This is a genomic window from Corynebacterium sp. HMSC06C06, from assembly GCF_001807295.1.
Taxonomy (GTDB): Bacteria; Actinomycetota; Actinomycetes; order Mycobacteriales; family Mycobacteriaceae; genus Corynebacterium; species Corynebacterium striatum.
In genome coordinates this window covers 1-54,976 of the sequence record NZ_KV788483.1, presented here as the reverse complement: position 1 = coordinate 54,976, position 54,976 = coordinate 1, and the positions used below count along the sequence as shown (strand labels likewise).

The 54,976-nt window shown below is 58.9% G+C and carries 49 protein-coding genes and 1 tRNA gene; 35 read left to right on the top strand and 15 right to left on the bottom strand.

The genetic code is table 11. The features are described from left to right. Nucleotides 1–106: 106 nt before the first annotated feature. The gene (locus HMPREF3153_RS04365; protein ID WP_005528148.1) at nt 107–577 is read right to left on the bottom strand and encodes a metallopeptidase family protein; all 471 of its coding nucleotides are present in this window, start codon (nt 575–577) and stop codon (nt 107–109) included. Between the two features lie 94 nt (nt 578–671). Between HMPREF3153_RS04365 and HMPREF3153_RS04360 the strand changes: the two genes are divergently transcribed. Beyond that, nucleotides 672–1,169, top strand: coding sequence for a DUF3499 domain-containing protein (locus tag HMPREF3153_RS04360; protein WP_080548590.1), 498 nt, complete (start codon nt 672–674; stop codon nt 1,167–1,169). Between the two features lie 77 nt (nt 1,170–1,246). Next, nucleotides 1,247–2,614, top strand: coding sequence for a phosphomannomutase/phosphoglucomutase (locus HMPREF3153_RS04355; protein WP_005528151.1), 1,368 nt, complete (start codon nt 1,247–1,249; stop codon nt 2,612–2,614). Between the two features lie 313 nt (nt 2,615–2,927). Here HMPREF3153_RS04355 and HMPREF3153_RS04350 read toward each other — a convergent pair whose 3' ends face one another. Continuing rightward, nucleotides 2,928–4,277, bottom strand: a complete 1,350-nt coding sequence (locus HMPREF3153_RS04350) for an FAD-dependent oxidoreductase (RefSeq protein ID WP_070420122.1) — start codon at nt 4,275–4,277, stop codon at nt 2,928–2,930. A 307-nt stretch (nt 4,278–4,584) separates the two neighbouring features. Between HMPREF3153_RS04350 and HMPREF3153_RS04345 the strand changes: the two genes are divergently transcribed. From HMPREF3153_RS04345 to HMPREF3153_RS04330, 4 genes are read left to right on the top strand one after another with little or no spacing between them, the layout of a single operon-like run. Then, nucleotides 4,585–6,261 (top strand): nitrite/sulfite reductase, encoded by a 1,677-nt coding sequence (locus tag HMPREF3153_RS04345; RefSeq protein ID WP_070420121.1) that lies wholly within the window; start codon nt 4,585–4,587, stop codon nt 6,259–6,261. Next, nucleotides 6,258–6,512 (top strand): hypothetical protein, encoded by a 255-nt coding sequence (locus HMPREF3153_RS04340; protein ID WP_046645119.1) that lies wholly within the window; start codon nt 6,258–6,260, stop codon nt 6,510–6,512. The genes HMPREF3153_RS04345 and HMPREF3153_RS04340 overlap by 4 nt, the downstream gene beginning before the upstream one ends. A gap of 2 nt (nt 6,513–6,514) precedes the next feature. Continuing rightward, complete coding sequence (locus HMPREF3153_RS04335; protein ID WP_070420120.1) at nt 6,515–7,234, top strand: sirohydrochlorin chelatase; 720 nt, start codon at nt 6,515–6,517, stop codon at nt 7,232–7,234. Between the two features lie 3 nt (nt 7,235–7,237). Continuing rightward, a complete protein-coding gene (locus HMPREF3153_RS04330; protein WP_070420119.1) occupies nt 7,238–8,278 on the top strand; it encodes a sulfite exporter TauE/SafE family protein in 1,041 nt (346 codons plus the stop codon). Nucleotides 8,279–8,297: 19 nt separating this feature from the next. Here HMPREF3153_RS04330 and cobA read toward each other — a convergent pair whose 3' ends face one another. Then, the gene (cobA, locus tag HMPREF3153_RS04325) at nt 8,298–9,056 is read right to left on the bottom strand and encodes a uroporphyrinogen-III C-methyltransferase (RefSeq protein WP_005528157.1); all 759 of its coding nucleotides are present in this window, start codon (nt 9,054–9,056) and stop codon (nt 8,298–8,300) included. A 135-nt stretch (nt 9,057–9,191) separates the two neighbouring features. Here cobA and HMPREF3153_RS04320 point away from each other — a divergent pair, with 135 nt between their 5' ends. Then, nucleotides 9,192–10,229: a MurR/RpiR family transcriptional regulator gene (locus HMPREF3153_RS04320; protein ID WP_070420125.1), complete on the top strand. Its 1,038-nt coding sequence runs from the start codon at nt 9,192–9,194 to the stop codon at nt 10,227–10,229. 15 nt (nt 10,230–10,244) lie between these two features. After that, nucleotides 10,245–11,483, top strand: a complete 1,239-nt coding sequence (gene manA / locus HMPREF3153_RS04315; protein ID WP_070420118.1) for a mannose-6-phosphate isomerase, class I — start codon at nt 10,245–10,247, stop codon at nt 11,481–11,483. 274 nt (nt 11,484–11,757) lie between these two features. Here the strand turns inward: manA and HMPREF3153_RS04310 are convergent, their stop codons facing one another. Then, complete coding sequence (locus tag HMPREF3153_RS04310) at nt 11,758–12,534, bottom strand: hypothetical protein (protein WP_070420117.1); 777 nt, start codon at nt 12,532–12,534, stop codon at nt 11,758–11,760. A gap of 520 nt (nt 12,535–13,054) precedes the next feature. On the opposite strand from HMPREF3153_RS04310, the gene HMPREF3153_RS04305 reads away from it, so the two are divergent. The 11 genes from HMPREF3153_RS04305 (at nt 13,055) to HMPREF3153_RS04250 (ending at nt 24,670) form a co-directional block, all read left to right on the top strand. Then, entirely contained in the window at nt 13,055–13,408 is a 354-nt protein-coding gene (locus tag HMPREF3153_RS04305) for a DUF4259 domain-containing protein (protein WP_005528163.1), read from the top strand. A 42-nt stretch (nt 13,409–13,450) separates the two neighbouring features. Next, a complete protein-coding gene (locus HMPREF3153_RS04300) occupies nt 13,451–14,065 on the top strand; it encodes a dTMP kinase (RefSeq protein WP_046645113.1) in 615 nt (204 codons plus the stop codon). Nucleotides 14,066–14,069: 4 nt separating this feature from the next. Next, nucleotides 14,070–14,765, top strand: coding sequence for an MtrAB system response regulator MtrA (gene mtrA, locus HMPREF3153_RS04295; protein WP_005528165.1), 696 nt, complete (start codon nt 14,070–14,072; stop codon nt 14,763–14,765). Nucleotides 14,766–14,857: 92 nt separating this feature from the next. Further along, nucleotides 14,858–16,531, top strand: coding sequence for an MtrAB system histidine kinase MtrB (mtrB, locus tag HMPREF3153_RS04290; protein ID WP_070420116.1), 1,674 nt, complete (start codon nt 14,858–14,860; stop codon nt 16,529–16,531). After that, nucleotides 16,528–18,273, top strand: coding sequence for an MtrAB system accessory lipoprotein LpqB (gene lpqB / locus HMPREF3153_RS04285; protein WP_070420115.1), 1,746 nt, complete (start codon nt 16,528–16,530; stop codon nt 18,271–18,273). The genes mtrB and lpqB overlap by 4 nt, the downstream gene beginning before the upstream one ends. Nucleotides 18,274–18,419: 146 nt before the next feature. Next, nucleotides 18,420–19,016, top strand: a complete 597-nt coding sequence (locus HMPREF3153_RS04280) for a ComF family protein (RefSeq protein WP_246817161.1) — start codon at nt 18,420–18,422, stop codon at nt 19,014–19,016. A gap of 202 nt (nt 19,017–19,218) precedes the next feature. Then, on the top strand, nt 19,219–19,866 hold the full coding sequence (gene hpf, locus HMPREF3153_RS04275) for a ribosome hibernation-promoting factor, HPF/YfiA family (protein ID WP_005528170.1): 648 nt from the start codon (nt 19,219–19,221) through the stop codon (nt 19,864–19,866). Nucleotides 19,867–20,089: 223 nt separating this feature from the next. After that, complete coding sequence (secA, locus tag HMPREF3153_RS04270) at nt 20,090–22,654, top strand: preprotein translocase subunit SecA (protein WP_070420114.1); 2,565 nt, start codon at nt 20,090–20,092, stop codon at nt 22,652–22,654. Nucleotides 22,655–22,807: 153 nt separating this feature from the next. Further along, nucleotides 22,808–23,158: a hypothetical protein gene (locus HMPREF3153_RS04265; protein WP_141740914.1), complete on the top strand. Its 351-nt coding sequence runs from the start codon at nt 22,808–22,810 to the stop codon at nt 23,156–23,158. A gap of 585 nt (nt 23,159–23,743) precedes the next feature. Next, nucleotides 23,744–24,154 (top strand): HAD-IA family hydrolase, encoded by a 411-nt coding sequence (locus HMPREF3153_RS04255; protein ID WP_005528174.1) that lies wholly within the window; start codon nt 23,744–23,746, stop codon nt 24,152–24,154. Continuing rightward, nucleotides 24,155–24,670, top strand: a complete 516-nt coding sequence (locus HMPREF3153_RS04250; RefSeq protein WP_070420111.1) for a DUF6912 family protein — start codon at nt 24,155–24,157, stop codon at nt 24,668–24,670. A 79-nt stretch (nt 24,671–24,749) separates the two neighbouring features. Here the strand turns inward: HMPREF3153_RS04250 and rsgA are convergent, their stop codons facing one another. Both rsgA and aroA read right to left on the bottom strand, forming a co-directional pair. Next, complete coding sequence (gene rsgA, locus HMPREF3153_RS04245; RefSeq protein ID WP_005528176.1) at nt 24,750–25,769, bottom strand: ribosome small subunit-dependent GTPase A; 1,020 nt, start codon at nt 25,767–25,769, stop codon at nt 24,750–24,752. Continuing rightward, nucleotides 25,762–27,051, bottom strand: a complete 1,290-nt coding sequence (gene aroA / locus HMPREF3153_RS04240) for a 3-phosphoshikimate 1-carboxyvinyltransferase (protein ID WP_070420110.1) — start codon at nt 27,049–27,051, stop codon at nt 25,762–25,764. The genes rsgA and aroA overlap by 8 nt, the downstream gene beginning before the upstream one ends. On the opposite strand from aroA, the gene HMPREF3153_RS04235 reads away from it, so the two are divergent. Then, nucleotides 27,050–27,733, top strand: coding sequence for an SOS response-associated peptidase (locus tag HMPREF3153_RS04235; protein ID WP_070420109.1), 684 nt, complete (start codon nt 27,050–27,052; stop codon nt 27,731–27,733). The genes aroA and HMPREF3153_RS04235 overlap by 2 nt on opposite strands. Here HMPREF3153_RS04235 and ybaK read toward each other — a convergent pair. After that, nucleotides 27,730–28,251: a Cys-tRNA(Pro) deacylase gene (gene ybaK / locus HMPREF3153_RS04230; protein WP_210385548.1), complete on the bottom strand. Its 522-nt coding sequence runs from the start codon at nt 28,249–28,251 to the stop codon at nt 27,730–27,732. The two genes, HMPREF3153_RS04235 and ybaK, sit on opposite strands and share 4 nt — an antisense overlap. A gap of 31 nt (nt 28,252–28,282) precedes the next feature. Between ybaK and HMPREF3153_RS04225 the strand changes: the two genes are divergently transcribed. Both HMPREF3153_RS04225 and rsrA read left to right on the top strand, forming a co-directional pair. Beyond that, entirely contained in the window at nt 28,283–28,894 is a 612-nt protein-coding gene (locus HMPREF3153_RS04225) for a sigma-70 family RNA polymerase sigma factor (protein ID WP_070420108.1), read from the top strand. After that, complete coding sequence (rsrA, locus tag HMPREF3153_RS04220; RefSeq protein WP_005528181.1) at nt 28,894–29,166, top strand: mycothiol system anti-sigma-R factor; 273 nt, start codon at nt 28,894–28,896, stop codon at nt 29,164–29,166. The genes HMPREF3153_RS04225 and rsrA overlap by 1 nt, the downstream gene beginning before the upstream one ends. Before the next feature lie 98 nt (nt 29,167–29,264). Here rsrA and HMPREF3153_RS13215 read toward each other — a convergent pair whose 3' ends face one another. Both HMPREF3153_RS13215 and HMPREF3153_RS04215 read right to left on the bottom strand, forming a co-directional pair. Beyond that, on the bottom strand, nt 29,265–29,339 hold the full coding sequence (locus HMPREF3153_RS13215; RefSeq protein WP_096030696.1) for a 50S ribosomal protein bL37: 75 nt from the start codon (nt 29,337–29,339) through the stop codon (nt 29,265–29,267). Nucleotides 29,340–29,449: 110 nt separating this feature from the next. Continuing rightward, entirely contained in the window at nt 29,450–29,710 is a 261-nt protein-coding gene (locus HMPREF3153_RS04215) for a WhiB family transcriptional regulator (RefSeq protein WP_005528182.1), read from the bottom strand. 572 nt (nt 29,711–30,282) lie between these two features. Between HMPREF3153_RS04215 and HMPREF3153_RS04210 the strand changes: the two genes are divergently transcribed. After that, entirely contained in the window at nt 30,283–30,759 is a 477-nt protein-coding gene (locus HMPREF3153_RS04210; protein WP_005528183.1) for a hypothetical protein, read from the top strand. Nucleotides 30,760–30,773: 14 nt separating this feature from the next. Here HMPREF3153_RS04210 and HMPREF3153_RS04205 read toward each other — a convergent pair whose 3' ends face one another. Together HMPREF3153_RS04205 and HMPREF3153_RS04200 are read right to left on the bottom strand one after the other, a co-directional pair. Then, nucleotides 30,774–32,012 carry an Rv3212 family protein gene (locus HMPREF3153_RS04205; RefSeq protein WP_070420107.1) on the bottom strand — a complete coding sequence of 413 codons (1,239 nt, stop codon included), beginning with the start codon at nt 32,010–32,012 and terminating at the stop codon, nt 30,774–30,776. Further along, nucleotides 32,009–33,337 (bottom strand): DEAD/DEAH box helicase, encoded by a 1,329-nt coding sequence (locus HMPREF3153_RS04200; protein ID WP_070420106.1) that lies wholly within the window; start codon nt 33,335–33,337, stop codon nt 32,009–32,011. Before HMPREF3153_RS04200 ends, HMPREF3153_RS04205 begins: the two co-directional genes overlap by 4 nt. A gap of 86 nt (nt 33,338–33,423) precedes the next feature. Here HMPREF3153_RS04200 and HMPREF3153_RS04195 point away from each other — a divergent pair, with 86 nt between their 5' ends. From HMPREF3153_RS04195 to HMPREF3153_RS04160, 8 genes are all read left to right on the top strand, one after another. Next, complete coding sequence (locus HMPREF3153_RS04195) at nt 33,424–33,648, top strand: DUF3107 domain-containing protein (RefSeq protein WP_049062983.1); 225 nt, start codon at nt 33,424–33,426, stop codon at nt 33,646–33,648. A gap of 135 nt (nt 33,649–33,783) precedes the next feature. Next, nucleotides 33,784–34,761 carry a DUF3152 domain-containing protein gene (locus HMPREF3153_RS04190; RefSeq protein WP_005528189.1) on the top strand — a complete coding sequence of 326 codons (978 nt, stop codon included), beginning with the start codon at nt 33,784–33,786 and terminating at the stop codon, nt 34,759–34,761. 9 nt (nt 34,762–34,770) lie between these two features. After that, nucleotides 34,771–35,550 (top strand): hypothetical protein, encoded by a 780-nt coding sequence (locus HMPREF3153_RS04185; RefSeq protein WP_005528190.1) that lies wholly within the window; start codon nt 34,771–34,773, stop codon nt 35,548–35,550. Next, a complete protein-coding gene (locus HMPREF3153_RS04180; protein ID WP_246817160.1) occupies nt 35,547–38,750 on the top strand; it encodes an ATP-dependent DNA helicase in 3,204 nt (1,067 codons plus the stop codon). The genes HMPREF3153_RS04185 and HMPREF3153_RS04180 overlap by 4 nt, the downstream gene beginning before the upstream one ends. Then, the gene (locus tag HMPREF3153_RS04175) at nt 38,734–41,943 is read left to right on the top strand and encodes an ATP-dependent helicase (protein WP_070420104.1); all 3,210 of its coding nucleotides are present in this window, start codon (nt 38,734–38,736) and stop codon (nt 41,941–41,943) included. Before HMPREF3153_RS04180 ends, HMPREF3153_RS04175 begins: the two co-directional genes overlap by 17 nt. Before the next feature lie 187 nt (nt 41,944–42,130). Next, on the top strand, nt 42,131–43,192 hold the full coding sequence (locus HMPREF3153_RS04170; protein WP_005528197.1) for a potassium channel family protein: 1,062 nt from the start codon (nt 42,131–42,133) through the stop codon (nt 43,190–43,192). Further along, complete coding sequence (locus tag HMPREF3153_RS04165) at nt 43,192–43,911, top strand: NAD(+) diphosphatase (RefSeq protein WP_005528199.1); 720 nt, start codon at nt 43,192–43,194, stop codon at nt 43,909–43,911. The genes HMPREF3153_RS04170 and HMPREF3153_RS04165 overlap by 1 nt, the downstream gene beginning before the upstream one ends. Next, nucleotides 43,904–45,958, top strand: coding sequence for an ATP-dependent DNA helicase UvrD2 (locus HMPREF3153_RS04160; protein ID WP_046645097.1), 2,055 nt, complete (start codon nt 43,904–43,906; stop codon nt 45,956–45,958). The genes HMPREF3153_RS04165 and HMPREF3153_RS04160 overlap by 8 nt, the downstream gene beginning before the upstream one ends. Before the next feature lie 194 nt (nt 45,959–46,152). Here the strand turns inward: HMPREF3153_RS04160 and HMPREF3153_RS04155 are convergent, their stop codons facing one another. Then, nucleotides 46,153–46,989: a hypothetical protein gene (locus HMPREF3153_RS04155; RefSeq protein ID WP_046645170.1), complete on the bottom strand. Its 837-nt coding sequence runs from the start codon at nt 46,987–46,989 to the stop codon at nt 46,153–46,155. Between the two features lie 88 nt (nt 46,990–47,077). Here HMPREF3153_RS04155 and HMPREF3153_RS04150 point away from each other — a divergent pair, with 88 nt between their 5' ends. Beyond that, nucleotides 47,078–47,596 (top strand): M48 metallopeptidase family protein, encoded by a 519-nt coding sequence (locus HMPREF3153_RS04150; RefSeq protein WP_070420103.1) that lies wholly within the window; start codon nt 47,078–47,080, stop codon nt 47,594–47,596. Between the two features lie 32 nt (nt 47,597–47,628). On the opposite strand, the gene HMPREF3153_RS04145 is transcribed toward HMPREF3153_RS04150, so the two are convergent. Next, nucleotides 47,629–49,029 (bottom strand): zinc-dependent metalloprotease, encoded by a 1,401-nt coding sequence (locus HMPREF3153_RS04145; protein WP_070420102.1) that lies wholly within the window; start codon nt 49,027–49,029, stop codon nt 47,629–47,631. Nucleotides 49,030–49,096: 67 nt separating this feature from the next. Between HMPREF3153_RS04145 and HMPREF3153_RS04140 the strand changes: the two genes are divergently transcribed. Further along, nucleotides 49,097–50,200: a YlbL family protein gene (locus tag HMPREF3153_RS04140; protein WP_005528210.1), complete on the top strand. Its 1,104-nt coding sequence runs from the start codon at nt 49,097–49,099 to the stop codon at nt 50,198–50,200. Between the two features lie 18 nt (nt 50,201–50,218). Here HMPREF3153_RS04140 and HMPREF3153_RS04135 read toward each other — a convergent pair whose 3' ends face one another. Continuing rightward, complete coding sequence (locus HMPREF3153_RS04135) at nt 50,219–50,899, bottom strand: beta-N-acetylglucosaminidase (RefSeq protein WP_070420101.1); 681 nt, start codon at nt 50,897–50,899, stop codon at nt 50,219–50,221. 42 nt (nt 50,900–50,941) lie between these two features. Beyond that, the gene (locus HMPREF3153_RS04130) at nt 50,942–51,487 is read right to left on the bottom strand and encodes a PPA1309 family protein (protein WP_005528215.1); all 546 of its coding nucleotides are present in this window, start codon (nt 51,485–51,487) and stop codon (nt 50,942–50,944) included. 121 nt (nt 51,488–51,608) lie between these two features. On the opposite strand from HMPREF3153_RS04130, the gene HMPREF3153_RS04125 reads away from it, so the two are divergent. Both HMPREF3153_RS04125 and HMPREF3153_RS04120 read left to right on the top strand, forming a co-directional pair. Further along, complete coding sequence (locus tag HMPREF3153_RS04125; protein ID WP_046645092.1) at nt 51,609–54,575, top strand: UPF0182 family protein; 2,967 nt, start codon at nt 51,609–51,611, stop codon at nt 54,573–54,575. 154 nt (nt 54,576–54,729) lie between these two features. Continuing rightward, a tRNA-Met gene (locus HMPREF3153_RS04120) sits at nt 54,730–54,806 on the top strand. Nucleotides 54,807–54,976: the final 170 nt, after the last annotated feature.

Here is a 54,976-nt window from a genome sequence, read left to right as displayed (position 1 = left end):
ACTCCGTGTCCAAAAAGCCCATGGACATAACAGACTTAGCTCAAGTCCCCCGTTTAGTTCTGTTCAACTTTTTCGGTTGAGCGTCTGCTAGGTGGGGGATTTTTCTTTACCAACTAAACCTTGGGTCGACGTCTTCGGGGTCAAGATTTAGATAGTTCGCCACTAGTGCGGTGAGGACTGTCCCCAAGAGTTCTGCCCGCTCTCCAGGATTCTGTGCGCGTTCCTCGATGGGCATGCGGAAGATCACCATTCGTGCGCGGGTAGGACGGCCGGCCGAATCCACACCGGCGGGAACTACGCGTCCGAGAGGGACCGGGCCATCGGCAATGATTTCTTCAGGCAGCACGGTCATGTCTGCTGAAAGGCGCATGCGGGGAACTGTGTCCACAGCTAGGTCGAGGCCCGCGAGCTGCTCCGCGAAGGCGTTTTGAATCGGGGCGTAGGCCTCGAGGACTGCCATGTCGAAGCGCTCGCTGTTGCTGCGGAAACGCGGTGTCGTCTGTGGCAGGAGTGGGCCGCGCATGCCGCGTCCACGGCGATTGCGGAACGGGCGTACATGTGGGCGGCGCATGGTCATGAGCGTGATCTTAGGACTCTGCAGGTGCTTTTCGGTGCGGGGCGCGCCGAGTTCCGACTATTCAAATCTCAAGTAAGGGTTTAGACTCATTGCCGTGAATCATTCTCGTCATTGCTCTCGCCCAGGCTGCGGCCGACCTGCCGTGGCAACATTGACCTACGCATATTCACAGCAGACGGCCGTCGTTGGCCCGCTTGCGGAGGAGACTGACCCGCATAGCTGGGACCTGTGCGAGAAGCATAGCTCCCGCATCACCGCCCCCATCGGCTGGGAGATGGTGCGCGTGGATCGCATCGAGCTGGACGAGGAAGATGACCTCATGGCACTCGCTGAGGCCGTGCGTGAAGCTGGCCGTGTGACCACCGGCCTGGTGGACGATGGTGCTGGCTCCGGTTCTGACCCCATCGACTACGCCGCGAACTTCGATGGTGCAGATCCGGATAGCTCGAATCACCCGGTTTTTCGCACTCGACGTGTCAGTGAGGCGAAGCAACACCGTCGCGCCCACCTGACGGTTGTGCGGGACGAGAGTGAGGAAGCCGCGCTTAGCGACGTCGACCGCGGCAATCATCATCGCGTCAGAGAAGATTAAAAATAGAGAAGATTAAAAATCCTGTTCCTAGGCCGCTGTCCGTTCTTGCATATGCAAAAGGGGTAGTATTGCAGGTTATGCGTACTCGTGAACAGCTAGATGCCGTTATTAAGGCCTATGACGTCCGTGGCGTCGTGGGCGAAGATATTGATGAGAACTTCGTTCGTGACACCGGTGCTGCCTATGCCGCTATTTTGCGCGGTGAAGGGGAGACCAAGGTGGCGGTGGGGCACGACATGCGCCCTTCTTCACCGGCGTTGTCTGACGCTTTTGCGCAGGGCGTGGCTTCTCAGGGCTTGGATGTCATCAAGTTGAACCTGACTTCGACTGATGAATTGTATTTTGCGGCTGGTTCTTTGGATTGTGCGGGTGCGATGTTTACTGCCTCGCATAATCCGGCGAAGTACAACGGCATCAAGCTGTGCCGTGCGGGTGCTGTGCCGGTGGGGCAGGAGACTGGCCTGGAGGCTATCAAGGGCATGCTGATTGAGGGCGTGCCGGCCTTTGACGGCGAGCCTGGCTCTGTCAGCGAGCGCGAGGTGCTCCCGGACTATGCGGACTTCCTGCGTTCTTTGGTGCCGCTGGAGTCTTCACGTCCATTGGTTGTGGCGGTAGACGCTGCTAACGGCATGGGTGGCCATACGGTTCCGGCTGTGTTTGAGGGCCTGCCGTTTGATGTCCGTGATTTGTACTTCGAGCTGGATGGCACGTTCCCGAACCACGAGGCTAATCCGCTGGATCCGAAGAACCTCGTAGATCTGCAGAAGTTTGTCACTGAGCAGAAGGCTGATATTGGCCTTGCCTTCGATGGTGATGCGGACCGTTGCTTTGTGGTCGATGAGAATGGTGATGCTGTTTCGCCGTCGGCTATTTGTGCGTTGGTGGCGCAGCGTTACTTGCAGAAGTTCCCAGGTTCGACGATCATCCATAACCTGATCACGTCGAAGACGGTGCCGGAGCTGATTGCCGAAAATGGTGGCAGGGCTGTGCGTACCCGGGTGGGCCACTCGTTCATTAAGGCGCAGATGGCCAAGGAGAAGGCTGCTTTTGGCGGCGAGCACTCCGCACACTACTACTTCCAGGAGTTCTGGAATGCGGACTCCGGCATGTTGGCTGCGATGCACGTGCTGGCTGCTTTGGGGGAGACCGATAAGCCGTTGAGCGAGCTGATGGCTCAGTATTCGCGTTATGAGGCTTCCGGTGAGATCAACTCCACCGTGGCAGACCAGAAGGCTGCAACCCAGGCTGTGCTAGATGGTTTGGCGGACAAGATTGAGTCTGTCGACGAGTTGGACGGCGTGACCGTTGAGTTGAAGGGCACGGATGCGTGGTTTAACGTGCGCGCTTCGAACACTGAGCCACTGCTGCGTCTGAACGTTGAGGCGAAAACTGCTGATGAAGTCCAGGCCATCGTCGATGAGGTGCTTGGAATCATCCGCGCTTAGGCGCTTTCCCCGTGCGGGCGCCTTCGTGGCGACCATTCTTCTGTTCGTACCGTTGCCTGTAAATAGTGCCCTACAATTGTGTGTTTTGGCCCGCTATTTGCAGGAAAAAGGCTCCTGGATGCCGCCACGATTGTCGCACATCTCGGTCCATAGAGCTCGTACCTTTCCTTGTGAATAGTGAACCCGAACGGCTCATCTTTGCTGGCTTAATTGCAAGAATCGGTACATTCGCGGCGGCTGAGCCGCGCCGCCCCGGCTGCGCCGCAAAACACAAAAAGCGTCAGCATTGTGCTGGCGCTTTAATTCGGGAAAATTAGCCGCGGGAGTGGGAAACCATGTCCTCCCACTCGACGTACTTCTTGCGCTCGCGGCCCTCGGCCTCGCCGAGTGCGCGCTCTGCCGCATCGAGGTTCTTCCAGCCATCCCAGGAGAGGAACTCCACGCCCGCAGCCTTCAGGGTCTCCGTGATGTCCTCTTCGGAAGCGTGGGAGAGCTTGCCTGCCTCGGCGTCGTCAAGCAGCATGCCGATGGTCTCGGAGGCATCGGACTTGGTGTTGCCGATGAGGCCCACCGGGCCGCGCTTGATCCAGCCAGTGGCGTAGAGGCCAGGGACGATGGTGCCGTCGAGCTCGGTGACGTGGCCGCCGTCGTTGTTGATGACGTTCTTCTCGGAGTTGAAAGGAACGGTGTCGATAGCGTCGGAGCGGTAGCCCACAGCGAGGTAGACCGCCTGAACCGGCCACTCGGTGAACTTGCCGGTCCCGGAGACGGAGCCGTCGCCGTTGAGGGCGGTGCGCTCGGTCTTGATGCCGGTGACCTTGCCATTCTCGCCGAGGATCTCAACCGGCTGCTCGAACAGGTGAATCTGCAGGGTGTGTGGTGCTTCCTTCGGTTCGCGGATGGCGTAGCCCTCCAGGGTTTGGCAAACCAGATCCTGGGACTTGGAGTTGGCGCGTGCCTCGAGGGAAGCCTCGTCGTAGTCGATGTCCTCCGGGTCCACGACCACGTTGATGGTCGGGGAGTGGTCGAGCTCCTTGAGCTCCAGCGGGGTGAACTTTGCCTGTGCCGGGCCGCGGCGGCCGAAGACGCGCACGGTGTGAGCCTTGTTCTTGGACAGGGACTCGTAGACGTTGTCTGGGATCTCGGTGACCTTGAGCTCATCGCCGGTCTTGGCCAAGATGCGGGCGACGTCAAGGCCCACGTTGCCCACGCCCACGACGGCTACCTCTTCAGCGGAGAGGTCCCAGTCGCGGTTGAAGCGCGGGTTGCCGTCGTAGAAGCCCACGAATTCGCCGGCGCCGTGGACGCCCTCGAGGTCTGCACCCGGCACGTTGAGGGCGCGGTCTCCTACGGCACCGGTGGCGAAGACCACGGCGTCGTAGTGCTCCTTGAGCTGCTCGACGGTGAGGTCGCGGCCGATGTGCACGTTGGAGATGAGGCGGATCTGCTCGGTCTCCAGGACGCGGTGCAGGGAGTTAACGATGCCCTTGATGCGTGGGTGATCTGGGGCTACGCCGTAGCGGATGAGGCCGAAGGGAGCTGGCATCTGCTCGATGAGGTCGATCTGGACGTTGCCACCGGTCTTCTTGACCAGGATGTCAGAGGCGTAGATACCTGCTGGGCCAGCGCCGATGACGGCTACCTTCAGTGGGGCTTGCGACATGTCAGTAGTGGGCCTTTCCTCAAATCAATAAACAGCTAAAGAATTCGGTTACTGGTCGTAATACTAGCTGTTCTAGTTCTTTTAATGAATATTAGACTGATCAGTCTGCTAAAAGCGTGTGAGCGTGGGGTTTATTGAACCGCTTTCTGGAACGCTGGGCAACTTGATTATTTAGATTCTTCCAGCGTGGCGACGTTGCCCCAGCTCACAATGTAAAGAGTGGTGAAATTAATCCGTACCGCTTTGTCTATCGTTCTTAGACCGGTAGGTTTTTGTCATCCACGACGAAAGGCAAGTGTTCATCCCCATGACTACCGCAACGAAACCACAACGCAAGGCTCGTCCGCGCAAGCCCGAGGGGCAATGGAAGATTGACGGCAAGGAGCCGCTCAACACCGACGAGGAGATCAAGCAGGAAGACGGCGGCCTGTCCGCTCGCCAGCGCGTCATTGATATCTACTCCAAGCAGGGATTTAAGTCGATTCCGCCAGAGGATCTTGCCCCACGCTTTAAGTGGCTCGGCCTCTACACCCAGCGCAACCAGAACCTGGGCGGCGAGCTGACTTCTAAGCTGAGCAACACAGAGCTGCAGGACGAGTACTTCATGATGCGCGTGCGTTTCGACGGTGGCCGCGTGGACCCGGCCAAGCTGCGCACCGTGGGCGAAATCTCCCGTGATTACGCTCGCTCCACCGCGGACTTCACGGACCGTCAGAACATCCAGTTGCACTGGATTCAGATCGAGGACGTTCCCGCAATCTGGGAAAGACTGCGCGCCGTAGGGCTCGATACGCTGCTGGGCTGCGGCGACGTCCCACGCGTCATCCTCGGTTCGCCAGTCGCGGGCGTGGCAGAAGACGAGATCATCGATGCCACCCCGGCAATCGACGACATTGTGGAGAACTACCTGCCACGCGATGAATTCCACAACTTCCCGCGCAAGTTTAAGACCGCGATTTCCGGCAACCGCCGCCAGGACGTCACCCATGAGATTCAGGACATTGCCTTCGTCGGCGTCAACCACCCTGAATATGGTCCTGGCTTCGACTGCTTCGTTGGCGGCGGCCTGTCCACCAACCCGATGCTGTCCCAGTCCCTGGGCGCTTGGGTTCCGTTGGAGCGCGTTCCTGAGGTTTGGGCAGGCGTAGCCCGCATCTTCCGTGACTACGGCTACCGTCGCAACCGCAACCGCGCCCGCCTAAAGTTCCTGGTAGCTGAGTGGGGCATTGAGAAGTTCCGCGAGGTCCTAGAGACCGAGTACTTGGACGCACCGCTTCTCGACGGCGAGCCACTCGTTGTAGAGCCCGGTTCCCGCGATCACTTGGGCGTGCACAAGCAACAGGACGGCAACTACTACCTCGGTGTGAAGCCCACCGTGGGCCATGCCACCGGCGAGCAGCTAATCGCCATTGCCGACGTCGCTGAGAAGTTCGGTATCACCCGCATCCGCACCACGCCGATGAAGGAGCTCCTCTTCCTCGATGTCAAGGAAGAGGACATCCCGGCGCTTTCCCGGGCACTCGACGAGACCGGCCTGTATTCCCAGCCTTCCGAGTTCCGCCGGGGCGTCATCTCCTGCACGGGCCTGGAGTTCTGCAAGCTCGCGCACGTGACCACCAAGGCCCGCGCCATCGAACTCGTGGACATCCTCGAGGACACGTTGGGTGACCTGGACGTTCCGATATCCATTGCGCTCAACGGCTGCCCGAACGCCTGCGCCCGTTCGCAGGTCTCTGACATCGGCCTGAAGGGCCAGATTGTCACCGACGCTGACGGCAACCGCGTCGAGGGCTTCCAGGTGCACCTGGGCGGTGCGCTGGGCCTGTCCCCGGATTGGGGCCGCAAACTGCGTGGCCACAAGGTCATTGCGGACGAGGTGCCTGACTACGTCATCCGCTTGGTTAACAAGTACAAGGAGCAGCGCGCGGAAGGCGAGCAATTCCGCCACTGGGTTCTGCGCGCCGCTGAGGAGGATCTGCAGTGAATTTCCGACGCAAGCCCAATCCCAACCGCAACCACCCCATGTACTGCCCGTACTGCGGGGGCACCGGGCTCTTCCCGGATGAGGAAGGGGAGTTTGCCTGGAAATGCACTGAATGCCTGCGGATTTTCTCCGTGATGTTTCATGGTCAGGACGACGCTCCCGTCGCCCCGGCGAAGACTGTTTCTTCCAACGAGGCGTTGCAGCGATCGCTCCAGCGTCGCGGCCACGTCACTGCGATCCCCAAGGAATAACCATGACCTCCCTCATCACGTTGTCGCATGGTTCGCGTCACCCGAAGGCGGTAGCTGGCATCGAGGCGCTTACCCAACGCGCCGCCGCGCTTGCCGACGTCGCGCACTGGCAGTGTGCGCACCTCGAGTTCAACGAGCCTGACCTCGCCACGGCAGCGCAGCAGCTCGCAGCGCGCGGGGAAACCGAGGCCGTGGTGGTGCCGCTGCTTTTTATTGAGGGCTACCACCATCGCGTGGACGTGCCGGAGGCCATCGCTGCGGCAGAGGAAGCCTCCGGGCTGCGCCTGCTGCGCAGTGACTCGCTGGGCACTGGGGCCGACATGGCGCAGGTGCTGGCGCAGCGCGCAGGCTGCCAACCACAGTGCGCGCCGATGACCGATCATTTGGTCATCTACTCGGTGGGCTCATCGAATCTGCAAACCAACCAGGCCATTGCGCGCCTAGCGGTGCGGGTGTCTGACTTGACCGGCGTGAGTACCTCAGTGGCTTTTGCTACACGGGGCGGTAGGGAAGACGTCGCCAAGCAGGCGCGTATTTATGGCTCGGTGCGGGTGCTGCCGCTGTTCGTTACTGAAGGTCTACTTCTTGACCTGCTCGCGGAAGCCCCAGCGCATGTAGACTCCCCGCTAGGCGTTGACCTTGCGGGAATCGTGTCCCACCGCTTTGTTCATGCAGCGGGCCTGCCTTATCAGACTCGACAGCTTGTACAGATCGGACGATAAAAGATGCGATCCCTCATTCTTATCGCGCTAGGCGGTGCGGCGGCGCAGCTTGTCGACGGCGGAATCGGCATGGGTTTCGGTGTAACCTCGACCACCATTTTGCTGCTGGCGGGCCTAGGTCCTGCGCAGGCCTCCGCGGTGGTGCACACCGCTGAGCTGGGAACCACGTTGGTCTCTGGCTTGAGCCACTGGCGTTTTGGAAACGTGCATTGGCCTACGGTGTTCAAACTGGGCGTGCCGGGCGCCATCGCCGCATTCTTGGGAGCAACGGTGCTCTCCAACGTTTCGACGGAATCGGCTGCGCCCATCACGGCACTCATCCTCGTGGCCATCGGCGCGAACCTGGTGTGGCGCTTTTCCCGCCCGCGTCCTAAGCGCTCGGCATATAAGCGTCAGCACTCCACGGGCTTCCTTGCCGGCCTCGGCTTGGTAGGTGGCTTCGTGGATGCGACAGGTGGCGGCGGCTGGGGGCCGGTCTCTACGTCAACGATGATGGCCATTGGGCGGGAGCAGCCGCGACGTATTGTGGGCACGGTAAATACCGCGGAGTTCCTTGTGACCTTTGGCGCTACCGCTGGCTTCATCGTGGGGCTGTGGCACGAAATTGTGGCGCACCTGGCTGCGGTCATCGCGCTGCTCATCGGTGGCGCCATCACCGCCCCGATTGCGGCTTGGCTCATCTCGCGCGTTAACCCTGTGGTTCTGGGCGGGTTCGTGGGCACCGCGATTGTTGTCCTGAACGTGGGCAAGGTCATCGGGGGCGCGGAGACCTACTTCGGCTGGGAGCTCGCTAGCTGGGTGGTTCCGGTGGCGCAGGTTGCCATCGCTGTGGTCGCAATTGCGGCCACAGCTCTGGGCGCGCGCCGCACCAGGGCCGCGCGGGCGGCAGAGCTTGAAGCTGAAAACGCTGAGCGTGATGCGCACGCAGCGTTCCATGCACCGCGTGGACACTCGGCTCGCTCTGGTCGGGGATTCAAAGTCATCGCTGAACAGGAGCCAGAGGCTGATCACTGCGCGAAGCGGGCGTCGGTGCGCGCCCAATAGGGGCCCAATAAGGGGGAAGCTAAGTCGTAAGCCCCGCGACGTCTCCGATGACAAAGACGGCCGGCGGGGCAATGGTCGCGGACTCTACCGTCTCGCCGAGGGACCCGAGGGTACAGCGGAAGGTGCGCTCACCTTCCATGGTTCCCTCTTGGATGATGGCGACTGGGGTCTGCGGTGAGCGTCCACCATCTTGTACTGCCTGGGCAATGGCCCGGGCATTTTTTACGCCCATGATGATGCTGAGGGTGGCGCCAGACTGCGCAAGCGCGCCCCAGTCCAACAAGGACTTGGGGTGGCCAGGCGGGAGGTGCCCAGAGACAACGGTGAAAGCGTGGACGACGCCGCGGTGCGTGACAGGCACGCCGGCAAGGGCGGGCACGGATACGGCAGATGTAACGCCAGGGATCACTTCCACAGGCAGCGAGGCGGCAGCGAGCGCCTGAACTTCCTCGAAGCCACGGCCGAAGACATAGGGGTCACCGCCCTTGAGGCGGGCGACCTTGCGGCCCGCACGGGCGTGCTCGATGAGCAGTTCGTTGATCTTTTCCTGTGAAGTCTGGCGCTGGTAGGGCAGCTTGGAAACGTCGATGACCTCTTTTGCGTCGACATCGCACAGTTTGTGCAGATCCTGGGTGGGGCCGAGATGATCTGCCAAGATGACATCGGCGTTCTGCAAGGCGTACATGCCGCGGACCGTGATGAGGTCCCATGCGCCGGGGCCGCCGCCTACCAGGACCACCGGGTGAATCTGCGGGGTGTTCGCTGTGCTCATGGTCATTAATACTAATCGCTGCAGGTCCGGCGGCTGAGTCCGGGGCTGTTGGCTGGACTTTTTCTCCCAACTTCCTGTCTGAGTGGCGTGAAAGCCTCTTTTGCGCAATCGATGTCGGCGTCGCGGGCTATGCTCGGGGCCATGGATAGTGGCTATTTTGACGGCGCGGCCTATGACCCAGAGACCGTGCGCTTTTTCGACGTCGCGCACGAGGGCGGCCAGGTTCGTGTTTTGGCGGGTGAGGTCCAACAGCTCGCACAGCACCTCGGCGGAACTCAGCCGCGCTCGCTGGTCATCCTTCCCACCGAACAGGTGGCACGCGCTGCGGCCTATACAGCTGCGGGTTTGGCGGAGCCTTCGCGCGTGCCAGTCGTTGTGGCTGAGTCCCTTCCGCAATTTGTAGGTGCGCTGGACGTTGTCGTCGTTATCGGTGAGCGCGGCGAGTGTGATTGGGCCTCGCGTGCTCTGATTGCTGCGGATAAGAGAGGAGCCGCTACGGTCTTGGTCGGCCCCGCGCGTGGTCCCTTGTTGGAGGATGCGCCTGCGGCTACCCTGGTCGCACCGACGCTACCTACGGTAGAGGGGGCGTCGCCTGCACGCAGCATTGCTGCCCTTCATACCATTCAAGCGGTCCTCGAAGAAGAAGGTGAGCTTGTCGCACGGCGCCTCGAAGAGGTGGCTGACGCAATCGACCGTGAACTCGAAACGCTTAGCCCTGAGCACGATTCTGCTACCAATCCGGGGCGCGCACTCCGAGAATTCGTTGAAGGGGCGCGAGTCGTTCATAGCTGCGGCTCTGATCCATATGCTTTCTCCGAAGAACGAGTCCGGGTTGATTTGGGCTCCTTGGTTGCTCGGATGGCGGCAGCTATTTGGGCTGCCCATGGACTAGGGGGCACGTACGTCGATGCGCAAGAGCTGCCGATGGTGATTGAACGAAATCAGCATTCTGGTGCAAATGCGATTCGTGACATCTTCTATGACCCCGAACTCGACGGGGGAGAGGAAACGGGTCCTTTGGTACCCTTGAAAATTGTCTTATGGGGCAAGGAAGAGGCGAACCTTCCCCACTCCATTGCCCAAGCAAGCAATGATCCTGAACCCGCGCTGGGTGATCTCGCCCGTGCGCTTCAGCTCATTACGCGGAGCTATGCCGCGACCGCCTACGAGATTTCTTAAAAGAAGGAAACACATATGCAGCTGCTCAACAGCGCAACTCGAAACTATTCTTGGGGCTCCCGCACCATGATTCCGGAGCTCAAAGGCGAACCAGCGGCAGAAGCGCCTATTGCTGAGTTATGGTTCGGCGCTCACCCGGGTGATCCTTCGACAGTAGATGGCCAGCGTCTTGATGAAGTAATCGCCGCAGCACCCCGCGAGCAGCTAGGTGCGCGTGTCGAACAGACTTATGGGCAACGCCTTCCGTTCTTGTTGAAGATCCTCGCCGCTGAGGAACCATTGTCATTGCAGGCTCACCCTTCTAAGGCTCAAGCAGAAGAAGGCTTTGCCCGCGAGAACGCTGCAGGAATCGCATTGAACGCTGCGAATCGCAACTACAAAGATGACAACCACAAGCCTGAACTCATCGTGGCCTTGACCGAGTTCTACGCTATGGCAGGCTTCCGCCCACTTGAGCGCACGCTGGAGCTGTTCAAAGCGCTGGACTGCAAGCAGCTCGACCATTACTTGAGCATGTTGCTGCCAGATCCGGCCGCCGAATCTGAGAACCTGCGTGCGCTGTTTACTACGTGGATTACTATCCCAACTGCAAAGCGCAAGGAACTCATCGCTGCCATCGTCGAAGCTGGCGAGGCTCTCATCGCCCGCACTGCTGAGGATGCAGCTGAGGCATGGATGGCACGCGATATGCGTACGGTGATCAACCTCAACGAGCAATACTCCGGCGATATCGGTGTGCTCGGCGCACTGCTGCTCAACCACATTGTTCTCGCGCCGGGGGAGGCACTGTACCTGAATGCGGGTTCGCTCCATGCTTACGTTTCGGGATTGGGCGTGGAAATCATGGCGAACTCTGACAACGTTCTGCGTGGTGGTCTCACCCCGAAGTTCGTGGATGTGCCAGAGCTCGTGAAGGTCTTGACCTACGAATCTGTTGCGGACCCACGCGTGCAGCAGGTGGACAAGGCTGGAGCGCCCAACGTTAAGGGAGCCGAAGCCTGGTCCTATCCGGTACCGATCGACGAGTTCGCTCTTGACCGTGTGGAGCTAGGGGCCAATGATGAAGTTGAACTCGAGTTTGACGGTCCTGCCATTGCACTGTGCACCGGTGGAAGCGTTGAGCTTGAAGACGCAGAAGGAAATACCCAAACTCTCACTCCTGGCGGTGCCGAGTGGCTCCCAGCTGTAGAGGGTGTCGTAAAGGCGCGCGCTGCCCAAAGCGGAGCGGGCCAGCTCTTCGTCGCTCGCGTCTAGGCGCGTGCGCTTAGTCCGCTGCGGCGGCTCCGGGGCCGTCAGCAGCTAGTCACGTTGCGACGTGGGCAAGCTGGGCGGGGACCGGTGCCAAAGATGACTACCTTGAGTGGGGCATCGGCCGAAGCCGCATTCCTTCCGGGGTCTTCTAATAGATCGAGAACCGTAGCTACGGAAAAAGCCGGCGTGCGGAAATTTGTAATGGCCTCACCATCTAAGAGGTGGACTGCGCGGGTACTTCTACGTTCGCAGGCTGCTCGACAAGCTCATTGGGTTCCTACTCAGAGCCTTCCGCCGGTGAGTAATCGGTAGGTTCTTTCGGGGCATTGGGGTTAACCGGTTCCACGCTGGGCTGTGGTGCGTCAACGGTTCTGCCGTTTGCGTCAGTAGTAGGTGCTGGCTCAGATTCAGGAGTCTCTGTTCCATTCTGTTTGGTGGGATCATCCGCGGGCTCCGAAGGCTCAATAGGCTTGACGGCGGGCGGCTCAGAGTTGCTACCCCTCTTGCGCTTGTTCTCGTTGGGCACCGTGCGATTCGGTGAGGTTTCGGTAGGGGTTGCTGTATGGGTAGGAGCCGGGCTCGGTACGGCAGATTGCGTTGGCGATTCGGGGGCAGTAGCTGCGGATTCAGATGAACTGCTGGTTCCAAGCTGTGCGTTATTGGAAGGCTCTTGTCCCGTGCCGTAGTAGCTGTTGCCACCATGTTGCTGCGCGGTGGCGCGGCTTTGCGAAGAGAGATTTTCTGGGCGATAAACCGCCGTAGGGCCGAAGTTAGCACCGGTGCCAGTGATGGCGTTGGGAGCTAGATATGGGTCATTCTGAAGAGCAACAGAACTCTTCTTGGGAGCGCGCTTGGATGTGTGGCTGCTCGTTGTGGTCTGCGTAGTCTCCGCTTGGGTTGATTCGGTGTGGCCCACTGGGGTCATTGATTCGCTTTGGCTCTTCGCCGTGGATGATCCAGGCGCGGAGATTTTCCACACGCCAAGGCCGACGAAGACAGCAGAAAGGAGGCCGATGGCGATAAAGACATACACGCGGCGTGCATCGGTCTTCATGATGGCTTCCTTTCTTAAGATAAGAGGGCATTAATTTTTTGGTGTCGCTACGACACAACAACAAAGCAGCTGTTTAGACAACTTGGCGTCTTGGTTGTTTAAAAATAGCACTCATGCAGCGGAAATGCTGTAAGGGTGCAGGGTGTGTAACAACTCGGTAACGACACTATCATGTAATCCTTGATAAGGGAATGCCTAGATGTAGCTGTGGCCAGTCTGAAGGCGGAAGATTGTGCCAGTTTAAGCCGTAGCATCGGGCACCTATGCTAGGCGGATGCAGTGAGAAGCAGATTTGTCGGCACTGACCTGTATGTTATGCGCCAGTGTGGCCTTTGCCCTATAAATTGACAGAGGAAATGCACTGACAAACCGAGAAGTAACGGCTAGATATAGAAGTAAACACCGCCAGAAGTTGCTCCACATTCTTAATTTCTGCGGTGGACACTCCACTTTTGATTACTCGGGATTGCTAGATTTCGGAATCGTTGATTGTCTAGCGGCTCTAAGAAAGGGAAATGCAATGAGCACTTGGGACGAGAACATCTTTTCAGAAGACGTAAACGTAGATTTTCTGGATGAACTTGCGAACTTGGATGACGAAGACATTGTGGAGGCAGTCTCTGATGCCTGTGCACTGGCAACGTCCGGTGATGCGATCTCTGCAGATGAGGAACGGAACGCACAGGCGGCGGCGACAATCGCCGCTATCTGGGCCGGAGCGCCTTTCAGTGCGGGCGAGGTAGTTTCTTCCTACCCATTTATCCGCGGATTGGCCGGCTCTGGGGACGAGGCCCTCAATGAGCATGCCTTGGAGATTCTCGAGGCAGTCGAAGAAGACTATGACCTAGAGGCGTTCATCGAAGCGCTGTCTTAAGTCACCGGACGCATCGCCAAGCAGCGAAGGGCTAAATCAGAAATGTTAATCAGCATCGAGGGAATCGATGGAGCAGGCAAGAACACGCTAGTGCAGCGCATTAAGAAAGAACTTTCCGTTGAGGTTAACGTTCTTGGCTTCCCCCGTTATGAAGAGTCGGTTCATGCGCAGCTTGCGCAGGATGCTCTCTACGGGAAGATGGGCGATCTGACTGACTCTGCTTTTGCGATGGCAACCCTATTCGCCCTCGATCGCTTGGGTGCAAAAGAACGCCTGCTTGCAGCCCAGGAGAGCAAAGACTTGCTCATTCTTGACCGCTATGTGGCGTCGAATGCTGCTTACTCGGCTGCGCGTCTAGGCACCGACGAGGTCATTGATTGGGTCTTTGATCTGGAGTTTGGTCGCTTCGGCTTACCAAAGCCGCAGCTGCAAATTTTCCTTGACACCGACGTCGAGCTTGCCGCCGCACGAGCGACTTCCCGTGCCGAGGAAGATTCGACCCGCGCCCGTGATCGATACGAAAAGGACAGTACTCTGCAGGCGAACACTGCGGCGGCGTATCGTCGATTAGCAGAGCGTAAGTGGGGCGGACAGTGGATCGCCACCGCTGATACCGATATGATTGTGCAATCTGTGAAGAAACTCGTGGAGGAGTAGGAATATGGCGCCGAAGATTCTGGTGGTTGACGATGATCCTGCGATCTCGGAGATGTTGACCATCGTTCTTGAGGCAGAAGGCTTTGAGCCTATTGCGGTAACCGATGGAAATGAAGCGGTTCCGGCTTTTCAAGAAAACGACCCAGACCTCATCCTGCTCGATCTCATGCTTCCTGGCATGAACGGCGTTGACATCTGCCGTGCTATTCGCACCGAGTCCTCGGTCCCGATTGTCATGCTGACGGCTAAGACCGACACTGTGGACGTGGTCCTCGGCCTCGAATCGGGAGCCGATGACTACATCACCAAGCCTTTCAAACCAAAGGAACTCATTGCGCGCATCCGTGCCCGCCTACGCCGCACCGATTCCGCTTCCTCTGGTGAGCTCATCGAGGTCGGCGACCTCGTCATCGACGTTCCCGAGCACACAGTAACCCGTGCAGGCGGCGAAGAGATCTCGCTGACTCCTTTGGAGTTTGACCTTCTTCTCGAGATGGCGCGCAAGCCGGGCCAGGTTCACACCCGCGAAGCCCTCCTCGAATCCGTGTGGGGCTACCGTCACGCCTCCGATACCCGTTTGGTCAACGTGCACGTCCAGCGCCTGCGTGCCAAGATCGAGCACGACCCCGAAGACCCACAAATTGTCCTCACCGTTCGCGGTGTGGGATATAAGACCGGCAAGACCGGCTCCGGGGAATAAAGAGGGCTTTCGCTATTTTTGAATGGTTTAGACGTTTTCGGGATCGTCTTGTAGACAAGTGGCGCACGTCGCTGCAGACTCGAGTCATCGGCATGATTCTCGTAGCCTCTACGGTGGTCATGCTTTTGCTCGGCTACGCGCTGGTATCAGTGCTTACTCAGCGTTTGGTGAGCCAGAAGGAAGACGCAGCCTTTCAAGAACTTGATCGCGCACGCGCAACGGTGGAGCAGCAAATCGACGCCACCGGAACAGCGAACTCGGTCCAGGTGCGCATCAACTCCGCACGGGCGTCATTGGGGCAGTTGTCCTCGGAGCTAAACGATCATCAGGAAACCTATGAAGCTGTTGTCGTCGTAGATAATGACGACGGAACCTTCACCACCTCTCCCGAAGGTTTCCGTATTCCGGAAGAGATGCGGACACTGGTTTCCAATGGGAATATTGCGCAGCAATATACAAGCATCGACCGCATCGAAGGGGAGACATATAACGCCCTGTTGGTTGGCACCCCCATCGATTCTGACATCCCTGATACCCAGGTTTATCTGGTGCTTTCCATGGAATCCGAGGAAGCCACCATGGCGTTGATGCGCGGTCTGCTCTCCGCTGCTGGTGTGGTGGTCGTGGTCCTCCTGGTAGGCATCGCATGGCTGGCAACGCAGCAAGTTATCGTCCCAATTCGTTCCGCTTCACGCATTGCGCAGCGTTTGGCTGCAGGCCATCTGCGCGAGCGAATGGTGGTCAATTCCGATGATGAGATGGGCCGCCTAGCAGCGTCCTTCAACGACATGGCTGACAAGCTATCGAAGCAGATTACCCAGTTGGAGGAGTACGGCGACCTGCAGCGGCAGTTCACTTCCGATGTTTCGCACGAGCTGCGAACTCCGTTGACGACAGTGCGCATGGCCGCAGATCTGATCGCCGCCGACTCGGACTCCATGGAACTGCATACCCGACGCGCCTCGGAGCTGATGATTCGCGAGCTTGACAGGTTCGAGGAATTGCTCGCCGACCTGCTGGAAATCTCGCGGCACGACGCCGGCGTGGCGGACCTGTCTGCCGCATCCCTCGACGTGCGTTCGTGCGTCGATTCTGCGATGGCACAGGTTGTGCATTTGGCTGAAGAACTTGATGTTGACGTGCAGATTAATATGCCTGCTGAGCCGGTGACCATCGAAGCCGACTCCCGCCGCATCGAGCGCATTCTGCGCAATCTCTTGGCCAACGCCATCGACCACTCCGAGGGAAAGCCAGTTGTGGTGGACATGGTTGCCAACGAAGAAGCGGTGGGCATTGCGGTCACCGACTCCGGCGTGGGGCTCAAGGAAGGACAAGAGGAGTTGGTGTTCAACCGCTTCTGGCGCGCCGATGCCTCGCGTAAGCGCCATTCCGGCGGCACGGGCTTGGGCTTGGCGATTGCCCGCGAGGACGCCGTGCTGCATGGCGGTACACTCGACGCCATCGGTTATCTTGGCGTGGGCTCGCGTTTCAGGCTTATTGTCCCGCGCGTTCCGAACACTCCAATCGAATCCGAGCCAATCGTTTTGGAAGTTCCGCATGCCCCGTGCCCTGAACCTGACAACACAGAAGTCTTGGAACAGCAGGACGTTGGCATCATTTGGCCGTCGGAGCGCATGTCCCGGGAATTCGTAGAGGTTGAATCCGCAGTGCTTGACGACGCCCCCGAATCCGAAACCCATGCGGGGAAGACGCCGAACGCGGCGTCGTCAAGCAGCGCTAGTGAAGCAGAAAAGGAGCAGCGATGAGTAGCAGCCGTACCTCCCAGAAGCTGCGCTTTGTGCGTTCCTCGCGCAGCGTGCTGGCAGTAACTAGCACCGCCTGTGTTTTTGCCGTGGCAGGTTGTTCGACACTGCCGCATAATACTTCACCGCAGGTTATTGGAACCTTTCAGAAGCGTATCGATCCACAAGTAGAAATCATGGGGCCGAAGGCAGGCGCAGACGCCGATCTGGTCCTGCGTGAGTTCTATACAGCCTCTGGTAAACCCGCCAGCAACTACGAGTCTTCCCGCAACTTCTTGGCGGACTCCATTGCTGAAACTTGGGACCCAACCGGCTCCATGCTCGTCGTGGATTCGATTGACATTTTGACCGTGGACAATGGCGCTGATCGCAGGACCTTTGACGTGCGCGGAAATGTGATTGGCTCCCTCGTCGATGGCGGCGCATATGTTCCGCGCAGCATTAAGTACGAGGCCACCATCAAGATGGAAAAGATTAACGATCAATGGCGCATCGTCGATCTGCCCGCTGGCCTGGTTATTGAGCGCAATGACCTGCGCAATAACTATCGTCCTTTGTCGCTGTATTTCTTTGGGCAGTCGGAACAGTCTTTGGTTTCTGACCGTCGGTGGCTCTACACCGGCCAGCAGTCGGTGGACACTGAGCTGGTCACGTTATTGTTGGAAGGGCCCAACAATGACTTGCGTCCTGCAATCTCCGATTTGGTCCCCGTCTCTGCAACCTTCCTCGGTAAAGAAGACGGAACTTATCGATTTAGCGGAATGAATTCGATGAGCCAAGAACAACGGTTGCGCTTTGCCGCCTCTTTGGTGTGGACGTTGAACAACGCTAACGTCGGCGGCAAGATCAAGGCCACCGCTGATGGCAGCCCGCTTATCGACGGCTTGGATGAGATGACGATCGATGACTTTGCGGAGTACAACCCGGGCAACCTCGCCAGCTCTGATGCTAAGCTTTATGCCATCAATAACGGTGCTTTGCTCGAGGTAAGCGGCGGCACGGCAGCGCCTTCTAGCACATCTTTGGGCCGTGCGAATAACCTCCAATCGGCAGATATTTCCGCAGAATCAATCGTTGCGGCGGTGCAGAAGAATTCCCAGACTGAGTATCAGCTCAAGTTGGGCAAGATGGGTGAGAATCTAAGCGACCATTTGAAGGCAAAGACGATTGCTCGCCCCACCTTTGAACCTAGTGGCCAAGCCATCTGGACCGTCGTCAACGGTGAGAAGGTAGTGCGGGTCGCGCGTTCCGCCGCGTCCGGTGAGATTTCCCAGTCTGAGGTTGATACCTCTGGCATGGATAACATTAAAGGCGAGATCTCCGTCATTCGCTTGTCCGCCACCGGCGCTCGCGTTGCGATGCTCATCGGCGGCAACGTTTACATCGGTGTCGTCGCTCGTGGTAATAATGGCGACTACCATATCGTCAACGCCCACCAGGTGGGCTTGGAAATGCAGAATACGGCTTTGTCGCTCGACTGGATGAGTGATGGATCGCTGCTAGTGGGTACGAACAATACGAATTCCCCAGTGTGGCGAATTGAGCAAGATGGCTCTTCTGCCACCACGTTGGCTTCGGGAAACATCACAGCTCCGGTAGTTGCCGTGGCAGCTTCACCGACGACGCTCTACATCACCGATTCGCACGCGCTGTTGCAGTTGCCTGCGGAGAGCACTGACAATTCCTTCTGGCGTGAAGTCTCCGGTCTGCAAGGGCTTCGTTCTTCGCCTATCGTGGCCAAATAGTAAGCGCAAGAAAAGCCGCGGGCGGGGGAAGACAGGCCACGGGGCGATAAGGGGAGGGCGTAGGGATGCACAAGCGAAGGCTAGCAGCGCGGGCGTTGGAATTGCTTGACGTGGTTGTCCCGCGTGAGTGCGCGGGGTGTGGCGGTGTGATTGTTGCGCCTGCGCTCATTTGTGAGCGGTGTCAGAAGCATTTGCGACTGCCGCCGCGCCAGATCTCTCGTCCGGTTCCCCTGGGCTTGCCTGTCTGGGCATTGGGTCCGTATTCAGATGTGCGCCGCAATCTCATTGTCTCGATGAAGGAGCGGGGAAATCGTGCGGTGCGTTCCCATGTGGCGGCCGTGTACACAGCTGGTATTGAGTATTTGCGGGCGCGAGGGGAGATACCAGAAGAAACTGTCTTGGTGCCGGCCCCGACGAGGCTGAACTCCGCCCGCGCGCGTGGTGGGGATCCCGTGGAGCAAATCTGTGAAAAAGTAGCGGCGAGCTTGCCCCACATGCGCACGTGTATTGCTTTAAAGGTGAGGGAGTTGGCAGCGGACCAGTCTGATCTTAATGCAGGTCAGCGGTGGGAGAACATGCGTACTGCGGTGCATCTGACGCGGGCAGCGAGCCAGGTGGCGGGGACGCGCATAGTGCTTGTCGATGATGTGGTGACCACCGGTGCGACGCTTAGCGCTAGCGCCGCGCGGCTGCGCGGTGCAGGGGGAGTAGTAGACGGTGCAATCGTACTGGCAGAGGCGTAGTTATGTGAGGTTCAGGGGTAAATTTGCGACCTAAAGGATCCCTTGGTTATGACCACTGGTAGCATGAAGGGTGTCACAGGGAAGCAGTGAAGTGGCCCAGGCAATTGCTGGAGATTCAAGTCCAAGCGAGGAAATGTCTAGAGTCCTTCAAACTGCGGAATGTGCAGTCATTCAGTCCCCACGAGATAAGGGAGGCAACTCAATGTCCCAGCCCACCAACGCTCAGGTCACAATCACCGGCCGTAACGTCGAGGTCCCAGATCACTTCCAGGAGCGCGTAACTGAAAAGCTGGCCAAGATTGAACGCCTTGACCCGACTCTGACCTTCTTCCACGTGGAGCTCCAGCACGAGCCTAACCCACGTCGTGAGGCAGAGTCTGACCGCATCCAGATCACCGCTACCGGTAAGGGCCACATCGCTCGTGCCGAGGCTAAGGAAGATTCCTTCTACGCTGCTCTGGAGACCGCTCTGGCAAAGATGGAGCGTTCTTTGCGTAAGGTCAAGGTTCGCCGCGAGAACGTCAAGTCCGGACACCGTGCGCAGAAGGGCACCGGTGAGCTTGCTGCTGAGATGGTTGCTGCAGCTGAGAACGAGCGCGCCAAGGAAGAGCGCTACATCGATCCTTATGCAGAGACCGTCGAGGACGTACGCCCAGGCCAGATTGTTCGTTCCAAGGAGCACCCAGCTACTCCGATGAGCGTCGATGAGGCCCTCAGTGAAATGGAGCTGGTCGGCCACGACTTCTACCTCTTCATCAACGAAGAGAACAACAAGCCGTCTGTGGTTTATCGCCGTCATGCATTCGACTACGGCATCATCTCCCTTTCTGAGGATGCTGGCGAAGCTTAAACGGCACGCCCCAACTCGGGTTTAAGCTCCTAGAGCTTCCCTCGCCCCCTGCCGCTCATTGCCCAAGCGATGAAGTGGCAGGGGGTGAATTCGTTTTGTGCAAAGGTAGCGCCAGTTTTAGCTGTGCCGCCCAGAATTAGGGTCAGAATAAGGCTTTGTGGAGCGAGTGGGTACAATGACCTGAAGTTAACTATTTTGTCGCGACAAGAAGGACTATCTAGAAGTGTTTGGACTTTCCAAGCTGCTCCGTGCAGGCGAAGGACGTACCGTCAAGCGCCTTGCAAAGATGGCTGATGATGTGATTGCTCTCGAATCCGAGTACGCCGCGCTGACTGATGCAGAACTAAAGGCAAAGACCCAGGAATTTAAAGACCGCCTGGGTAACGGTGAAGAGATGAATGACATCCTTCTCGAAGCTTTCGCCACCGTGCGTGAAGCGGCTTGGCGCGTTCTGGACCAGAAGCACTACAAGGTACAGATCATGGGTGGCGCTGCCCTCCACTTCGGCAACGTTGCCGAGATGCGTACCGGTGAGGGTAAGACGCTGACCTCGTTGCTGCCTGCTTACCTCAACGCACTTGAAGGTAAGGGCGTTCACATCGTTACGGTCAACGATTACCTGGCTAAGCGTGACGCCGAGATGATGGGCCGTGTGCACCGTTGGTTGGGTCTTAGCGTTGGCGTTATCCTCTCCGAGATGCGCCCTGCAGAGCGTAAGGAAGCTTATGCCTGCGACATCACTTACGGCACCAACAACGAGCTGGGCTTCGACTACCTGCGTGACAACATGGTGCGCTCGCTTGACGACGTCGTCCAGCGCGGCCACAACTACTGCATCGTCGACGAGGTGGACTCCATCCTTATCGACGAGGCACGTACCCCGCTCATCATTTCCGGTCCGGTCGACGGCTCCTCCCAGTTCTACAGCGTCTTCGCGCAGCTGGCGCCCAAGATGCGTGAAGGGATCCACTACGAGGTTGACCACAAGAAGCGGACCATCGGCGTGCTCGAGGAGGGCGTTGAGTATGTCGAGGATCAGCTCGGCATCGATAACCTGTACGCACCAGAGCATTCCCAGCTGGTGTCCTACCTGAACAACGCTCTGAAGGCGGAAGAGCTCTTCACCCGCGACAAGGACTACATCGTCCGTAACGGTGAAGTCATGATCGTTGACTCCTTCACCGGCCGCGTTCTGGCAGGCCGTCGCTACAACGAGGGTATGCACCAGGCCATTGAGGCCAAGGAAAACGTGGAGATCAAGAACGAGAACCAGACTCTGGCTACCGTTACTCTGCAGAACTACTTCCGTTTGTATGAAAAGATTTCCGGCATGACCGGTACCGCAGAGACCGAGGCAGCCGAGCTGCACTCCATCTACGGCCTCGACGTGGTGCCGATTCCGACCAACAAGCCGAACCAGCGTGCGGATCACTCCGACCGCATCTACAAGACTCAGGAAGCTAAGTTCGCTGCGGTTGTCGATGACATCGCTGAGCACGTTGCGACGGGCCAGCCAGTTCTGGTTGGTACCACCTCCGTTGAGCGTTCCGAGTACCTCTCCCAGCTGCTGACCAAGCGCGGTGTGAAGCACTCCGTGCTGAACGCTAAGCACCACGAGGAAGAGGGCCAAATTGTTGCTCGTGCCGGCCGTCCAGGAACGGTAACGGTTGCGACCAACATGGCAGGCCGTGGTACCGATATCGTGCTGGGTGGTAACCCAGAGGTCATCCTCGATGAGAAGCTGCGTGAGCGCGGCCTCGACCCATTCGAGGATGAAGAGCGTTACCAGGAGGCATGGGATGCAGAGATTGAAGAGGAGAAGGAGCGTTCCAAGCGCCTCGGTGACGAAGTCCGCGAGGCTGGCGGCCTCTACGTCCTGGGCACCGAGCGTCACGAGTCCCGCCGTATCGATAACCAGCTGCGTGGCCGTACCGGCCGCCAGGGTGACCCAGGTGAGACCCGCTTCTACCTGTCCATGCGTGATGAGTTGATGGTTCGCTTCGTGGGTCAGTCCATGGAGAACATGATGAATCGCCTGAACGTGCCTGACGACGTCCCAATCGAGGCCAAGATGGTCTCTAACTCCATTAAGGGCGCGCAGGCACAGGTGGAGAACCAGAACTTCGAAATGCGTAAGAACGTCCTGAAGTACGACGAAGTCCTCAATGAGCAGCGCAAGGTTGTTTACGCTACCCGCCACGACATCCTCGATGCGGGTGACATCAAGGACAATATCCGCGACATGATCGATGACACCGTCTCGGCATACGTCGCGGGCGCTACGGCCACCGGCTACGTCGAGGACTGGAACCTGGACGAGCTGTGGAACGCACTCGAGTCTCTGTACGGCCCGACCATGAGCCACGAGTCCCTCGTTGAGGGAACCGAGTACGGTTCCGCCGGCGAGCTCACCGCTGAGCAGCTGCGCGAGGCCCTGGTTGCTGACGCTAACTCTGAGTACGACAAGCTTGAGGAAGCTGTCACCGCGATTGGCGGCGAGTCCCAGATGCGCAGCACTGAGCGCATGGTCATCCTTCCGATCATCGATCAGAAGTGGCGCGAGCACCTTTACGAGATGGACTACCTCAAGGAGGGCATCGGCCTGCGCGCGATGGCGCAGCGTGACCCACTGGTGGAGTACCAGAAGGAGGGCGGCGATATGTTTAACGCCATGAACGAAGGCGTCAAGGAAGAGACTGTGCGCCAGCTGTTTATGCTCCGCAAGCAGTTTAAGGCGCAGGAGGAAGCACAGGCAGCTGCTCCGACCTCGGACACTACTGAGGCATAGTGCGAAGATAAGACGCACGTGCGACTTATTTAACTGAGTGCCTGGCCACATTTGTGGTCAGGCACTTTTAAGTTCTAGACAGATTCCTATAATCTGGGACAAAGATATTTAGAAATTCATTTTCGATCGCCTTTTACCCCTGAGGAGACTGTCGTGCGACGTCGTTCATTGCGCCTAGGTTTGTCGGCATTTTTGTCGGCTACTTTGTTAGGCGGTACGGCGCATGCCTACGCGGTTGCGGAACAAGAGCCACGCACGTGCCACCAGTACCTGGCGGCGGCTGGTAGCGATGAGCTCTTCCCCTCTGAGGAGCATGAAAAGCTCACTGTTGAAGATTGTCTGAAACGCATCGAAGAGGGACAGCCAGAAGAAGGGTCAAAAATTCCTTCGGTTGGTCGAATTGGCGTGCTTTTTAGTGGTATCGCTTCGATACTGACGGCGGGCATCGGCGTTTGGACCTCATTGGATTGGACCGACATCCTAATTCAGCTGGGGTCCTTGTAATTACCCTCGGAAATTGTGTCCGAGAGTAAGCATTCTGAAAGCCGTTAGCCGGTTGTGCTGGTATGAGCCAGTGAAACCATGGCGGTTTTCTCCAAAGTCGACGGACCCAAAGAATTCACCATTGGCTCGTGCATGCAGGCTGCGCATACGCACGGGTACAACTTGATCCTGTGGGCGATGGTTGAGCGCCCAAGCACGTAGGTGAACTTTGATGTCACGGTTGTACTTCGTACCCTCGAGCTGGTGCAAAGGGCGAAGGCCGCCTGTAGCTTCTAGGGCGATGGCTACAAGTTCCAGAATCTCTTCACGTTTGGAGAGAGCCTCCGCGCTTGGCTGATGTGCGTAGCGTATCCGGTCAGGCGCAGTGTAGAGCTTCAGGTAGCTGAAGCCGGGAATTGGGGCGTGCATTCAAAAGCCTTCCTGCAAGGGGGACAGGAGGCGAACGCACCATCATTGTGCCATGAGAAGCGACCGAGCGCCTAGCTGTGAGTTTTCTGTGAGGGGTGGGCGCGATATTTTTGTGTTTTAGATATACTTTTGGGCGTTAAAAACTAACTCCTACTCAACAGCAAAAGGACTTTCTAGATGCGCGGTCTAATCGTAGATTTCGTTGGTGTGCTTGATGGCACCGAGGAAGACGTCAAAAGGTGGCGTTCTCTATTTGCGGCAGCGAAGGCCAACGGCGTAGCAACCGCAATTTTGTCTAATGATCCAGGCGGCCCAGGTGCAGAGCATATCCGCGAGTGGGAGTACCGCGGGATCGTCGATGCCGTGGTTCTTTCTGGTGAGGTCGGCGCTGAAAAGCCGGAGCTCGCAGCCTTCCAAGCGGCGGCGGATGCCATTGAGCTGCCGATCAATGACTGCGTCATGGTGGATGATTCCATTTTGAACGTTCGCGCAGCCGTCGATTTTGGCATGGTGGGCATGCTCTACACCGTTTTTGAGCGCACCAGCGTTGAGGTACAAGCCGTGTTCGATATTGAAGGTGAGTTCTAAGTGTCCAAAGTTCGCGTCTACTTGCCCGCAACTTTTGCGATGCTAAGTGAGCTGAAGGAAACCGGTCAGCTCGCTGCGCGATCTGGTTGGGGATTCACCGTTACTCCGGCTTTGCGTGAGTTCTACACTGAGGGCGACGAAGAAGAGATTGCGTACTCCGCTTTTCTGGAAGCCTCCATGGCCTCGTTGCGTCTATTGGCTATCGGTGATGAGGAAAGCTTCCCGCATCGCCGTGTAGTTATTTCTGTCGATGTTGATGATTACGTGGTCACCCCGCATCCAGACATGGGAGACCCAGTTGTGAAGCTCGACCCGGCAGTCATTACTGAATCCCATGTGCAGGCGATCCATGTGGACGTCGAGGAATCGGAAGAGGCCACCGCAAAGGCGATCGAGGTCATCGACAGCGCTGACTTGGGCGACGAAGACGCGGAGCTAGCAGTAGGGGACGCGCTGGACAACTTCATGGCTTTCTATGATCCCTCAGAGCTTCCATTCCTTGTAGAGCTGCTCTAACACAGGACTACATATTTCTTCAGCTCGGTCGAAGGAGCCCAGCGGAAAGCCGGGCCAAAGGCCTTGGCTTAAAAGTTGGCTAGTTCTCCCACTCCACGTTGGTGCGCAGGGCCGCTAGGAGCTTGCGGACCGCGTCACGTCGACGAGCCGACGCTGAATCCTCGTTGATGTTGAGGTCCAAGCCGCACTCGGGGTCGGCTGGTGGGCCAACGTGTGTGCAGCCACGGGGGCAATCTTCAATTGCGGCTGCTAGGTCGTCGAAGACACCGAGGATGGTGTCGGCGTCGACGTGCGCTAAGCCGAAGGAACGAATGCCCGGTGTATCGATGATCCATCCGCCGTGCGGACACGTCTCCTTGGGTAACGGCAGGGCAACAGACTGCGTTGAGGTGTGACGGCCCTTGCCCACAGCTGAGACCTCACCGGTCTCGCGCTGGGCGTCTGGCACAAGACGGTTAACAAGGGTTGACTTGCCCACGCCGGAATGGCCGATCAGCGCGGTGACGTGTCCATCGATGACGTTGTGGACGGCATCCAGGCAGTCATTGACGCCGGCTTCCACCACCGTGACGTCTAGGTCCGCGAATTCAGCCGCAAACGGGGAAGGATCGGTGAGATCCGTTTTGGTCAGGCACAGGACCGGGTGCACGTTGCCGACGAAGGCGGCGATGAGTGCTCGTTCGACAAAGCCCGACCGCGGTGGGGGATCGGCAACTGCGGTAACGATGAGCATGCGGTCCGCATTGGCTACGACGATGCGCTCATAAGGGTCGGTGTCATCCGCGGTGCGGCGCAGCACCGACGTGCGATCTTCTAGCTTTACGATGCGGGCCAGCGTGTCCTTGCGGCCGGTGGTATCGCCGACGACGCCTACACGGTCACCCACCTCGACAGCGGTGCGGCCTAGCTCGCGTGCGCGCATAGCGGTGACTAGCGGGCCGTCGTCAAGCGCTACGCCCCACCGTCCGCGATCCTTGGTCACCACCATGCCAAACCTGGCGTCCTTGTGCTTGGGGCGGTCCTTCGTACGCGGGCGGGAACCTTTGCCAGGACGGATTCGGACATCGGACTCGTCATAGGAGCGAGCGTTCCTAGCCACGGTTTCCCTCCAGCATCTGCTCCCACATGCCGCTAAAGCCTGGCAAGGTCTTGGACGTGGTCTCGATGTCCTCGACCTCCACGTCTGGCACGCGCAGACCGATGATGGCGCCAGCGGTAGCCATGCGGTGGTCGGCGTAGGAATGCCACTTTCCGCCGTGGAGGGGGGCGGGTTCGATAAGCAGGCCGTCGTCAAGCTCAGTGACGTTGCCGCCTAAGCCGTTGATTTCCGCAGCGAGTGCAGCGAGCCTATTGGTCTCATGCCCGCGCAGGTGTGCAATACCAGTAAGCCGGGAAGGAGTGTCCGCCAGAGCGCATAGGGCGGTGACAGTAGGCGTGAGTTCGCCGACGTTGCTCATGTTGAGCTCAACGCCATGGATCTGGCCATCAGATGCGCCAATCACCGTCACTGCGTCCGCGGTTTGCTCGATGTGCGCGCCCATGGCGGTGAGGATGTCGCGGATGGCATCGCCCGGTTGCGTGGTTTCCTCTGGCCATTGGGGGATGGTGATGCGGCCACCAGCGACTGCTGCCGCGGCCATAAATGGGGTGGCGTTAGATAGGTCAGGCTCGATGCGCCAGTCTCGCCCCGTGATTGGCCCTGGGTGGACCGTCCAGGTGTTCTGGCCTTCTTCGACTTGGACGCCGGCCTCGCGCAGCATCGCGCACGTCATCTCGATGTGCGGCAGGGACGGAAGGGGACCGCCCTCGTGCTTTACGGTGATGCCCTTTTCAAAGCGCGCACCGGAAAGTAGGAGTCCGGAGACGAACTGGGAGGAGCCGGAGGCGTCGACAGTAACTGCGCCGCCTTCAGGGACGGCCAAGGACGTGATGGTAAATGGCAAGCTATCGCCCTCTACCTCGACGCCGAGATCGCGCAGCGCATCCAAAATGGTGGACATGGGGCGCTGGCGGGCCTGTGGGTCACCGTCGACATGAACGGGTCCGTTCGCAAGTGCCGCTACAGGCGGCAGGAAACGCATGACTGTGCCGGCTAGGCCGCAATCGATGCTTGCACCATGCAGTGGCCCAGGGGTGACGTGAACATCGTTGCCTACGTGTTCAAAGGCGACGCCCATGTTGGTCAATGCCGCCTCCATGAGGCGGGTATCGCGTGATTGCAGAGGATAGCGCAGGATGGATGGCCCGTCTGCCAACGCCGCCAGAATGTAGGCGCGGTTGGTAATTGACTTAGAACCCGGCACGGGCTGTTCCCAGTCCAGGGGAGCGGATGCGAGCGGGGCGGACCAATACAAAGACATGTAGTCCATAATAAAGGGCATGTGCGGAAGATTTGTTTTGTTTACCGAGTCTCTGCTCGATGAAGTAGGCAAGTGGGAGGGAATCGAGGAAGTTCACGCTCCCGAAGGGCTGCCCCCTGCGCGCTATAACATAGCGCCTACCCAGCCGGTAGCCATCGTGCGCGTCCAAGAGCGCGCTGCGCGTGTGGAGCCTGCACGCTGGGGCCTGCTTCCGCATTGGAAGAAGGACTTGGATGGCTCACCCCTGTTTAACGCGCGCGCTGAGACCGTGGCTACCAAGCCTTCCTTCCGCGAGGCTTTCAAGCGCAATCGCTGCATCATTCCTCTCGACGGTTATTACGAGTGGAAGGCTGAGAAGCCAAGCCCCAGCGGAGGGGTAAAGGCGAAGGGGAAGAAGACTCCGTACTACGTGACTGGGCCGGAAGGCATGTTGTTTGCCGCTGGGCTGTGGGCGACTGGCATGGAGCGGCTTTCGGCCACGATGATCACCACGGAAGCCACCGAAGAGATGGCGTGGCTGCATGGGCGCCTGCCTAAGTTCCTGACTGCGGAGGAGATCGGCGCGTGGCTGGCAGGTGAGCCGCTGCTAGAGCCATCCAACGTGACTGGATTTAAAGTGCGTCACGCAGACCCTGCGGTGGGTAACGTGCGCAACGATTACGCGGAACTCATCGCTGAGCAGCCGGCGACGTCGTTGTTCTAGGAGTCGGCCACGAGGTCGGCAAAGGTGACGTCGAGGACTTGGGGGAGAGCCTCGGCGTTCATTTCAATATCGAGGCCACGGCGCCCGCCGGAGAAGAAGATGGTGTCGAAGAGGACGGCCGTCTCATCCATTGCAGTGGGGAGCACGTTCTTTTGGCCCAACGGGGAGATGCCGCCGGGGATGTAGCCGGAAGACTTGGAAGCGTCCTTGGGATCGGCCATGGTGGCCTTTGAAGCCCCAAACGCCGCTGCGGCCTTCTTGAGACTCAGCTGATGGGAGACGGGCAGGACACAGACTGCGAGTTTCCGCTTTGATCCCTTGCCGGCGGTGAGATCGATGACCAAGGTCTTGAAGATGCGTTCGGGATCAATTCCTAGTGCTTCTGCCGCGTGATCACCGAAGTGATCGGAGCCGCCTTCAAAAGTCGACACCTCGTGCGGGATACCAGCTTCTTCCAGAAGCTTGAGAGCCGGGGTAGCAGAGTGCGGTGTTTTCTTCGACTTGGACATAAACGGCATTTTAGTAGGTGGCTTAAACCAAGCAGTTAGGATGGTAGGCGTGGCTACAGAAACGATAAGTGCCAAGGAGCGCCAGCGCCTCTTTGAGGAGCAGGCGCTACCTTTGCTCGACCAGCTCTACGGTGGCGCCATGCGGCTGACCCGTAATCCGCAGGATGCCGAGGATCTCATCCAAGAGACCTACCTTAAGGCCTATAACAATTTTGGTTCCTTTAAACAGGGCACCAATTTAAAGGCATGGCTTTACCGCATCATGACCAATACCTACATCAACTCCTATCGCAAGGCTAAGCGCCGTCCGGCGGAGTCTTCTGCAGATGAGCTCAGCGATTTTCAGCTTTACACGACCTCAGGACATGGTTCCACGGGCCTCGAGTCAGCAGAGGTTGAGGCGCTCAAACTCATGCCGGACTCTACGATTTCTGAGGCAATGAATGACTTGCCTGAGGACTATCGCATGGTGGTTTACTACGCCGATGTTGTGGGATTGGCGTACAAAGAGATCGCCGAAATCATGGATACTCCCCTCGGAACGGTGATGAGTCGACTCCACCGTGGAAGAAAATTGCTACGAGTTGCGTTGAAGGACGTAGCAAGAGAAGTAGGCATCGGTCTCAATCACCCAGACATGGAGGAGAAGTAATGAGCAACGCGACAGGAAACAACTGCGGTGCGTGTAATTCTCCCGAGGTCCAGGCACTATTCTGCGAGCTCTTGGATGAGCGCACGAGCTATGCGCGAGCCCTCGAGATTCGCGAGCACATTGCTAGGTGCGACGAGTGCCAGTCCCGTCTAGAAAGCGAAGAAGTGGTGCGCGCCCTGGTGCGGAAATGTTGCTCTGGTACTAAAGCGCCGCAATCGCTGCGCCGACGCATCACCGTGGAAATTACTCACACTGAGGTGACCTGGGGCTAGAAGCCTCAACTCCGGGCGCAGTCCAAGCCGCGGAAGACCGGGGCGTAAAGCAAAAGGCTCGCTCCCACGAGGGGAGCGAGCCTTTATGTGCTGCTTATTTATGCGCTAGGACGCTTGCCGTGGTTTGCACTCTTCTTACGGCGATCCTTGCGCTTACGACCACGCTTAGACATGGGCGGCCTCCTTGCTAATAGGTGAGCGGATAATTTACTTACCCACTGACTTTAGTGTTTGGATACACCGGTGGGGAAATCGGGCTAGGTTTATTGAATTTTCTTGAGTCTTAGACGGTGACTCGTGCGCGGCCGCGACCGCGGTTGCGACGACGCTTGAGAGCGCGGCGCTCCTCTTCGGACATACCGCCCCAGACACCAGCGTCCTGGCCGGACTCAAGTGCCCACTTCAGGCAGGAAGTGGCAACTGGGCAGCGATTGCAGACCAGCTTGGCCTTTGCGATTTGGGTAAGTGCAGGGCCGGAGTTGCCGACTGGGAAGAACAGCTCTGGGTCTTCGTCGCGGCAAACGGCTTCGTGGCGCCAATCCATGATTGAAATCTCCTAACAAAATTTAGACAGCATGACATATCCCTGCAGCCCATGGGAATGGGGCACAGCAAATGTCGGGGAAGAAAGTAAATCGGTCTGCGTTCAGTGGGGCTCTGTCTCGAGGTAGAGCCAGCGTCGACGCCGCCATGATTTACTTGGTGTTTACTCGAAGTTTTCTCCAAGTTACGGACCGCTTAAACGGCTCGTTGTTTTGCTACTTGAAAATCATGACATGTTTACCTCGATCCCGCTAGGGTTCGGGGGTAAATTGTGGCAAAGCTCACTATGCTTAGGGCGAGTGAGACACAAAAAGGGGCGATAGTTTTCCTGTAAGAAATCTGTCAGAACTTCGATAAGCAGGATCTTTAGCATGTTTTTGGTGAGTGTGGTGACTTGGATCGCGTCAAATCCGGGTAGGTGGGTTTGCCCCCGAGGCGAAGCGGGGATGAGTTTTAGCCTTAATTAAGTGTTTCCTGAGCGTCGGTGGGCGAAGGTCTGGTGTTGGGTTTCGGTATTCAAATTAGAACGAGCCAAAGCCTTAGGAATCGTTCGGCTTAGGTAAACTGTGGCCCGTGAGTGAAGAGAATAAGAAGAAGTCATCTGCACGCGCGCAAGCCCAAACGGCAGCAAAGAACAATCCGGTAGGCGCTCCGCTTTCCGTCCTTGTGGCCGCCGGAATCGCAATTGTGCAGTCTGTAGCTGTAATGGCTTTTGGCATTTTTCTTATCGTGCGCGAACTCAGCGGCGCCGAGAATGCTTCGATGGTTTCTGAGGCGGGCGCGCTGAAGTTCGTTGGGCTCGGCACAGCTATCTTTATCTTCATCGTTTTCGGCTTCGTTATCATCGGTTCTCTCGCCTTTGTCAAGGGAAAGCGATGGGGAAGGGGAGCCGTAGTCCTCGTTGAATTTATCCTGGCGGCCAGCGCATTTCAGATGTTTAGTGGCGGCTCGTCAGTACTTGGCACAATAACGCTGTTGAGCGCTATTGCTGCCTTGTACTTCCTGATGTTCGTCCCGGCTTCGTCCCAGTGGGCAGAAGCCAACTTTTGATTTAGCAGACGCTACTAGAGTGCGGTGAGCCCAACCGCGGTCTCGCCGCGTTGTTCAACGATGGTGGTTCCTGCGATCGTCAAAAAGACAGGGCCGGTGTAGCTGCCACGATCGATCTTGATGGTCCGCTCGGTCTTACCTGTGGACCAATCAACGACAGCGATGCCCTTCTCAGTAGGCATGAGCAAGCGCTCGCCGAGAGCAACACCGGTGCCGATGGCATCCTCTAGAACATGGTCAACCTTCAATTCCGAAGGAGTAAACAGGTACAAACGCTCTCCATCGAACCAAGACATGTGGTGTGGCAGGTCAGCTGTCGCTGGAGCATAAGGCGTGGAAGCGTTAGTCACATCTGGTGATGCGGCGACTTCAGTAGAGGCGATTGTATTGCCGGACTTGTCATAAGACTCAATACGCGGCTTTTCGCCTGGCTGATAAACCGCGGCGGACTCCTGGCCTACTGCGACCAATCGGGATCCCTCGTTGGCCATTCCAATGTTGGCGGTGACCTCAGGTTTGCGCGAATCCTCTGGGGTGGCGCCTACCAGGCGCAGCCACGTAACTGAGGCGTTATCGGGGCAGGTTTCAGTTAAGGCGAGGTTTTCGGTTCGAGTGAGGGCCGAATTGATGCTGCAGTCCTCATGCTCCTGCATGTCGGGCTCCTGCTTTGCCTGCACGTCACCGTATTCGATGGTGCGCACCATGTCTGAGCGCCACAGATCAATGCGATCTGTAGACACCGTGCCCACACGGTCGTTGGAGGAGATCGGAATGACCTCTTCAGAGTTAATCGCGCTGCGGGTATCGGAGTATTGGCCCGTTGCGGCATTGATAGCTACGGTGTCACCGCATCCAGCATTGTTACGGTACGTTGCTACAACCTTGTCCCACGCGCTACCCAAGGAACACAGCTCTGCGTTTTTGCGGGTGTAGTGCCATTTCTCCTTGCCGTTTACATCAGAAGCAATGATCGTATCGCCTTCGTGGGTGATCAGAAGCCCCTGGGAGGCGAGTGCGCGATGCTGTCCGGGAACCGTCTGGTTGGGAAGCTCGAAGGCAATTTTGAAATTCTTAGGAGCTTGCGCAAGGACTTCTACCTGGTCAGGCGCAGAGGTAGCCGCGGGGGCGAGTTCGGAGTCGCGAATATCGGCGGTGAAATATGCACCTCCCACAGCGATAGCGCAAACGGCGGCGATAGCGCCGGTTATCTTCCAGTCAGTCGCGGTGGCGCGAAGGATGGGGGTCTTGCTCATCGGCGGCGGCTCCTTGAACGGCGAGTTCGGGTTGTTGTGGCGCGGGTCTTTGGGGTATCCCGCAACTTAGCTGTCCCGATAACCTTTGTCGCAGGGCCAACTGATTCTTTAGCTCCCTCCGGGAAGCCTAAAGCTGCGGAGAGTTCCGGGGAGGTGCTAAACCACTGAGGTGGCTCAGGTTCGCCGAGGCCAAGCTCGTCATTGATTACTTGCCACTTGCCGAGCTCGTCATAGCCCACGAGCGTAACGGCGGTGCCGGTGTGCCCTGCGCGGCCAGTGCGTCCGATTCGGTGCACGAAGGTCATAGGATCATCTGGAACCTGGTAGTTGATGACGTGAGTGACGTCGTCGACGTCGATACCGCGCGCTGCCACGTCGGTCGCGACTAGGATTTCCACCTTGCCCTCGCGGAAAGCATTGAGGGACTTTTCGCGGGCGGCCTGACCCAGGTCACCGTGCACTGCGCCGACCCGGAAACCACGGCGTGCGAGCTCATCCGCTACCTCGGCAGCGGAGCGCTTGGTGCGGGCGAAGATGATGGTCTTGCCGCGGCCTTTAGCTTGTAGCGCACGGGAGATGATGGCGAGCTTGTCCATGCGGTGTGCCTGGAACGTGACTTTGCGGGTGGACTCGTGCGTTTGGTTCTCGTCACCAGATTCCGCCCGGATGTGAATAGGCCGGTTCATGAAAGTGCGTGCGAGCGTCAGGATAGGGCCGGGCATCGTGGCGGAGAAGAGCATGGTTTGGTGTTTGTTGCCATGCAGCAGTTCGAGGATTTTCTCGATGTCCGGCAAGAAGCCTAGATCGAGCATCTCGTCGGCTTCATCCAAAACCAAGATGGCCACGTGGTCGAGCTGGAGATGGCCCTGCTGTGCCAAGTCCAAAAGACGGCCGGGAGTGCCGACGATGACGTCGACGCCCTTTTCCAAGAGCTTGATTTGCTCCTCATACGGCCGGCCGCCATAAATGGTAGCCAGGCGCAGCGGGAGGTTCTGAGAGGCCAGGGTGAGGTCTTCGCCGACCTGGACGGCTAGCTCACGAGTAGGGACCACAATGAGGGCGCGCGGGGTGCCGTCGAGTTCTTCAATATCAGCGTCATCAAAAACGCGATCGAGCACAGGGACGCCGAATCCCAGCGTCTTACCCATGCCGGTGCGTGCTTGGCCAATGAGGTCTTGTCCGCCCAGCGCGATCGGAAGAGTGAGCTCTTGAATCGCAAACGTGCGCACAATACCGCGGCTGGCCAGGGCATCTACGATCTCTGCTGCCACTCCAAGGGCGGCGAAAGTAGGTGGTTGCGTGGTCTCAGACTGTTGAAATGACACACCTCGATAGTAGCGGGTGGGGCTATAGTGGGGCCATTAGAACCAATTCGAGCACAACTACCTCTCGCAAGGAGAAGACAAGAAACATGGATATTAAGATCGGATTCGCAGACACCGCTCGTGAGCTCGTCATCCGCGCGGATGGTACTCAGGAAGAACTGGCCGCAAAGATTAATGGTGCACTTGCTGACAACTCCACCCTGGAGCTGGAAGATTCCAAGGGACGCAAGTTCATCGTCCGCACTGACCGCGTGGTTTACGCAGAGATCGGCGTCGCCAAGGCACACGCCGTCGGTTTTGCAGGTGCCTAAACATCGATACTCATGATGCGTTCGCGTTCATAGTGCCGCATCGACTTCACTAAGACTTCTGGCTTCTAGCCGCGTGAGTTAGAGCATGAATTAGAGAAGGCGCATCCCACAGCAGAGTAATTCCGCTCGAGTGGGATGCAGAAGGTAATCTATTTCCTTATGGAATTACCTGTGGATAACTCGCAACGCGCCCCACGTCATCCGCATCGCAAACCCGAACAAAGCAATTGGTTAGTAAGGTTTGCTCACGAATACGGCTGGTGGCGCGTTGTTGCGATCCCCGTGATGATAGTGCTGACTATCTGGGTTATCGCAGACGTGATTGACGCGACCACAGGCACGGACGGCACTCAGGTCGCGCAGACCAGTCAGTCGCCGCAGCCCGAGCCTTCCGAGAAGCTGGGCCCCGACCCAGCAGATGCCGGTGACATAAAGGCAGCCAAGGACCAACTTCCCGCAGGCGGTGACTTCACCGAAGCTGGCGATGACACCTACCGTGATGCGGGTCCAGCCGGCGCACACGCAGGCAAAGGCGGCAAAACCGTAGTTCGCTACTCCGTGGAGATCGAAAACGGCGTTAACACTATTGCCTATGGCGGCGACTCCGCCTTTGCGGCTATGGTCGATGCCACCCTCGGTGATCCACGCGGTTGGACCTCAACCGGGGATTTCGAATTCATTCACGTTGCGGCCGACGATAAGCCTGACACGCGGATTCGGCTGACTTCTTTGGCCACGACTGCGAAGCTGTGTGGCGCGCAGCTCAACACCGAAACGTCGTGTCATACCGGCATCACTGGAGAGTCCACGGTGAACCTCAACGAGTCCCGCTGGGTACGCGGCGCCGTTCCTTTTGAAGGCGACCTTGGCAATTACCGCCAGTACCTCATTAACCACGAATTTGGCCATGCAATCGGTTACGCTTCCCACCAGGCCTGCGGCGGCGAAGGCAAGCTCGCTCCCGTCATGATGCAGCAGACGCTGAGCTTGAATAACGCCGAGTTGTACAGAAAGGACTCCAAAGAGATCTACCCTGATGAGGATGTGACCTGCGAGCCCAACCCGTGGCCTTATCCGAATCCACGCATCAAGGATCCGCACAATCCGGAATAGGAGAGCCCAATGTTGCTTCCCCCAGAACACGTGTTGTCCGCCTTCCACGCGGAGGCGAATTTCCGCCAGATCCGCGGCGAGGTCTTGGGTCCGGAATGGGACCACGGTATCAAGGTAGGCGACGTCGTCTATGCCCGTGCCAATGAATGGTCGGGGTGGTCCGCCAAGGTCCGGGAGAAGATGTCCTTAGCGGGTGCACGAGTCGTGCGTCCGGTGCTTACGACTGACGCACGCTATACCGCTGCTGGGTGGAAGGCCAATCAGTACGTTCCTGGCCAGCTGCGCGGACGCGTTGATGAGACTGCGCAAATGGCGTTGCGTTTGGACGAAGCGATGTCAACCGTGCCTCTGCCCAACGTGGGGCAGCGCGACGACGTATTCGCACGTGCTGAGCGTGCCGCGTGGGATGAGACGGGGGAGGCCTATTCTGATGTTGACCTCGCAGGAATTCCGGTAGGTATTGCGCACGTCGATGTTCTCGGAACCACCATCTTTGCGGATACAAATCCGCCTGCGCTTGTCGACGTCGTGCCATCCGCGGCGCCCCGTCCAGTTGGCTGGAGCGCCGCGCTGGTCATCGTCGATGGCCTCATCGCGGACGTTGTGGATGACGGCATCTGCAACCGCTTTGGGCACGTTCCAGGAATGTCCCAGCTTCTGCTGCGTGCCTCGGCTTATCGCCGTTACGTCAATAACCTGCACCCGCAGTCGAAGACGACCACGCGTTCGAACATTGAAAGGGTTGAAGCTCTGCTCGTGTCCAGGTCATCTGAAATACTGAACGGGTGAGTTACGATCCCCGTTCTACCGCCCGCGCAGGCGTCGTCTTGCCGCCTTCCCCTCAAGTCCGTCTAGTCCCGCGTACTTCCCAGCGCAGCTCGCGTTCCTGGGATTTTCCGCTGCCTGAAACAGGCAGATGGCGCGTGACGGGTACGGCGGGTTCCGGTGTCTCGAGCCTGCTTGTCGACGTTGTCTTGAACAAGCTGAGCTCCGGCGCTGACCCCTCGGGGATCTTGGTGGTCTCCACCTCGAAGGAATCTGGTTCGATCCTGCGGCGCGAGCTGGCGCAGCACTTGGAAGATTACGCGGCGCAGGCATCGATGGTGCGCTCGGTGCATTCCTTGGCCTTTGCACTGCTGCGGACAATCTCAGAAGAAGAGATTCGTCTCATCACCGGCGCTGAGCAGGATGCGGTCATCCGTGAACTGCTGGAGGGCCAAGCAGAAGAGAATCGTGGTAGCTGGCCCGCGGAGGTCCGCCCAGCCATGACCTTCGTGGGGTTTGCCCGGCAGTTGCGTGACTTGCTGCTGCGCGCCATCGAGCGTGGCAAGGGCCCGCATGAGCTCATGGAGTTGGGGCAAAAGTACCAGCAGCCTATGTGGACCGCGGCAGGCGAGTTCCTACTCGAGTACGAACGCACGCAGCAGCTGGCTGGTCTGCATTCTTACTCGGCAGCAGAGCTTGTCAACGAGGTCTTGTTGCACTCGGAGTTGGTGGAGAAGCATCCGTGGCACACCATCATCGTGGATGATGCGCAGCTGCTGGACCCGACCTCGGGCAAGCTCATCGAGGGGCTCTCTCGCAGCACAGAGCTGACTGTGGTGGCGGGGGACCCTGACCAAGCCGTCTTTGCTTTCCGAGGCGCCAACTCGGAGTTCTTGACCTTCTTCCCAGCGGAACATGAGCTGGTGTTGGAGGAACCGCGGCGTCGTCCAGCGCCTGCATGCATCAGCATCGTGGATTCGCGCTCGACCCTGCGCGACGTTGTTGCGGATGCTGTCCGGCGCCGCCATTTGGAAGATGAGGTGCCGTGGCGGGAAATCGCGGTGATTGTGCGTTCTACTGGTGACATTGGCCAGGTGCGCAGGACCCTCCTGGCGGCCGGCGTGCCGGTGCACATCAACCCCACGGACGTTATTTTGGCGGAGCAGCGCCTAGTCAAGTCTATTTTGCTGGCGCTGCGCGCATTGGACCATGAGTTGAGCAACACCGAGTTGGAGGAGCTTGTCACGGGACCTGTCGGTGGTGCGGACCCGGTGACGTTGCGGCGCCTCATTCGTGGACTGCGTAGGTGGGCGCCGCAGTCCCGCGGCATCGATTCCTTGCGGGCGCTGTTGGAAGGCGAACTACCGGACTTTAGCGGTCTGCTTACCGAACGCGAACAGACCATCCTGGAGCGTATCCGCTCGATCCTGGATGCAGGCCGTGCAGCACTGCGCGCGCAGGTCTCTATCGAGGAAACCCTGTGGGAAGTGTGGAACGCCACTGGCCTCGACGCGCGTTTGCAGGCCGCGGCCTTGCGCGGTGGTGCCACGGGCTCGCAGGCAGACCGCGACTTGGACGCGATGATGTCGCTCTTCGACGCGGCCGGTGACTATTCGGAGCGCCGTCCTGGTGCGTCCCTGGAGGCTTTCCTGCGGCATATCGAGGAACAGGAGCTACCTACGGGCGTGCGTGATCGCCGAACCACAATTCCGCAGGCGGTAGAGGTAATTACCGCGCACGGTGCAGTGGGACGCGAGTGGGACACCGTGGTTATTGCAGGTGCGCAGGAAGGAACCTGGCCCTCGTTGGGCGAGACCGGTTCCGTCTTTGGGCAGGAGGATCTCATCGACTTGCTGGATAAAGGCATCGCGCCGGGCACACCGGTGAGTCATGTGGCCAGCCGCTTGAGGGAGGAGCGCCGCTTGTTCCACGTCGCTACCACCCGTCACCGCAGGCGCCTGCTCATCGCAGCTGTCGACGCCCCCGAGGCCGCTGTGCCTGAGGAACCATCCCGCTTTGTGGGGGAGTTTGCGCTGAGCGGCTCTGTCGACGTTCCTGGTGCGCAGACGCGCCGGGAGGCAACCAAGCGCCTGCGTGCGGCACAGTTGCCGCGGGAGCTCGGCCTTGCAGTCCCCGAACCTGCGCCGGTGTCGGTGCGTGCGGAACGCGAGATCGACCCACTCGATGTGGCTGTGCTTTCGGTGCCGTCCTTTGTGGCGCAGTTGCGTCGGGTTGTGGTGAGCGCTTCCAGCGGTGAGGCAGAGCGCAGTCAGGCAGCCCGCCAGTTGGCGCGCTTGGCTAAGGCAGGAGTACCCGGTGCCCATCCAGAGAGCTGGTGGGCTGCGCGTTCGGTGGCCACGGATGTCCTTGCAGACATGGAAGAGGCCGTGGCGGTGGGGCGCGTTTCGCCGTCTCGTGTCGAGGCCTTGCTGAATTGTCCGCTCAGCGCCATCTTGGGCAACCTCGCGGAAGAGGAGTCCACGCCGATGCACCTCATTCGCGGCACCATGGCGCATGCCTACCTAGAAGCGTTGGGCAGGGGAATCGAACCTGAACTGGGTAAGAAAATGGTTATGGAGGCTTTTGCTTCCATCGTGGATGGGCCCGGATGGAAGATGCGCAGCGATATGGCTGCCTTCGAGCGGCTTATCCACCGCACCCACCAGTGGGCTATGAACTCCGAGTCCTCCTTTGAGCTCATTGGCGTTGAGGTTCCCGTCTCCGTGGAAGTCCTGCCTGGCATTACCGTTGCTGGTTACATGGATCGCCTAGTCAAGGCTGGGGATGACTACATGGTGGTTGACCTCAAGACGGGCAACAGCGCTGTGACCGCAAAGCAGGCCAAGGAAAATCCACAGCTGATGACGTATCAGTTGGCTTTGGAACGCGGTGAACTTGTCGGTGTTGTGGACGCAGACGACGCGGAAGCAGGGGAGAACCCCGGCTCTTCGCCGGTCATCCGTACTGGTGAAGGCTTGCCGCGTGGTGGCGGTGTATTGGTCTATCCCGCCCATGACAGCGTCAAGATCACAACGCGCGACCAAGCAGCGGTGCCGCCGGAAGAGCTTGCGGCCTTCGCCGAAAAGCTGCCGGCGCTCGTTGCAGAATTACATAGTGAGCGCTTGACCGCGCGCGAGAATGATTCTTGTGATCGCTGCGCTATTCGCTCTATTTGCCCAGTACAAGCCGAGGGAAAGCAGGTCTCTGATGAATTCGCAGTCTAATCTTCTCAGCCCGGCAGAGCTTTCCACGGCCCTGGGCAAGGCGTTTCCGCCGACTCCGGAGCAAGCCAGGGTAATCGAGGGCGAGCTCGGACCAAAGCTCGTGGTGGCGGGTGCCGGTGCGGGCAAGACCGAGACGATGGCTTCGCGCGTGGTCTATTTGGTGGCCAACGGCATGGTGGCGCCGGAAAAGGTCTTGGGTCTGACGTTTACCCGCAAGGCCGCGCAGCAACTCGAGCAACGTATTCGCAAGCAGCTCATCAAGTTGCGTGACTCGGGAATCGTGCAGCCTGGTACGGCCGCGGCCGAGGCTTTGGAAAATATCGCGCCAAAGGTTGCCACCTATGACTCCTACGCGGGTGACTTGGTGCGTGAATACGGTTTGCTCATGCCTGTGGAGCCGACAGCGCGCATCATTACCGATGCTGAGCGCTACGCCATCGCACACGACGTGGTGGTCAATTACGGCGGCAAGCTGTCGGCCTCGCAATCGTTGGGCCACGTGACGGATACCTTGCTCAAACTGGCGCAGGCCATGGACAACGGCTTGTTGGACCCAGACGAGATCCGCGAACATGCACGGATTTTCACAGCCACCGCTTATGACCTAGAAAAGACTAGGAGGAATGGTCCGGAGTTTGCCAAAGAAGTCCAAAATTTCCTCAATAAGCAGCAGTTGCGCGTGGAGTATCTGCCACTGGTGGAGGCCCTCAAGGAAGAGCAGGCCGCTCGTGGCGTGATTACGTTCGGTGAGCAAATGGCTATTGCCGCGGCCTTGGCGGAGAGCCATCCGCAGGTGGGCGAGCAGCAGAGCCAGCGATTCAACGTCGTCATGCTGGACGAGTACCAGGACACCTCTCATGCCCAGCGCGTGTTGCTGCGCTCCTTGTTCGGCGGGGTCCGCCCCGGTGTTTCGGTGACCGCAGTGGGCGACCCTATGCAGTCCATTTATGGCTGGCGCGGTGCCACGGCAGAAAACCTTGCTGCCTTCGTTGAGGACTTTCCTCAAGCAGACGGTTCGCCGGCGCCGAAGGATCAGCTCACCATTTCGTGGCGTAACCCGCAGCAAACGCTGACGCTGGCTAACGACGTCGCCGGGCACCTGTTTGCGGAAACCGGCGGGCCGCGCCCAGTTGATGAATTGTCGCCGCGCGATAACGCCCCAGAAGGCGAGGTGAAGTTGGCCTACTTCGCCAGCGAAAACGAGGAACGTGAGTTCGTAGCGAATCACCTCAAGGCGCAGCTGGATGCGTGCGAGGATCCGAGCCGCTTTAGCGCGGCGGTTCTGGTGCGCACCAACAAACAGTCGCCGCTCATTTCTCAAGCCTTGGATGCAGTCGGCGTGCCCAATGAAATCGTTGGTTTGGGCGGACTGCTTTGGCAGCCTGAGATCCAAGACCTCATTGCTGTAGCGACCATTCTCTTGCGCCCGCAGGACACCAATGCTGCCTTGCGCGTTCTCACCGGCCCGATGTGTGGGCTGGGTGTGAAGGATCTCAAGGAGCTGCTGGCTCGCCAACGCAATCTGGCGGGGGCAAGTGATGAATCCGCAGGCCGTCTTCGCTGGGAAGGCGGCGATCCTGTCGAGCACCTTGCCGCGCAGCTGGCTGAACTCACCAAGGAGGACACGAGCCAGGTCTTGGGCCTTGCCGACGCCCTCGCAGATTTGGGAGAGCGGGAGCGCTACAGCGCGGCTGGCCTTGCTCGCATGGAAGAGCTTTCAGCGAAGCTGCGTCATCTGCGTACCTACTCGCTGAGCAAGTCACTGAGCGATCTCTTTGCAGACATCGAGGCGATGTTTAATATTCGCACCGAGGTGCTGGCAAACGGACAGCAGGGCGGGACGACGCACCTTGATACATTCGCCGACATTGTCGCCGGATTCCATGGGGACTCCTTGGGCGCACTTCTGGACTACCTCTCCATGGCGCGTGAGCACGAAGACGGACTGACCCCGGGCGAGGTTCCAGCTGTTGACGGTCGCGTGCAAATCATGACCGTGCACAAGTCCAAGGGCCTGGAGTGGAAGCACGTGTGCGTGCTACACGCTGACTCCAGCAGTTACAAGGCCCAGGCGGAGACCTTCCTCACGCTCGTGGAAAAGGCGCCCACTGATGCGGACGTCATTGAGCTTGAGCCCGATGCTGTTAAGCGCTCGGCATTTGGAAAGGCCTGCGAAGCCTATAAAGAATCGGTCCGCCAGAACCAGCGGGAAGAGGCTGCTCGCCTGTTCTATGTTGCGATGACGCGTACCGAGTCCACCCTGACCGTTACTGGTTCAGGCACCAACCGCAAAGGTGGCAAGGCACAAAAAGGACCTTATGAATACCTGGAGCTGTTGCGCGAGAAACACTCGGACCTGGTCAGCCACTGGGACGTTCCAGCGACTCCTGAGGAGGCCGAGGCGCTCACCACCCTTCGTGAGGGCACGTTCCCGTCGCTGCGCGCTAACCCGGATGCGCTGCGCGGTGCTGATCTCGTGCTGGACGCAATGGAGGAGCTGCCGACATTGCGGGCGGGGGAGACCTTCGAGTTGTGGGAGCAAGAAGCCGGAGCCCTCATCGAGGAATACGCCGCGCTTAAGGCCCCTGTGGTTGATGTGGAGCTGCCGACTGAGCTGACCGCCTCCGACATGGTGTCTTTGAGCTCCGATCCCATTCAGTTCGCGCGCCGCCAACGCCGCCCAGTGCCCTTCAAGCCGAACGCCTACGCGAAGCGCGGTACCGCCTTCCACGCGTGGCTGGAGGAGCGGTTCGGTTCGCCAGCCTTGCTGTCTGAAAACGAGCTGCCTGGTTCTGATGAGCAGCCAGAGCAAGACCTGGAATCACTAAAGGATGCATTCTTGAACTCGCCGTGGGCGCAGCGCACACCAGAATATGTCGAAGCACCCTTTGAAATCACCGTCGGTGAGTCGGTCGTCCGCGGCCGAATGGATGCCGTATTCCGTGAAGCCGATGGAACCTGGCTCATCGTGGACTGGAAGACTGGCCGTCCGCCTGCCGGTGCAGCGATGCGCGCCGCCGAGATCCAGCTCGCCGTCTATGCAGAGGCTTGGCGGCGAGTACATAAGGCGGAGAATGTACGCGCTGCTTTCTTCTATGTCCGTGATGGTTATTTCTTCGAACCGCGTAATTTGCCCACTGGAAAGGAGCTAGTAGAACTCCTTGAATCGTCAGTTTCAGGTCAGGCGGGCTAAGGTATTGAGCCGGTCCGGAAACCGAGTCATCGGGTCATCGCGGTCTATGCATTCTGTCCGCTGTGCAAAATCGTTTAGACTCGGAGAACCCCGGATCGCTCAACGAGGTAAGTAATAAAAGGAAGACAGAACTTCAGTGCCGAAACAAAGTGCGAAGCGCATTAGACGCCGCTTCAAAGCGCGCTTTATGCCGCAGATTGAGCTGACTTCACAGCCCGACCACGCACTCATTGACGTGATCACTGTTCCGCGTGCGGTCAGCGACAGCCCGTGGAGGCAGCTGGGCAGCCGCGTGCTGTGGGCTCTAGCGCTTCTGGTTTTTGTCACCGTCGTGGTCTACTTCGATGGCGACGGATATAGCGAGGACCTGTCGCTGCTCGATGCTTCCTATTACGCAGCGGTCTCCCTGACCACAGTGGGCTATGGTGACATCGTCCCGGTCACGCCGCAAGCTCGCTTCATTAACCTTCTGATTGTCACGCCAGCCCGCCTGGTCTTCCTTGTTTTGTTGGTCGGCGCAACGTTGTCAGTGCTGACAGACAAAGCACGCCGTACATTTGAAATCCAGAATTGGAGAAAGCAATTGCGCAACCACACAGTTGTCATCGGTTACGGCACCAAGGGTGCGGGAGCGGTCGCTGCTTTGCTGGCTGATGATGTCCCGGCTTCCCAGATCGTGGTCATCGATACCAATCGAGCCTCCCTGGCCAACGCAGAGCACCACGGCCTGGTCACCATCTATGGCTCCGGCACCAAGCAGGACGTCCTCCGCATCGCGGGCGTCGAAAATGCCTCCTCTGTGGTGGTCACACCGTCCACAGACGATACCGCTGTGCTGTGTACGCTGTCGGTCCGCGAGCTGAACTCGAAGGCGAAGATCGTGGCCTCCGTGCGTGAGTCCGAGAACCGCCACCTGCTGCGCCAGTCCGGTGCCGATTCCGTGGTTACCTCCGCCGAGACCGCCGGCCGCCTGCTTGGTCTTGCCACCGTGACGCCGACCGTGGTGGAGATGATGGAAGACCTGCTCTCCCCGAACGAGGGCTTCTCCGTTGCCGAGCGCCCCGTGCGCGAATTTGAGGTTGGCTCCAACCCACGCCACCTCGCTGACATCGTGCTCGCTGTGCTGCGAAACAACGAGCTACACCGCGTCGATACCGCCGATGCTTACTCGCTTAAGCCTGGCGACCGCCTGCTCTACATCAAGCACGAGATGGAGCAAGCCAACGAAGAAGAGGACGAAGAAGAATAGTGTTTCTGCCTATCACCGAGACCAACCGCGTACCAGTTGATTCCCAAGGCGCCCCGGTCTTGGTCGCAGAACCAACCGGCCCCATCCTCGTTGAGGTAGGGGCCTTTCAGGCTTTTTCGATGCCCGAGGAACAGGCCAAAGTGTTAGGAACGCTGCGTGATGCCACATTCTTCGCCGACCACCCTGAGATCCTCAAAGCCATCCACTTGGTGCGCAATCGTCGAGAGCTGCGCTTCGACCCACGAACCGGACGGGAACTTGAGTATCCTGCCCCGGGCGTCGTCGGGCGCGATGCCCACAACGAGCACCGAATTGTGTTTCCCCGCCTTGACCCCGCAGTGATTGGAATCATCCACCTAGCCGGCACGGACAAGATTCTGTTGGCCAAGAATCGGATGCGTAATAGCTTTTATTCGCTCATCGCCGGCTACGTCGATGCTGGAGAGAACCTCGAGGAGGCTTTCACCCGGGAGGCCCTTGAGGAGACCGGAATGCGCGTGCGCGAGGTGCGCTACTGGGGCTCACAACCCTGGCCCCCAAGCGGCTCGCTTATGGTGGGCTTTTCCGCGGTCACGGACGATGTCCGGGCCGTTTGCGATACTGATGGGGAATTGGAAGAGACCCGTTGGGTTAGCCGGGCTGAGTTGCCTGAGCTGACCATTGCCCGGAAGGGCTCGATTGCACACACGATGATTATGGAGTGGTACCACGGTGAATAGGCCGGATTTGTCCCTGTTGGATGAGGACCAACGCGCTGCCGCGACCGCCCCACGCGGACCGGTATGCATCTTGGCGGGTGCCGGTACAGGTAAGACGCGTACCGTGACCTACCGCATCGCCAACATGGTGGACCAGGGCTTCGTTAGTCCGCAGCGCATCCTCGCCGTCACTTTCACCACGCGTGCGGCGGGGGAGATGCGCGATCGCCTCAACCAGATGGGCGTCGGTGGCGTGCAAGCCCAGACCTTTCACGCGGCGGCGCGTCGCCAGCTGCGCTACTTCTGGCCACAGGTCGCAGGCGACCTTCCATGGGAGCTGTTGGATAACAAGTTTTCCGTGGTCGCGCGGGCTGTGCGTTCACTGAACTTGGACAATTCCAAGGACTCGATTCGTGACTACTTGAGCGAGATCGAGTGGGCCAAGTCTTCTCTCATTGGTGCCGATTCTTATCCGGAGGTCATCGCCACCACCGACCGTGAAGCACCCACAGATCCTGCGAAAGTGGCGGAGGTCTTTCGGCGTTACGAGCAGCTCAAGTCCACGCAGGACCGCATGTTCTTAGACTTCGACGACCTCCTCATGCATATCGCCGGGGCAATCGAGAACGTGCCCTCGGTAGCCGAGGTCTTCCGCGAGCAGTACCGCACCTTCGTCGTTGACGAGTACCAGGACGTCACGCCCTTGCAGCAGCGGGTCCTCAATGCGTGGTTGGGAGACCGAGACGATCTCACAGTGGTCGGTGACGCCAACCAGACGATTTACTCCTTCAACGGCGCTTCGCCGGACTACCTGCTCAACTTCTCTCGCACGTATCCCAATGCGACCATCGTGAAGCTTCAGCGAGACTACCGTTCCACGCCACAGGTCACGGATTTGGCTAACCACGTCATCGCTAAAGCTACGGGTCGCGCGGCGGGAACCCGCCTGGAGCTGCAGGGTATGCGCGATCCCGGTCCTGAACCCACGTTCAAGGCCTATGAGTCGGAAGAGATCGAGGCGAAGGAAGTAGCAGGCCAGATCCTGACGCTCCTCAACAAAGGTGTGAAAGCATCAGAGATCGCCGTGCTCTACCGCATTAACGCGCAGTCGGAGCAGTTTGAGCAAGCGCTTGCCGACGCCGGCATTGTCTACCAGGTCCGCGGTGGTGAAGGGTTCTTCCGTAGGCCGGAGATCCTCGAAGCCATTCGCGTCCTCATCGCGGCTACTCGCCGTGATGACCTGCCAGCAGACCCGGTGGCGATCGCGCGCGCCGCGTTCGTCGAGTTGGGACTTACTCCTACCGAGCCGCAGGGTGCGCAGGCGCGTGAGCGCTGGCAGTCTCTCAATGCGTTGGTGGATCTCATTGCGCAGATCGTGAACGACCACGAAGGAATCGATCTCAACGGGGTCCTCGGCGAGCTGCATCGTCGCTCCGAAAACAAACAGAATCCCACGATGGAAGGTGTCACCCTCGCCACCATCCACGCAGCTAAGGGCCTGGAATGGGATGCGGTCTTTCTGGTTGGGCTCACTGAGAAGCTCATGCCCATCAACTACGCCATCAAGGCGGGCGACGAGCAGGTGGAAGAAGAACGCCGCCTGTTCTACGTGGGCATTACCCGTGCACGTGAGCACCTTGCATTGTCGTGGGCCTTGGCTAAGACGACGGGCTCGCGTGCCTCGCGCGAGCGCACCCGCTTCTTGGATGGATTGGTGCCGGGGATCGAGGAAACGCCAGGCAGCGGGCGCCGGTACCGCCAGCGCAAGTGCCGAATTTGCTCGGCTGAGTTGACGAGCCCTGCTGAGAAAGTTCTGGGCCGACACGAGTATTGCGAGTATGAGGGCGATGAAGAGGTCTTCTCCGCGCTGCGCGCCTGGCGCGCGAAGACCGCTCGCGAAGCGAAGGTTCCGGCCTACGTGATTTTCTCCGACGCCACGCTGCAGGCGATTTCAGAAGCCCTGCCAGCAAGTGAGGCCGAGCTGCTCGACATCTCGGGCGTGGGGCCCTCGAAGCTGGAGCGTTATGGCGCGGAGGTCCTGCAAATCATCGCTGCGTTGCGTTCCTAATCGCGGCCGCACGGGAGCCTGTGCTGCCGTCCACCGCAAATACCCAGACCTGGGAACCCAGAACCCAAGGTCGCGGAAAAGCGTGCCAAGCGCCCAAGCGATCGCGACCAGCAGGACTGGGTGCCCAGGCCTGGGGATTTAGGAAAGTCCGCACGTGGCCCCTGTGCGAGCGCGGCTTAGACCGGCACATAGCGCTACCGATTGCGTTTCGTTTCGAAGCAATAGGGGCACTTCGGGTGCTCGATAACTAGCCGGTATTGGTTATGCCCGTAGAGGTCCACCTCAAGCTGCTCGCCCGGCATCACCCGCGAGCTTTTCGCACCAGGCGGCGACGGCCAGCCAGCAAGACGCCTGACCAACACCGCGGACTGTACCGCCACTGCCTGCGCCACAAGGTCATCGGTGTTTCTGTCTGCATCAGCCAGCTGGCTGACCACTTGGTGCCATTGCCCATCCACGTCGATGCGGTGTAGATGCGCGCACATGGGGCAGGGGCCGCGGCCGTCGACGTGCACGGGCCCAATGACTCCGCGCGAATCGACCAGCGAGACCGGCAGGAATGTGCCTTTGCACTTGCTGAGTGCAGCAGCGAGGTTCACGGGTTCATGCAGCATGTCAGCCGCGACAACCGGGAAGTGCTCACTGACGCTTGCGATGTAGGAATACATATTCTCTGATTCCAGCGGATTGCGCAGGATGAATCCAGCATTATGAAATACCGTGCGCAGAGTTTGCGCCAGTGCACTGGAACCCAACACCACCACGCTTTGACGCGGTTGCTCCGGCCAGAGGATGTTGTAACAGATGAGGTCTTCAATGAGCGTGCGCGCAGCCGCATCGTCCATACCCGCGCGGACCAGAAGCCGCTCAACGCTCTCTCGAGTCATCGGCTTACTTAGGAGGTTTAAGGCCTCAACAATCTGCATTTCTACCTCGACGACTCCCACTCGCGTGGCATCCATCCCGAACTGGATCACCCCAGGCTCGCGTTCCACCACGGCAACTCCCGGCGCGAGTGAATAAGTTGTCATCGTTGAGACAGCGTGCGATTTCCCTGCCATGCTTTCCCCCTAAAGCTGTGCGCGTGAGAATATTCCAACACAAGTACAATCACCTGTCATGTCGAATCAACAGCCCGCCCGCGAGTCCGCCCCAGAAATGCGCGTGATTCGCTCCGCCAAGCGCAAGCGCACAATCCAAGCACGCATGGTAGACGGGGTATTGGAAGTTCGCATTCCGGCCTGGATGTCTGCCAAGGAAGAACAGAAAGCGGTCACGGATATGCTCGCCCGTGTTGAACGCAAGCACACCTCGTCGCGGCGTTCCGATGCAGATCTGGAAGAACGCGCCGCGGAACTCAACAAGCTTTACCTAGGTGGCCAGGCCAAGGTGGGTTCCATCCGGTGGGTCAGCAATCAGAACTCGCGCTGGGGCAGCTGTACGACGTCCACTGGAGACATCCGGATCACGGATCGGCTCAAGGACGTGCCGGAGTATGTCCTCGATTCCGTCATCATCCATGAGCTCACGCACACATTTATCCCCGGGCACGGGCCGCGCTTTTGGGAGTGGGCAGATCGCGCGCCAAAGGCGGAACGGGCCAAGGGATACTTAGAGGCCTACCAGCGCTTTGGCTGATAGGCCTCTAAAAGAGCAGCGGTGCGGCGAGATTACTTCTCGGATTCGGGGCCGTTAGGACCGTCGGTCTCGTCGCTTCCGTCCTGCGTATCCTTGCCGTCTTGCTCGCGAAGCATTTCTTCCAGCTTGGCAAACTCTTCTTCGAAGCCGGAATCGGGGGCGTCGTCAAGCAGGCTATCGATGAACGAAGCAGGGTTGTCGATTTGCTCTGCGGTAGGCAGGAAGTCTGGGTGGTCCCAGGCCTTGTCGCGCTTTTCGGCGCCAACCGCGACGGTGGTGCGGCGCCACAGCTCCGCAGCGGCGTCGACCTTTGGGGCGGAGAGCTCAATGCCCACGACCTTGGAGATGGCCTGCTCCGCGGAACCGCCCGTAGCGCGGCGGTGTGCCCATGCCTCATTCATGGTAGAGGTGGACGGGATACGCTCGCCCAGCGCTTCATTGACCACGTGGTCAACCCAGCCCTCGACCAGAGCAAGCAGCGTTTCTAGGCGGGAGACCGCACCTGCGTTGCGGGAGGTGATGCGCGGGGTGAGGTCCATCCCCTGCAGCTTGCTCATCGCGTCCTGGATAGCTTGTGGGTCGCCGGACTCCAGGTTGAGCTCGCGGGTGGCTTCCTCGATGTGGGAAGTGTCAATGACCAGGCCGATGGCGTATTCCTCGACAGAGGAGACCAAGCGCTCCACCAGCCATGGAACGTGTTTAAACAGGCGCTGGCGGGCGGCCTCACGCGCGCCGATGTAGACCAGAATCTCCTGGCCTGGAACGTTGAGGTCGCGGGCGATCTTCTGGATGTTGTGCGGCAGCAGAGCCGTGGTACCGGCAGGGGAGACTGGCAGACCGAAGTCAGAGCCGGTCAGTGCCTGAGTGGCAAGGTCGCCAAGCGCGCGGCCTAGCTGCATGCCGAAGTTCATGCCTGACATCTGGTTCATCATGTTTGCCATCGGGCCCATCATCTCGCGGGCTTCTTCAGGCATGGACTCCAGCTGCGCGTTGTTCATGTGCTGCGCCACCGGGGTGACCAGGCGCTGCCACATTGGAATGGTTGCCTCCAGCCACTCGGTGGAGTTCCATGCCTTCACTGCACCAGAGGCGGTGGGGAGATCGGTGGCGTCGTCAAGCCATAGCTCCGCCAAGCGGACGGCCTCTGTGACAGCGTTGATGTCAGCGTCGCTTACTTCTTTGTCAGTTGAAATCTGCTGCAGTGCGATGCGCTTTGCCATCTCGTAGTTGACTGGGCCGGCACCTTCCGCGGAGTTCATTGAGGAACCCATGCCGGAGAGCATCTGACCAAATTGGTTCAGGAGATCTCCTAAACCACCGCCTGCGGCGCTTCCACCGAAGCCGAAGGCGCCAAACGGGTTCTGGTCGCGGCGTGAGTTTTCATCATCGCCGTCGTCGTTATTGGGGAAAGAAAAGCCGAATCCGTTGCTCATGGGCTCTAATCTACCGGCAGGCGGCGGCTGGATTCCATGAACAACGCAACGCTGACAGCGAACACGAATGAAAACCATAACGAAAAACGTTGTAGGCTGTTTCATCGTGAATTCACCTGAAAATCGTCGACTTCGCACCCTTGCCTGGGGCGCCATCCCCGTCGTAGTGCTCGGTGCTGCATTGAGCATCGACCACATCCCCGGCACGGATGTTGCTCTGACCGTTCCTTATGCCGCGGAAGGGCCCGGACCCACCGTGGACACTTTGAGCGAGGTCGACGGTACTAAGGTCGTGGATGTGACTGCTCCCAAGACTTATGAGACCTCGGGACAGCTCAACATGACTACTGTCTCGGTGCGTACCAACATGACGCTGGCGCAGGCCCTGGGTCGGTGGATCATGACCGATGACACCCTCGTGCCCATTGATACCGTCATCCCCCAAGGAAAAACGGATGAAGAAGTCAACGAGTCCAACAAGCAGGCTTTTACCCAGTCGGAGGCCGCGGCAACGGTCGCTGCGATGAACTACCTCAAGGTCCCGGTCAAGATCGTCGTGGCGCAGGTGCTCAAGGACGCGCCGGCCACCGGGGTGGTTAAAGCCGAAGACATCATTACCTCCGTCGATGGCAAGGACGTCAGCGAGCCGGGCCAGGTCCAAGAGCTCGTGCGTGCCAAGAAACCTGGCGACAGGATGGAGCTCGGCATCGAGCGCAAGGGCAAAAAGCTCACCGAGGAAATCACCCTTGGTTCCCATCCGGATGATGACAGCGTCGCTTTGCTCGGCATATCCATGACATCGCAACCGAAGGAGGACATCAAGGTCCAGTACAACCTCCAGGACATAGGTGGTCCTTCCGCTGGCATGATGTTCACGCTCGCCGTAATCGACAAGCTTTCCGAAGGCGAGCTCAACGGCGGAAAGTTCGTGGCTGGTACCGGAACGATCAACGAGGACGGCACGGTGGGCCCCATTGGCGGCATCGTTCACAAAGTAGAAGCTTCCAAACAAGCCGGTGCGGAGCTCTTCCTAGCCCCGGCGGATAACTGCGCGGAGGCCACGAGCCGCGACACTGGCGACATGGTGGTGGCCAAGGTCGAATCCATCGACGACGCCATCGTGGCCATGGACAACTTTGCCCACGGCAAAAAGGTCGAAACCTGCGGCTAGATTAAGCCAGGCCGCAGACTAGATAAGGCCAAGCTCCTTGAGGCGGTCCTCAGGATCATCTTGATCGGTGGAGATCATCTGCTGCATCACTAGGCCCTCTTTGTTGTCCACCACGGTCAAGATAGCGGTGTTGCCCAGCATGGACCAGCCGACGACGCGGTCGCCCTCATCCTTGATGACGCGGGAAGAGCGCAGCTCAGTGAGTACCTGTGTGGTTTGCGCGGCCTTCGACTTGTTCTTGAAGAACTGGAACTGGCCCACCTTGGAACCCGAGCAGTTATAGGAGTCCTCCACACCGTTGGGGTCGCAGCGGTCAAACTGCTGGAAGATCTCCACTGGGATGAGCTCACCGAAAGTCTTGTAGGCCTCTTCCACTGGCTTTGCCAGCTTCTTGTCCGTCTTTGCGCTTCCGCTCTCGTTGGCGGATTCGCTCGCGGTTGCGCTGGCGGAAGAATCAGCAGATTCTGATTCTGCGGCTTTGCTGGTGGCGGATTCGGTGCTGGACTCCGCGCTTTCTTCGGTGGTGGGAGCTGCGCTTGACGACGTCTCCTTCGCCGGGGTTTCCTTCGCCTGAGCGGTGGTCTCGGGGGCCTGCGGAGCAGGCGCCTCCTCTTTGTCGCCGCAGGCCGTTAACACGCACGTCACAGCCACACAGGCTGCCGCGACTCGGGCTGAGCGGGTTAGCGAGGCAAATCGCACGAGGAGACTCCTTTAGTTTTTCGAAATACTTAAAAGTACAGTTTAGTCCAGTTCATCCGGATCTTGTTCCAGTCCGTAGCGCAAAGCAGCGATGACGCCTGGGGCAACCTCAGGGCCGCCCCGCAGCTGGATGTCATCTTCCGCAAATGGGCCAGCTGCCTCCAGCTCTTCCTCGGTGGGACGCAGCTGCAGCAGGGTAAGCTCCACGCCTTCCTCGCGAAGAACGCCGGAGAAGAGGCGAGCGGGACGAGGAGCGGCGTCGCCAAGCACAGATGCGGAGGTATCGCGGAACTTGATCTCCTGTGCCAAGACGACCCCCGCGACCTCGTGCGGCCACGCTAGGCGCGCCACGTAGTCGGCGAGTTGCTCGGAGCCTGGTTCGATGTTGTCTGGAATGTTGTCCTGGACAATGAGCGTTAGGGGAGAGGCATCCTCTTCGTTGAGTTCGGCTAGTTGGTCAGCAACCAGTGAGGTGGGAACCAAAGCAAACAAAGTTGGGGGTGCATCCCAGCCCTCGGCGTGCACGAATTCGACCGCCTCACGCATGGCTTTGTTTAATGCTGGCTGAGAAACCTCGGGGGAACTCATAGGACTCCTTATTCGTTAACTGTGTATTGCTTCCCTAAGCTGGAAGACTATACCGCTTATATTCGCACGACTTTGATTGGAGCTGGCGTTGGCCTCTGGACTTTCCCAACCCGCTGCCCCAATGAAGCGCCCGCCCCGGCTTCTCTCTTGGGCTGTCGCTATCATTGCTGTTCTTCTATTTGTAGGCCCCATGTTGGTGGGCTTCTATACCGATTGGAAGTGGTTCGGCGCAATTGATTACCGTGGTGTTTTCACCACGACCCTCGTAGCGCGCATTGTTCTGTTTATCCTCTTTGCGGTGGTTGCCGGGGGCGTGGTTTTCGCCGCCGGCTTCGTGGCGTGGCGGGGCCGTCCAGACAGCATTGACTTCAGCGACCTGAACTCGCCGGTGTACCAATACCGCCGCTCGATTGAAAAGACCATGGGCCTATTCCTCAAGGTCATCCCGATCTTGGTGGGTGCGGTCGCTGGCCTGCTGGGCCAGGCTTCCTGGCGCGAGTTCATGCTCTTCCTCAACGGCCAGGACTTTGGCGTCAAGGATCCACAGTTCCAGCGTGACTTGGGCTTCTACGCGTTCCAGCTGCCGGTATGGAACATCGTGGTCAGCGCGTTCTCCATGCTGCTCATGGTGTGCTTCCTGTTGGCGCTGTTTAGCCACTACATTCTCGGCGGCATCCGCATTGGCAATCGCGCAGCTGGTGTGCGCGGTTTTATCTCGCGCCCGGCTCGCTTGCAGCTTGCTGTCACCGCCGGACTGTGGATGATCCTGCAGGTTGTGGGCTACTGGCTCGACCGCTACCAGCTGCTGTATAACCAGCACTCGCTGTTTACCGGTGGCTCCTACACCGACATCAACGCGTACCTGCCGGCCAAGATCATCTTGATGGTTATCGGCGTGTTCGTGGCCGTGGCCATCTTTGCGGCAGTGGTTATTAAGGACCTGCGCATCCCCGCGCTTGCTGTGGTCCTCATGCTGCTGTCCTCGCTTATCATTGGCCAGGCTTGGCCGTTGATGATGGAGCGTTTCTCCGTCACCCCGAACCGCCAGGCCAAGGAAGCGGAGTACATTTCTCGCAACATCGAGTCCACCCGTTACGCCTATGGGCTCACCGACGAGAACGTGACTTACGAGGAGAACTGGGGCGCAGGCGATGTCTCCGACTCCAAGGTCGCGGCGGACACCTCGACGATTTCTAACCTGCGTCTTCTGGATCCGGACATCATTGCCCCGACCTTTACCCAGATGCAGCAGCTGAAGAACTTCTATGGCTTCCCAGAGACACTGGCCATGGACCGTTACACCATTGACGGCCAGGTCCGTGACTTTGTGGTCGCAGCCCGCGAACTCGACCCGAACGAGTTGCAGGACAACCAGCAGAACTGGTTGAACCGCCACACCGTGTACACGCACGGCAACGGCTTCGTGGCTGCGCAGGCGAACACCGTGGATGAGGTTGCCCGAGATGCAGGTTCCGCGCGTGGTGGTTTCCCCATCTTCACGGTCTCCGATCTACAGACCCAGCAGGGCAAGGAGAACGAGGGCGAGGGCGAGACCCAGGACGCAGAGAAGTCCTTGGGCATCAAGGTTGACCAGCCGCGTATCTACTTCGGCCCGGTCATCGCTAGCGCACAGGATGGCCGCGATTACGCCATCGTGGGCAAGACCGGCAACGACTCGGTTGAGTATGACACCGATTCCACGACCTACACCTATGACGGTAAGGGCGGCGTGCACATCGGTAATTTCTTCGACCGCACCGCATATGCGTTGAAGTACCAGGAGATGAATCTGCTGCTTTCTGACCGCGTTGGTTCCGAGTCGAAGATTCTCTATGACCGTGACCCGCGCGAGCGCGTGGAGAAGGTTGCTCCATGGCTGACTACTGACTCCGCTACCTACCCGGCTGTTATCGACGGCCGCATCAAGTGGATTGTCGACGGATACACCACCCTGGATTCCCTGCCTTATTCTCAGCGCACCTCGTTGACTGAGACCACCCAGGACACTCAGAACCCGAATGGCACCAACCAGCGTCTTATCAACGAGCAGGTGGGCTACATCCGCAACTCGGTCAAGGCCACTGTCGACGCCTACGACGGCACCGTTGACCTCTACGAGTTTGACAACGAGGACCCAGTCTTGAAGGCATGGGAGGGTGTGTTCCCGAACGTGGTGAAGCCGGAGGCTGAAATCTCCGACGAGCTGCGCAACCACTTCCGCTACCCGGAGGACATGTTCAAGGTGCAGCGTAACCTGCTGGCTAAGTACCACGTTTCTGACCCGGGCGTGTTCTTCAATAACGACGCATTCTGGTCCGTGCCGGAAGACCCGACCGCTGGCGAATCCCGCGGTCTGAACCAGCCGCCGTACTACGTCATGGCCTCTGACCCGAAGACCGGTAAGCCAAGCTTCCAGCTCATCACGTCTTACCGTGGCCTGAACCGTCAGTTCCTGTCCGCACACATGGCTGTGTCCTCGGATCCGGAGAACTACGGCAAGATCACCGTCAAGGTGCTGCCGACGGACACTCAAACCCAGGGTCCGAAGCAGGCACAGGACGCCATGATGTCTTCTGACCAGGTCGCTCGTGACCGCACGCTGTGGGAGGGTTCGAACGACCTGACCAACGGCAACCTGCTGGCACTGCCGGTGGGTGACGGTGAGATTCTCTACCTAGAGCCGATCTACTCGCAGCGCAAGGACCAAGAGTCTGCGTTCCCGAAGCTGCTGCGTGTACTTGTCTCCTACAAGGGCCGCGTGGGCTATGCGCCGACCATTGGTGAGGCTCTCGACCAAGTGGGCATTGATCCGAAGGCAGCCCAAGACATCACGGAGATCGACGGCGACGGCACTGTGAAGAACTCGCCGAGCGACTCGAAGGATGACAAGAAGTCTGGCGAGGATGGCAAGGCTTCCGCACCTGCATCTGCACCTGCTGCGTCCAACGAGGCTGAAGCAATCGACGAAATCAACACCGCACTCGATAACGTGGAGAAGGCCCGCAACGGCTCCTTCGAGGAGTACGGCAAGGCCCTCGACGAGCTCGACAAGGCCGTTGCATCCTACAAGCAGCTGCAGTCCAAGTAGCGCGCCATAGCGAAAACATACTAAAGGCCACCTGCCCAGCGGATTTGGGTGTGTGGCCTTTGGTATGTATAGTTACATGAGTCGCCAACGAGAGCGGTTAGCAAAAGCTTTAGCCGTTAACGTTAAGCGCAAGATGTTTAGAAGTACATCTCGTCGCGGGGTGGAGCAGCTCGGTAGCTCGCTGGGCTCATAACCCAGAGGTCGTAGGTTCGAATCCTGCCCCCGCTACCAACTTCTAATGCCCTAGCAGCGAAATAGTTGCTAGGGCAATTTTTGTTTTCCCATTTTGGGCAAACGTGGGTTAAGTAGGGCTTAAGTAGCAAAAAGACCGTCCGACGACACGCCGACCGAACACACTTTTGCTACTTTGTCGATTTGGGGTAGTTGGTACCGCGAGTCCG

Excerpts from the sequence above, each read along its gene's own strand:
- HMPREF3153_RS04365 (WP_005528148.1), bottom strand. The coding sequence starts at position 577 with ATGACCATGCGCCGCCCACATGTACGCCCGTTCCGCAATCGCCGTGGA.
- HMPREF3153_RS04355 (WP_005528151.1), top strand. The coding sequence starts at position 1,247 with ATGCGTACTCGTGAACAGCTAGATGCCGTTATTAAGGCCTATGACGTC.
- HMPREF3153_RS04350 (WP_070420122.1), bottom strand. The coding sequence starts at position 4,277 with ATGTCGCAAGCCCCACTGAAGGTAGCCGTCATCGGCGCTGGCCCAGCA.
- HMPREF3153_RS04345 (WP_070420121.1), top strand. The coding sequence starts at position 4,585 with ATGACTACCGCAACGAAACCACAACGCAAGGCTCGTCCGCGCAAGCCC.
- HMPREF3153_RS04335 (WP_070420120.1), top strand. The coding sequence starts at position 6,515 with ATGACCTCCCTCATCACGTTGTCGCATGGTTCGCGTCACCCGAAGGCG.
- HMPREF3153_RS04330 (WP_070420119.1), top strand. The coding sequence starts at position 7,238 with ATGCGATCCCTCATTCTTATCGCGCTAGGCGGTGCGGCGGCGCAGCTT.
- cobA (WP_005528157.1), bottom strand. The coding sequence starts at position 9,056 with ATGACCATGAGCACAGCGAACACCCCGCAGATTCACCCGGTGGTCCTG.
- HMPREF3153_RS04320 (WP_070420125.1), top strand. The coding sequence starts at position 9,192 with ATGGATAGTGGCTATTTTGACGGCGCGGCCTATGACCCAGAGACCGTG.
- manA (WP_070420118.1), top strand. The coding sequence starts at position 10,245 with ATGCAGCTGCTCAACAGCGCAACTCGAAACTATTCTTGGGGCTCCCGC.
- HMPREF3153_RS04310 (WP_070420117.1), bottom strand. The coding sequence starts at position 12,534 with ATGAAGACCGATGCACGCCGCGTGTATGTCTTTATCGCCATCGGCCTC.
- HMPREF3153_RS04305 (WP_005528163.1), top strand. The coding sequence starts at position 13,055 with ATGAGCACTTGGGACGAGAACATCTTTTCAGAAGACGTAAACGTAGAT.
- HMPREF3153_RS04300 (WP_046645113.1), top strand. The coding sequence starts at position 13,451 with ATGTTAATCAGCATCGAGGGAATCGATGGAGCAGGCAAGAACACGCTA.
- mtrA (WP_005528165.1), top strand. The coding sequence starts at position 14,070 with ATGGCGCCGAAGATTCTGGTGGTTGACGATGATCCTGCGATCTCGGAG.
- mtrB (WP_070420116.1), top strand. The coding sequence starts at position 14,858 with ATGATTCTCGTAGCCTCTACGGTGGTCATGCTTTTGCTCGGCTACGCG.
- lpqB (WP_070420115.1), top strand. The coding sequence starts at position 16,528 with ATGAGTAGCAGCCGTACCTCCCAGAAGCTGCGCTTTGTGCGTTCCTCG.
- hpf (WP_005528170.1), top strand. The coding sequence starts at position 19,219 with ATGTCCCAGCCCACCAACGCTCAGGTCACAATCACCGGCCGTAACGTC.
- HMPREF3153_RS04255 (WP_005528174.1), top strand. The coding sequence starts at position 23,744 with ATGCGCGGTCTAATCGTAGATTTCGTTGGTGTGCTTGATGGCACCGAG.
- HMPREF3153_RS04235 (WP_070420109.1), top strand. The coding sequence starts at position 27,050 with ATGTGCGGAAGATTTGTTTTGTTTACCGAGTCTCTGCTCGATGAAGTA.
- aroA (WP_070420110.1), bottom strand. The coding sequence starts at position 27,051 with ATGCCCTTTATTATGGACTACATGTCTTTGTATTGGTCCGCCCCGCTC.
- ybaK (WP_210385548.1), bottom strand. The coding sequence starts at position 28,251 with ATGCCGTTTATGTCCAAGTCGAAGAAAACACCGCACTCTGCTACCCCG.
- HMPREF3153_RS04225 (WP_070420108.1), top strand. The coding sequence starts at position 28,283 with ATGGTAGGCGTGGCTACAGAAACGATAAGTGCCAAGGAGCGCCAGCGC.
- rsrA (WP_005528181.1), top strand. The coding sequence starts at position 28,894 with ATGAGCAACGCGACAGGAAACAACTGCGGTGCGTGTAATTCTCCCGAG.
- HMPREF3153_RS04215 (WP_005528182.1), bottom strand. The coding sequence starts at position 29,710 with ATGGATTGGCGCCACGAAGCCGTTTGCCGCGACGAAGACCCAGAGCTG.
- HMPREF3153_RS04205 (WP_070420107.1), bottom strand. The coding sequence starts at position 32,012 with ATGAGCAAGACCCCCATCCTTCGCGCCACCGCGACTGACTGGAAGATA.
- HMPREF3153_RS04195 (WP_049062983.1), top strand. The coding sequence starts at position 33,424 with ATGGATATTAAGATCGGATTCGCAGACACCGCTCGTGAGCTCGTCATC.
- HMPREF3153_RS04190 (WP_005528189.1), top strand. The coding sequence starts at position 33,784 with ATGCAGAAGGTAATCTATTTCCTTATGGAATTACCTGTGGATAACTCG.
- HMPREF3153_RS04185 (WP_005528190.1), top strand. The coding sequence starts at position 34,771 with ATGTTGCTTCCCCCAGAACACGTGTTGTCCGCCTTCCACGCGGAGGCG.
- HMPREF3153_RS04175 (WP_070420104.1), top strand. The coding sequence starts at position 38,734 with ATGAATTCGCAGTCTAATCTTCTCAGCCCGGCAGAGCTTTCCACGGCC.
- HMPREF3153_RS04170 (WP_005528197.1), top strand. The coding sequence starts at position 42,131 with ATGCCGCAGATTGAGCTGACTTCACAGCCCGACCACGCACTCATTGAC.
- HMPREF3153_RS04155 (WP_046645170.1), bottom strand. The coding sequence starts at position 46,989 with ATGACAACTTATTCACTCGCGCCGGGAGTTGCCGTGGTGGAACGCGAG.
- HMPREF3153_RS04150 (WP_070420103.1), top strand. The coding sequence starts at position 47,078 with ATGTCGAATCAACAGCCCGCCCGCGAGTCCGCCCCAGAAATGCGCGTG.
- HMPREF3153_RS04145 (WP_070420102.1), bottom strand. The coding sequence starts at position 49,029 with ATGAGCAACGGATTCGGCTTTTCTTTCCCCAATAACGACGACGGCGAT.
- HMPREF3153_RS04140 (WP_005528210.1), top strand. The coding sequence starts at position 49,097 with ATGAAAACCATAACGAAAAACGTTGTAGGCTGTTTCATCGTGAATTCA.
- HMPREF3153_RS04130 (WP_005528215.1), bottom strand. The coding sequence starts at position 51,487 with ATGAGTTCCCCCGAGGTTTCTCAGCCAGCATTAAACAAAGCCATGCGT.
- HMPREF3153_RS04125 (WP_046645092.1), top strand. The coding sequence starts at position 51,609 with ATGAAGCGCCCGCCCCGGCTTCTCTCTTGGGCTGTCGCTATCATTGCT.